57 protein-coding genes and 2 pseudogenes (1 of these 59 cut by a window edge) are annotated in these 55,760 nt (G+C 67.8%); 32 read left to right on the top strand and 27 right to left on the bottom strand.

Features of this window, described 5'->3' with window-relative positions; translation table 11 throughout:
- The 3 genes in view from KEC57_RS06545 to KEC57_RS06555 are tightly spaced (at most 5 nt apart) and all read left to right on the top strand, a layout consistent with a single transcriptional unit that may run on beyond the window.
- On the top strand, nt 1–192 hold the end of the coding sequence (locus KEC57_RS06545) for a hypothetical protein (protein ID WP_229383771.1). 192 nt of this gene lie to the left of the window's left edge; the window shows 192 of its 384 coding nt (coding positions 193–384); its start codon lies off the left edge, out of view; its stop codon occupies nt 190–192.
- 5 nt (nt 193–197) lie between these two features.
- Nucleotides 198–632: a hypothetical protein gene (locus KEC57_RS06550; RefSeq protein ID WP_229383772.1), complete on the top strand. Its 435-nt coding sequence runs from the start codon at nt 198–200 to the stop codon at nt 630–632.
- A 2-nt stretch (nt 633–634) separates the two neighbouring features.
- Nucleotides 635–3,058: an Ig-like domain-containing protein gene (locus KEC57_RS06555; protein ID WP_229383773.1), complete on the top strand. Its 2,424-nt coding sequence runs from the start codon at nt 635–637 to the stop codon at nt 3,056–3,058.
- A 62-nt stretch (nt 3,059–3,120) separates the two neighbouring features.
- Here KEC57_RS06555 and KEC57_RS06560 read toward each other — a convergent pair whose 3' ends face one another.
- From KEC57_RS06560 to KEC57_RS06575, 4 genes are all read right to left on the bottom strand, one after another.
- Nucleotides 3,121–3,351 carry a hypothetical protein gene (locus KEC57_RS06560; protein WP_229383774.1) on the bottom strand — a complete coding sequence of 77 codons (231 nt, stop codon included), beginning with the start codon at nt 3,349–3,351 and terminating at the stop codon, nt 3,121–3,123.
- A 9-nt stretch (nt 3,352–3,360) separates the two neighbouring features.
- Nucleotides 3,361–4,782: an O-antigen polysaccharide polymerase Wzy gene (locus KEC57_RS06565; protein WP_229383775.1), complete on the bottom strand. Its 1,422-nt coding sequence runs from the start codon at nt 4,780–4,782 to the stop codon at nt 3,361–3,363.
- Nucleotides 4,779–5,819, bottom strand: coding sequence for an acyltransferase family protein (locus KEC57_RS06570; protein WP_229383776.1), 1,041 nt, complete (start codon nt 5,817–5,819; stop codon nt 4,779–4,781). Before KEC57_RS06570 ends, KEC57_RS06565 begins: the two co-directional genes overlap by 4 nt.
- Nucleotides 5,820–6,063: 244 nt before the next feature.
- Nucleotides 6,064–6,360 (bottom strand): hypothetical protein, encoded by a 297-nt coding sequence (locus tag KEC57_RS06575; RefSeq protein WP_229383777.1) that lies wholly within the window; start codon nt 6,358–6,360, stop codon nt 6,064–6,066.
- A gap of 509 nt (nt 6,361–6,869) precedes the next feature.
- On the opposite strand from KEC57_RS06575, the gene KEC57_RS06580 reads away from it, so the two are divergent.
- Nucleotides 6,870–7,946, top strand: coding sequence for a TIR domain-containing protein (locus KEC57_RS06580; RefSeq protein WP_229383778.1), 1,077 nt, complete (start codon nt 6,870–6,872; stop codon nt 7,944–7,946).
- Nucleotides 7,947–8,602: 656 nt separating this feature from the next.
- Here KEC57_RS06580 and KEC57_RS06585 read toward each other — a convergent pair.
- From KEC57_RS06585 to KEC57_RS06610, 8 genes and pseudogenes are all read right to left on the bottom strand, one after another.
- On the bottom strand, nt 8,603–9,730 hold the full coding sequence (locus tag KEC57_RS06585; RefSeq protein WP_229383779.1) for a tyrosine-type recombinase/integrase: 1,128 nt from the start codon (nt 9,728–9,730) through the stop codon (nt 8,603–8,605).
- 1 nt (nt 9,731) lies between these two features.
- Complete coding sequence (locus KEC57_RS06590) at nt 9,732–9,965, bottom strand: hypothetical protein (RefSeq protein WP_229383780.1); 234 nt, start codon at nt 9,963–9,965, stop codon at nt 9,732–9,734.
- A complete protein-coding gene (locus tag KEC57_RS19155; RefSeq protein WP_372456970.1) occupies nt 9,962–10,144 on the bottom strand; it encodes a recombinase family protein in 183 nt (60 codons plus the stop codon). The genes KEC57_RS06590 and KEC57_RS19155 overlap by 4 nt, the downstream gene beginning before the upstream one ends.
- Before the next feature lie 100 nt (nt 10,145–10,244).
- A pseudogene (locus tag KEC57_RS19160) lies at nt 10,245–10,610 on the bottom strand (recombinase family protein); the annotation flags it as partial.
- On the bottom strand, nt 10,607–10,858 hold the full coding sequence (locus tag KEC57_RS06600; RefSeq protein WP_229383782.1) for a hypothetical protein: 252 nt from the start codon (nt 10,856–10,858) through the stop codon (nt 10,607–10,609). The pseudogene KEC57_RS19160 and the gene KEC57_RS06600, both read right to left, overlap by 4 nt.
- Nucleotides 10,859–11,426: 568 nt before the next feature.
- Entirely contained in the window at nt 11,427–11,834 is a 408-nt protein-coding gene (locus KEC57_RS06605; protein ID WP_229383783.1) for a hypothetical protein, read from the bottom strand.
- A 66-nt stretch (nt 11,835–11,900) separates the two neighbouring features.
- Nucleotides 11,901–12,149 (bottom strand): annotated as a pseudogene (locus KEC57_RS19165) (hypothetical protein); the annotation flags it as partial.
- Nucleotides 12,106–13,605 carry an alanine/glycine:cation symporter family protein gene (locus tag KEC57_RS06610; RefSeq protein WP_229383784.1) on the bottom strand — a complete coding sequence of 500 codons (1,500 nt, stop codon included), beginning with the start codon at nt 13,603–13,605 and terminating at the stop codon, nt 12,106–12,108. The gene KEC57_RS06610 and the pseudogene KEC57_RS19165, both read right to left, overlap by 44 nt.
- Nucleotides 13,606–13,679: 74 nt before the next feature.
- Here KEC57_RS06610 and KEC57_RS06615 point away from each other — a divergent pair, with 74 nt between their 5' ends.
- Genes KEC57_RS06615 through KEC57_RS06630 form a run of 4 tightly spaced genes read left to right on the top strand, consistent with a single transcriptional unit; the run spans nt 13,680 to nt 15,895 of the window.
- Complete coding sequence (locus KEC57_RS06615; RefSeq protein WP_229384431.1) at nt 13,680–13,823, top strand: hypothetical protein; 144 nt, start codon at nt 13,680–13,682, stop codon at nt 13,821–13,823.
- A gap of 52 nt (nt 13,824–13,875) precedes the next feature.
- A complete protein-coding gene (locus KEC57_RS06620) occupies nt 13,876–14,427 on the top strand; it encodes a TetR family transcriptional regulator (RefSeq protein WP_229383785.1) in 552 nt (183 codons plus the stop codon).
- Entirely contained in the window at nt 14,424–15,146 is a 723-nt protein-coding gene (locus KEC57_RS06625) for an ABC transporter ATP-binding protein (RefSeq protein WP_229383786.1), read from the top strand. Before KEC57_RS06620 ends, KEC57_RS06625 begins: the two co-directional genes overlap by 4 nt.
- The gene (locus tag KEC57_RS06630; RefSeq protein WP_229383787.1) at nt 15,143–15,895 is read left to right on the top strand and encodes an ABC transporter permease; all 753 of its coding nucleotides are present in this window, start codon (nt 15,143–15,145) and stop codon (nt 15,893–15,895) included. Before KEC57_RS06625 ends, KEC57_RS06630 begins: the two co-directional genes overlap by 4 nt.
- A gap of 15 nt (nt 15,896–15,910) precedes the next feature.
- Here the strand turns inward: KEC57_RS06630 and KEC57_RS06635 are convergent, their stop codons facing one another.
- The 3 genes from KEC57_RS06635 to KEC57_RS06645 all read right to left on the bottom strand — a co-directional run bounded on the left by KEC57_RS06635 (nt 15,911) and on the right by KEC57_RS06645 (nt 17,595).
- Nucleotides 15,911–16,651, bottom strand: a complete 741-nt coding sequence (locus KEC57_RS06635) for a cytochrome c biogenesis CcdA family protein (RefSeq protein ID WP_229383788.1) — start codon at nt 16,649–16,651, stop codon at nt 15,911–15,913.
- Nucleotides 16,652–16,658: 7 nt separating this feature from the next.
- A complete protein-coding gene (locus KEC57_RS06640; RefSeq protein WP_229383789.1) occupies nt 16,659–16,898 on the bottom strand; it encodes a hypothetical protein in 240 nt (79 codons plus the stop codon).
- Nucleotides 16,899–17,046: 148 nt separating this feature from the next.
- On the bottom strand, nt 17,047–17,595 hold the full coding sequence (locus KEC57_RS06645; protein WP_229383790.1) for a TetR/AcrR family transcriptional regulator: 549 nt from the start codon (nt 17,593–17,595) through the stop codon (nt 17,047–17,049).
- Between the two features lie 105 nt (nt 17,596–17,700).
- Here KEC57_RS06645 and KEC57_RS06650 point away from each other — a divergent pair, with 105 nt between their 5' ends.
- The 6 genes from KEC57_RS06650 to KEC57_RS06670 all read left to right on the top strand — a co-directional run bounded on the left by KEC57_RS06650 (nt 17,701) and on the right by KEC57_RS06670 (nt 22,051).
- Nucleotides 17,701–18,660, top strand: coding sequence for a zinc-dependent alcohol dehydrogenase family protein (locus tag KEC57_RS06650; RefSeq protein WP_229383791.1), 960 nt, complete (start codon nt 17,701–17,703; stop codon nt 18,658–18,660).
- A gap of 144 nt (nt 18,661–18,804) precedes the next feature.
- Nucleotides 18,805–19,203 (top strand): iron chelate uptake ABC transporter family permease subunit, encoded by a 399-nt coding sequence (locus tag KEC57_RS06655; RefSeq protein ID WP_229383792.1) that lies wholly within the window; start codon nt 18,805–18,807, stop codon nt 19,201–19,203.
- Between the two features lie 38 nt (nt 19,204–19,241).
- Nucleotides 19,242–19,367, top strand: a complete 126-nt coding sequence (locus KEC57_RS18910) for an alpha/beta fold hydrolase (protein ID WP_267492223.1) — start codon at nt 19,242–19,244, stop codon at nt 19,365–19,367.
- 512 nt (nt 19,368–19,879) lie between these two features.
- Complete coding sequence (locus tag KEC57_RS06660) at nt 19,880–20,293, top strand: (R)-mandelonitrile lyase (RefSeq protein ID WP_229383793.1); 414 nt, start codon at nt 19,880–19,882, stop codon at nt 20,291–20,293.
- A 279-nt stretch (nt 20,294–20,572) separates the two neighbouring features.
- On the top strand, nt 20,573–21,025 hold the full coding sequence (locus tag KEC57_RS06665) for a ribosomal maturation YjgA family protein (protein WP_229383794.1): 453 nt from the start codon (nt 20,573–20,575) through the stop codon (nt 21,023–21,025).
- 54 nt (nt 21,026–21,079) lie between these two features.
- Nucleotides 21,080–22,051, top strand: a complete 972-nt coding sequence (locus tag KEC57_RS06670) for a L,D-transpeptidase (RefSeq protein ID WP_229383795.1) — start codon at nt 21,080–21,082, stop codon at nt 22,049–22,051.
- 6 nt (nt 22,052–22,057) lie between these two features.
- Here the strand turns inward: KEC57_RS06670 and KEC57_RS06675 are convergent, their stop codons facing one another.
- Nucleotides 22,058–22,504, bottom strand: coding sequence for a DUF1294 domain-containing protein (locus KEC57_RS06675; RefSeq protein ID WP_229383796.1), 447 nt, complete (start codon nt 22,502–22,504; stop codon nt 22,058–22,060).
- Between the two features lie 122 nt (nt 22,505–22,626).
- Here KEC57_RS06675 and KEC57_RS06680 point away from each other — a divergent pair, with 122 nt between their 5' ends.
- From KEC57_RS06680 to KEC57_RS06695, 4 genes are all read left to right on the top strand, one after another.
- Nucleotides 22,627–23,424, top strand: a complete 798-nt coding sequence (locus tag KEC57_RS06680; RefSeq protein ID WP_229383797.1) for a glycosyltransferase family 2 protein — start codon at nt 22,627–22,629, stop codon at nt 23,422–23,424.
- A gap of 61 nt (nt 23,425–23,485) precedes the next feature.
- A complete protein-coding gene (locus KEC57_RS06685; RefSeq protein ID WP_229383798.1) occupies nt 23,486–23,782 on the top strand; it encodes a DUF1905 domain-containing protein in 297 nt (98 codons plus the stop codon).
- Between the two features lie 39 nt (nt 23,783–23,821).
- Complete coding sequence (locus KEC57_RS06690; protein WP_229383799.1) at nt 23,822–24,523, top strand: prepilin peptidase; 702 nt, start codon at nt 23,822–23,824, stop codon at nt 24,521–24,523.
- Between the two features lie 9 nt (nt 24,524–24,532).
- On the top strand, nt 24,533–25,558 hold the full coding sequence (locus KEC57_RS06695; RefSeq protein WP_229383800.1) for a YihY/virulence factor BrkB family protein: 1,026 nt from the start codon (nt 24,533–24,535) through the stop codon (nt 25,556–25,558).
- Nucleotides 25,559–25,608: 50 nt separating this feature from the next.
- On the opposite strand, the gene KEC57_RS06700 is transcribed toward KEC57_RS06695, so the two are convergent.
- From KEC57_RS06700 to glgP, 3 genes are all read right to left on the bottom strand, one after another.
- Complete coding sequence (locus tag KEC57_RS06700) at nt 25,609–26,340, bottom strand: glutamine amidotransferase (RefSeq protein WP_229383801.1); 732 nt, start codon at nt 26,338–26,340, stop codon at nt 25,609–25,611.
- A gap of 192 nt (nt 26,341–26,532) precedes the next feature.
- The gene (locus KEC57_RS06705; protein WP_229383802.1) at nt 26,533–29,064 is read right to left on the bottom strand and encodes a rhamnogalacturonan lyase; all 2,532 of its coding nucleotides are present in this window, start codon (nt 29,062–29,064) and stop codon (nt 26,533–26,535) included.
- A 225-nt stretch (nt 29,065–29,289) separates the two neighbouring features.
- Complete coding sequence (gene glgP / locus KEC57_RS06710) at nt 29,290–31,848, bottom strand: alpha-glucan family phosphorylase (protein WP_229383803.1); 2,559 nt, start codon at nt 31,846–31,848, stop codon at nt 29,290–29,292.
- A 134-nt stretch (nt 31,849–31,982) separates the two neighbouring features.
- Between glgP and KEC57_RS06715 the strand changes: the two genes are divergently transcribed.
- The 3 genes from KEC57_RS06715 to KEC57_RS06725 are packed head-to-tail and all read left to right on the top strand — an operon-like array spanning nt 31,983 to nt 33,415.
- The gene (locus KEC57_RS06715) at nt 31,983–32,210 is read left to right on the top strand and encodes a response regulator (RefSeq protein WP_229383804.1); all 228 of its coding nucleotides are present in this window, start codon (nt 31,983–31,985) and stop codon (nt 32,208–32,210) included.
- Entirely contained in the window at nt 32,194–32,880 is a 687-nt protein-coding gene (locus tag KEC57_RS06720) for a CYTH domain-containing protein (RefSeq protein WP_372456974.1), read from the top strand. Before KEC57_RS06715 ends, KEC57_RS06720 begins: the two co-directional genes overlap by 17 nt.
- Nucleotides 32,881–32,917: 37 nt before the next feature.
- Nucleotides 32,918–33,415 carry a PaaI family thioesterase gene (locus KEC57_RS06725; RefSeq protein WP_229383806.1) on the top strand — a complete coding sequence of 166 codons (498 nt, stop codon included), beginning with the start codon at nt 32,918–32,920 and terminating at the stop codon, nt 33,413–33,415.
- 77 nt (nt 33,416–33,492) lie between these two features.
- Here KEC57_RS06725 and lpdA read toward each other — a convergent pair whose 3' ends face one another.
- Both lpdA and KEC57_RS06735 read right to left on the bottom strand, forming a co-directional pair.
- The gene (gene lpdA / locus KEC57_RS06730) at nt 33,493–34,890 is read right to left on the bottom strand and encodes a dihydrolipoyl dehydrogenase (protein ID WP_229383807.1); all 1,398 of its coding nucleotides are present in this window, start codon (nt 34,888–34,890) and stop codon (nt 33,493–33,495) included.
- A 10-nt stretch (nt 34,891–34,900) separates the two neighbouring features.
- On the bottom strand, nt 34,901–35,578 hold the full coding sequence (locus tag KEC57_RS06735; RefSeq protein WP_229383808.1) for a copper resistance CopC family protein: 678 nt from the start codon (nt 35,576–35,578) through the stop codon (nt 34,901–34,903).
- 187 nt (nt 35,579–35,765) lie between these two features.
- Between KEC57_RS06735 and KEC57_RS06740 the strand changes: the two genes are divergently transcribed.
- Nucleotides 35,766–36,167 (top strand): four-helix bundle copper-binding protein, encoded by a 402-nt coding sequence (locus tag KEC57_RS06740; RefSeq protein ID WP_229383809.1) that lies wholly within the window; start codon nt 35,766–35,768, stop codon nt 36,165–36,167.
- A 48-nt stretch (nt 36,168–36,215) separates the two neighbouring features.
- On the opposite strand, the gene KEC57_RS06745 is transcribed toward KEC57_RS06740, so the two are convergent.
- On the bottom strand, nt 36,216–36,566 hold the full coding sequence (locus KEC57_RS06745; protein WP_229383810.1) for a hypothetical protein: 351 nt from the start codon (nt 36,564–36,566) through the stop codon (nt 36,216–36,218).
- 170 nt (nt 36,567–36,736) lie between these two features.
- Here KEC57_RS06745 and KEC57_RS06750 point away from each other — a divergent pair, with 170 nt between their 5' ends.
- The 3 genes from KEC57_RS06750 (at nt 36,737) to KEC57_RS06760 (ending at nt 38,620) form a co-directional block, all read left to right on the top strand.
- Nucleotides 36,737–37,252 (top strand): FHA domain-containing protein, encoded by a 516-nt coding sequence (locus tag KEC57_RS06750; RefSeq protein WP_229383811.1) that lies wholly within the window; start codon nt 36,737–36,739, stop codon nt 37,250–37,252.
- Nucleotides 37,252–37,944, top strand: a complete 693-nt coding sequence (gene ftsR / locus KEC57_RS06755; protein ID WP_229383812.1) for a transcriptional regulator FtsR — start codon at nt 37,252–37,254, stop codon at nt 37,942–37,944. Before KEC57_RS06750 ends, ftsR begins: the two co-directional genes overlap by 1 nt.
- A 130-nt stretch (nt 37,945–38,074) precedes the next feature.
- Nucleotides 38,075–38,620, top strand: coding sequence for a MerR family transcriptional regulator (locus KEC57_RS06760; protein ID WP_229383813.1), 546 nt, complete (start codon nt 38,075–38,077; stop codon nt 38,618–38,620).
- 1 nt (nt 38,621) lies between these two features.
- On the opposite strand, the gene KEC57_RS06765 is transcribed toward KEC57_RS06760, so the two are convergent.
- Both KEC57_RS06765 and KEC57_RS06770 read right to left on the bottom strand, forming a co-directional pair.
- Nucleotides 38,622–39,839 (bottom strand): trans-sulfuration enzyme family protein, encoded by a 1,218-nt coding sequence (locus KEC57_RS06765; protein ID WP_229383814.1) that lies wholly within the window; start codon nt 39,837–39,839, stop codon nt 38,622–38,624.
- A 152-nt stretch (nt 39,840–39,991) separates the two neighbouring features.
- Nucleotides 39,992–40,801, bottom strand: coding sequence for a ParA family protein (locus tag KEC57_RS06770; protein ID WP_229383815.1), 810 nt, complete (start codon nt 40,799–40,801; stop codon nt 39,992–39,994).
- 73 nt (nt 40,802–40,874) lie between these two features.
- Between KEC57_RS06770 and KEC57_RS06775 the strand changes: the two genes are divergently transcribed.
- From KEC57_RS06775 to KEC57_RS06785, 3 genes are read left to right on the top strand one after another with little or no spacing between them, the layout of a single operon-like run.
- Complete coding sequence (locus tag KEC57_RS06775) at nt 40,875–44,282, top strand: pyruvate carboxylase (RefSeq protein ID WP_229383816.1); 3,408 nt, start codon at nt 40,875–40,877, stop codon at nt 44,280–44,282.
- 52 nt (nt 44,283–44,334) lie between these two features.
- Nucleotides 44,335–46,233 (top strand): MinD/ParA family ATP-binding protein, encoded by a 1,899-nt coding sequence (locus KEC57_RS06780; protein ID WP_229383817.1) that lies wholly within the window; start codon nt 44,335–44,337, stop codon nt 46,231–46,233.
- A gap of 7 nt (nt 46,234–46,240) precedes the next feature.
- The gene (locus tag KEC57_RS06785) at nt 46,241–46,732 is read left to right on the top strand and encodes a peptide deformylase (protein ID WP_229383818.1); all 492 of its coding nucleotides are present in this window, start codon (nt 46,241–46,243) and stop codon (nt 46,730–46,732) included.
- 70 nt (nt 46,733–46,802) lie between these two features.
- Here KEC57_RS06785 and KEC57_RS06790 read toward each other — a convergent pair whose 3' ends face one another.
- A complete protein-coding gene (locus KEC57_RS06790; protein WP_229383819.1) occupies nt 46,803–48,629 on the bottom strand; it encodes an AMP-dependent synthetase/ligase in 1,827 nt (608 codons plus the stop codon).
- A 153-nt stretch (nt 48,630–48,782) separates the two neighbouring features.
- On the opposite strand from KEC57_RS06790, the gene KEC57_RS06795 reads away from it, so the two are divergent.
- Genes KEC57_RS06795 through KEC57_RS06805 form a run of 3 tightly spaced genes read left to right on the top strand, consistent with a single transcriptional unit; the run spans nt 48,783 to nt 51,797 of the window.
- Nucleotides 48,783–49,718: an ROK family glucokinase gene (locus tag KEC57_RS06795; RefSeq protein WP_229383820.1), complete on the top strand. Its 936-nt coding sequence runs from the start codon at nt 48,783–48,785 to the stop codon at nt 49,716–49,718.
- 3 nt (nt 49,719–49,721) lie between these two features.
- On the top strand, nt 49,722–50,408 hold the full coding sequence (locus KEC57_RS06800) for a lysophospholipid acyltransferase family protein (protein ID WP_229383821.1): 687 nt from the start codon (nt 49,722–49,724) through the stop codon (nt 50,406–50,408).
- 51 nt (nt 50,409–50,459) lie between these two features.
- Nucleotides 50,460–51,797, top strand: a complete 1,338-nt coding sequence (locus KEC57_RS06805; protein WP_229383822.1) for a class II 3-deoxy-7-phosphoheptulonate synthase — start codon at nt 50,460–50,462, stop codon at nt 51,795–51,797.
- Between the two features lie 96 nt (nt 51,798–51,893).
- Here KEC57_RS06805 and pknB read toward each other — a convergent pair whose 3' ends face one another.
- The gene (gene pknB, locus KEC57_RS06810) at nt 51,894–53,849 is read right to left on the bottom strand and encodes a Stk1 family PASTA domain-containing Ser/Thr kinase (protein WP_229383823.1); all 1,956 of its coding nucleotides are present in this window, start codon (nt 53,847–53,849) and stop codon (nt 51,894–51,896) included.
- Nucleotides 53,850–53,921: 72 nt separating this feature from the next.
- On the bottom strand, nt 53,922–55,049 hold the full coding sequence (locus KEC57_RS06815) for a LysM peptidoglycan-binding domain-containing protein (RefSeq protein ID WP_229383824.1): 1,128 nt from the start codon (nt 55,047–55,049) through the stop codon (nt 53,922–53,924).
- Between the two features lie 360 nt (nt 55,050–55,409).
- Here KEC57_RS06815 and KEC57_RS06820 point away from each other — a divergent pair, with 360 nt between their 5' ends.
- A complete protein-coding gene (locus KEC57_RS06820; RefSeq protein ID WP_229383825.1) occupies nt 55,410–55,760 on the top strand; it encodes an Rv2175c family DNA-binding protein in 351 nt (116 codons plus the stop codon).

A 55,760-nucleotide genomic window follows, 5' to 3' on the forward strand; every position in this document is an offset into this window, starting at 1 on the left:
GACGGCATCCACCACGAGACGCACAAGAACGACGGCTCATCCATCAAGGACGCAGTCGGGCGGGTCGAGGAAGGCGTCGCCGGGTTGCACGGCCGTATGGATGACGTCGACCGGCAACTGGTCACCCTCGCGCGCGAAGACGAAGCCCTGTGGGCCGAACTCGACAACACCAACGACTCCGAGGAGGAGTGATCATCATGAAGACCCTCGCTAACTGGTTCACTGACGGCCGCCGTCAGGCGTTGCAGGCTGCGCTTGCGACGCTGCTGCCTGTCGTCGCGTACTTCGGGTGGGTGACGACATCGCAAGCTGACGCGTTGCTGTCGGTCTCCCAGGTCCTGCTGCAGCTCATACAGGGCGTTATCGGGCTCGCACTGCTTCGCCCGTCGGCCGCGGCACGCTGGCTGTCGACGCTCGGCCGCGGCATCCTCTACGCACTCGCCGGTGTCGTCGGCCCGCTCGGCGTCGCGTTCCGGTGGTGGGGCGACGATACAGCCGCGGGGATCCTGACGATCACGGGCCTCGCGTTGACCGCGTTCGCTGCGTTCGTGCAGGTCGTCAACGTTCAGACCGTCGACGTCCAGTTCATCCCCGGTGTGTCCCTGCGCGCCGATCTCGACAAGGAGGACTGAGCATGGCCATTCAGGATCAGTACGACGCGCCGGTCGCGTTCAACCCCACCGGAGGCGTCGACGGGGGCGGGGCGCTCGAGTCCGGCGCCGAGTTCCAGGTCTTCCTCCCGACCGATGTCGCGTTCTCGACACCGCTGCCCGTGACGGACCCGGTATCGGGCGCCGCGATCAGCCCGTTGCGATCGTCCAGCATCGGCGTACTCCCGGACTTCAAGGTCGCGGGAGATCCGACCGAGGTGGTGCTCAAGTCGGGCACGTTCGTGACCAGGCTGCAGTCGCGTTACGGGATCTTCGTCGAAGCGGGCTGGGACGCCGGCCTGGCAGCCCAGGCGATGGACGCTGCCACCGTCGCTGCGGATGCCCGCGACGCGGCGATCGCGGCGAAGGAAGCAGCCGAGGCCGCCGGCGGAAATCGTCGCACCTGGGCGCAGGCATTCGCCGCGCCGGCTCTCGGCGACACCCCGACCATCAGCGTCGGGACGGCTCTGCCCGCCGGGACGCTCACACCACCGAGCGGCGGCGACACGGACGCCGCATACCGGTACAACGGCGGACCGAGCGTGACGGTGATCGACGCGAACTGGGTCGGCCCCGCCGCACCCCAGGCGGGCGCTTCCTATCTGCTGCACCCGGAGTTCGTCACCGACCGTGGCAACACCGAGTTCTGGATCAAGGTGGAGTCGTCCTCGACCACGCTCGGCATCCGTCTGGTGATCGACGGCCGCTGGCACTCGCTCGACCTTGACCGGTTCGCGGTTGCCAGCGCGACCACACAGTACGTGCACGTGACGTTCCCGACAGGGAAGGCCCGGTTCATCCGGGTCGAGCTCCTCGGGATCGGGAAGTTCGGTGGGGTCATCGTCCCCGCCGGTCAGGCGGTCACTCGCCCACAGCAGCCGATCCGGTTTGCGCTCACGTTCGTGTGGGACTCGTTCGGAGACGGCGCCGGCGACCCGGCCGACACCACCTCCAGACTGGAGACAGCACCGAACTTCCTCGCACACCTGCTCGGTGCCGATCGGTTCATCAACGTGTCGATCGCGGGCACCGGCTGGGACCCGGACGAGGCGAACAACTTCACGCAGCGTTTCCCGTTCGCCGCGGCCACGCACCCGCACGTGATGTGCATCCCTGCCTCCCGCAACGACGACAACGCGAACGACGTGTACACCGCGGCGCTCCCCGGGCTTGCGGTGCTGGCGGATGTGCCGCTGGTCTACACGTTCTCCTCGCCGCTGGTCTCGTTCGCCGCCGTGTCCGCGGCAGTACGTGATGCCGCGATCGCGAACGGCCGACCGTACCGGGACATTCAAGGATCGAACACGGGACTGATCTCGGACGGCATTCACCCGAGCTTCGCCAGCCACCAGGCGATCGCCGCCGCGATGTACGCACAGATCGACGTGAACGAGGTCGGGCAAGCCCTCGCCAGCATCCGCCAGGACTCCGTCGGGATCACCCTCGAAGCGGCGCCCACTGGCTACCAGGAGCAGGGCGAGGACGTCGTGCTGACGGCGACACTGAGCCCCGCGGTCGCCGGCACCGTGCAATTCCGCTCCAACGGTGCAGTCATCGGCACCGCGACCGCGGTCGCGGGGGAAGCCACGTTCACCACAGACGCGCTCGCTCTGGGCGCGCACTCCCTCACTGCCCGGTTCGTCCCGGCCGACTCGTACTCGTACAAGCCGAGCACGTCGACCGCGGCGACGGTCACGATCCTGGCTGAGTTCCTGACGGACATCATCCTGACGAACCTGCTCGCGGAGATCACCGTCACGGCGATCTCCGGGCTGGCGGACGGGGCAGCGGTCACGTCGCTCACCCCGCCCCGAGGCTCACGGGTCGAAGCACTGTTGCAGGCCACCGGCAGCCTGCAGCCGGTGAAGGTCGCGGCCGACTCGCACGGGCACGCGTCGATCCGGTTCCAAGCGGACCGGCTCGACGCACCCGACTGGGCCACCGCGACCGCCGCCGGGACGCCGCTGACGTTCTACACGGTGCATCGCATGGTGTCGCTCGGCTCGGGCCGTCAGGACGTGTTCCGTGGCGGCGCGACAGGCACGGCCGTCGCCTACGGGCACCAGTCGTCCACCGGGGCATACCTCACCGCCACGTCGGCGCTCGCCACCCCGGCGGGCCAGCCGAACGGTGGCGACACCGGCTGGCAGGTAACCGCGGTCACGTTCGACAGCAACTTCGGCACAATCCACCAGAACGTCATCGGATCGCCCGTCTCGGTAGCAGTAACGACGGCGACAGCAACGCTCGACGGCATCGGGCTCGGTCAATTCGGTGGCGGCACCACCGGCTACGACGCGCGGATCAGCGCTGTTTACGCCTACTCGGGCAAGCACACTGCCGAGCAGATCACCGCGATGATGCTCTACCTGTCAGACCTATGGGACGTCCCCCTCGACGTCGCATAGAGCCAACCGCGCACGAATGCCCCCTCTCCCGATTACCGGGAGAGGGGGCATTCGTGCGTGCATCAGTCGTCGTTTGGTGGGGGGAGGAGGCTGCGAAATGCCGCGCGTCGCCGAAAATAGCGCGCCGTGAGGATGCCGACTCCGATCAACAGCGCGAGCATCCCCCACAGGAATTCGTCCCCCAATGAACCGGGGAAGAACAGCAGTGCGGCCCCGCCGCCCAGAAAGAGAAGGCCGACGAAGAACAGGGTGTCTATGGGCGGCTCCGGCGTCCGTGACCCGTTGCTACTCATGGCCTCAGCCTAGACACGAGAGAGGTCCTGTTCTTGCGGGCGTCGTCGGGGAACCTGGAATGGGTCCCGCTGCGGTCTGGTCACGAACCAGGAGGCGACCAGGATGATGAGCAGGTTCGACATCGCCTGCAGCAGCGAGCCCCGCAGCACGATCAGCAGATAGAACGGGATGATTGTCGCCGCCACACCTGGCGCCCCGTAGAGAGACAGCATCGCTTCGGACCGCCGATCGAGGTACCGGATGAGATACCCGAACCCGATCATCCCCGCGATGAGGCCCACCCAGCCGAGGTTGATATACAGCTCAGCCCAGAGCGGTGCGGAGAGGTTGCGGAAGCGATAGTCCTGCCACTCCGCCAGAAAGGTGCCCGTGTCAATCGGCTTCTCAGCCCATCCCTCACGGGGCACCCAGAACAGGACGACGCCGAGGAGCTGATTGCCCCATGTGATGCCTTGCTCCTCGACGTATCGGACGGTGTTCATCAGCTGCGCGAACGCGTCGAAGTCTGCGCTGGTGAGCGAGTCGAGCGGCGACTGTAGTTCGACTGTCGCGTCGAGCGTCCGCCGGAAGGTGTCCAGGATCGGGAAGACCACGATCATGCCCGCCATGGCTCCGACCGCCGCTGCCCGGAACCGGCCAATCGTGGCGTAGAGCCCGAGCGCCCCGAGCACTGCGAGTGCGACGGTGCCGAAGATGTACCGTGCGTTCCCGACGGGGTTGACGAGGGCGACGAGCGTGACCAGGACGACGACGGTCATGAACACTGGGCGCGGCTGCTGTGCCCGTTTCCGCTGACGCCAGAGACTCGCCAGCGCGACGAACGCGACGAGCAGACCCATCTTGGCGCCGGCAACGATGAGCGTGCCGAAAGGACCGCCGAGCGAGTCAGAGCGCGCCGAGCTCAGTTCCGACCGCGCGGCGAAGAGGGTAGAGAACCCCACCTGAGACACGTAGAAGACGGCGAGCAGCAGCGTTGCCAACGCGAGCAGATAGACGTTCCTCGCGTTCACGGGGCGGGATACCGGCGCGTAGTTCGGGTCCTCGGCTCGCCGGTTACCGAGTCCGAGTCCGAGCAGTATCGCGAGGCAGCCGACGAGGACTACCGTCGCGGCGCGGACGGCGAAGACCGAGTCCATTCCTGGTGTGGTGCCCGGGTACGTCGTCTGGATCTGGACGAACGGTGCGACACCTAGGAAGAGGTAGACGAAGAGCCAGAGGACCATCTCGTGCAGGCGTCGGTCGCGGTAGCCGAGCACCAGGGCAAACTTGAGCCCCGAGATCACAATGATCGCGGTGACGGCAAGAAGAGCGTTCGGTTGCAGAACCGGCGCTCCCATGTTCCAGAGCAACAGCGGAACCACCCCGCACAATGCGACCGCTGCGAACGTGGCCAGGAATGGCGACGGGTAGTTCTTCACCACCGGGATCATGCTGCTCCTTGCGCCCTAGTCCGTTGCGGCCACGCTCGGTCGAATGTACCGCTCAACCATCGGGGCGTGTCGAACAGCCACCCGAGTCGAATCTTCGGCGCGATCCGGCCGCTGAGGTATCCGAGGCCGAGCCCGACGGCGCCGATCGCGAGGGGCGTGAGCCATCCGGCGATCGTGCTTGGCTGGATGATGAGCGTCGCGACCCAGACCGCCAGGGCGATCCATAGTGAGTGTGACATGTAGATCGGCAGGGTCGACTGTCCGAGGTGACGAAGTACGACCACGTCGGCCAGGCTCTTGGCGATGACGACGCCGGCCGCGAGCCCCATGAGTCGCAGCGCGAACGAGATCCCGGGAGCGTCGGTGAGGCCGATGCTGTCGAGTTCGAAGTACGCGAGAGCCCATGCGGCAACGATTGCGATGCTCATCCAGAGCCTGGTTCCATCGACGGCGCGAAGGAGCAGTGTCCGCCCGTAGCAGCCGAGGACGAAGAAGAAGTAATACAGCGGGATGCCGTCCCACGCGTTGTTGCCCACGACGTTGCCGTTGTCGATGCTGAACCAGACTGCGGAGATCACTCCGGCGACGACGATCTGCCACACGGGAGGGACGTCTTTGGTCAGTCGGCCGAGGACGAAGAAGATGGCCAGAGCGAAGAGGAACCATCCGCCGATCGGCCATAGCATGTGCAGCGGGAGCTGCAGGATGCCGGTCTCGCTGTCCTCGCCGGGGATGAGGTTCAGCACGACCCAGCGGATCGCGACCCACAGAGCGAACACCCACGCTAGGAGAAGCACCTTCGAGCGGAAGAGCGGACGCCATGGTCCGCTGACCCACTTGCCTGCGAACAGTCCAGCGGCCATGAAGAACAGCGGCATCCGCATCGTGCGGAGGAACTCCGTCGCCGCGACCCAGAACGGATCCGCGAGTCCTTCCGCGAACGAGTAGATGATCCCGTGGTGGAGAACGACGAGGACGATCGCCATTCCACGGGCCGCGTCAGGCCACGCGATACGCGCGCGCTCGTTCTCAGTCATCTATGCCCCCCGCATCGACGGACCCCAACAGCCCGCACGATGCGCGAGTTTACAGCGACTATGTTTCGCCCATCGAACGCCAACGGCGAGAGGCCGCCGGACTAGATGCTCCGGACGGTGAGCAGCTGCCACCCGTCCGGAATATTCGCTTCGAGCGCTGGCATGGTGTCTGCCTCGATCTCGCGTGTCCCGTCACGCCGCGCCATCGTCGCGGTCGCGTCGAGGATGGTGGACCCCTTCCGCATTAGTTCTCCGCGTGCGATCGGTGCGTGACGGCACTGCGCCATACGATGGCCCATCCGCCGGGGACGCGCACGTCGACGACACGGTCGTTCCACGACTGCGCGATCGTCGCGATACGTTCGGTGGTCCCGTCGTCCCACGTCACCCACGCCCACACCGGGATCCCGGGTTTCTGCATCAGCATGCGGTCGGGCCCGTGCGCTTCCTTCGGCAGCACGAGCGGGCGGCGTCCGCCGTTCGCTTGCCGCTCGAGCGAGAGCTCGGTGAGTCGGTCGCCGTACCGCTTGTTCGTTCCCACTGCCAGGGTTCCCCTTTCCCCGGCCGAGGATCTCAGGCTACGCCGACACCACCGACATGCAAGCCGACTTGGCACGTCCCCGCGACGTTCCAAATTCGAGTCCGATTCTTTACACGTCCCCTGTCCGGTATCGAGAAGGACGGCACCGCACTCGGGGGCACCGCAGCGTCTGCACGTCATCGATCCGCGATGAGGCGCCTGTCTCACATTCGTCTCACATGTCGGAGTAGGTAAGGGGGTTTGAGTGTCCGCGAGAGTCGATCGGAAGTGCCCTCTTAACACCTGATCAGGAGGGATACTGAGGGTAGTTGTCCGTCACTGTCGTTCCAAAGGAAACTGCTCGGGCCAATCAAGGGGTCGCAGGTTCAAATCCTGTCATCCCGACAGAGAAAGCCCCGGTAGATCTGAGGATCTGCCGGGGCTCTGTCTTGGCCCAAAACGGCTTGGGACTCCAAAGGGACTCCGGCGTGTCCGAATGAGAGTTCTCTAATGCCCGCTAGGATGCGGGCATGACACTGCCCATCAAGACGGGGGTTGATGACGCCCTCGCCGTGGTCGCCTACCTGAAGTCCAAACCGACCGGCGCCACGCTAGCCGAAGCAAAGGCTGTCATCGACAACCGCGTGCTCGACGGGCGAAAGCTGAACGCCTACCAGGTGTGGGGTCTTGTGGAGCAGGAAGGCGAGAAGTACAAGTTGACCGATCGTGGTCGTCGTCTCGCGCGCGACCCCGAGAGCTCCCCGCAGATCTTTCGAGAGGTCATCAACTCCATCCCCACGTATCGCTCAGCGATCGAGTGGGCGTACCACCAGAAGTTCGACACGATCTCGGTGGACGATCTCGCCGCGAATTGGCACGCACATCATCGGGAAGCGCTGGGCACCGACGCGGACGGGTCGATCAAAGGCGCAGTGACCTGCTTCTTCAACGTCGCTGACGGAGCAGGTCTGGGCAAGTACGTCGTCGGTAGGTCGGGCGGAATGACTCGGCTCGAGGTCTACAGCGCCCAACTGAAGCCTCTTGTAGAGGCTGGCCCGAGTGACCCGCCTTGGCAGAAGCAATCAACCGAGGAGCACGACTCAGAAGAAGAGAGCGATTCTGACGATGTAGAGCCTTCGGCCCCGGCCGCGCCAGTCGTCCCCGCCGAACTTCCCGCGCCCGAGGCGGAGTCCGTCCGCGTGTTCATCTCGCATGGCAAGAACATGGACGTCGTAGATCAAGTGAAGACTGTCCTCGATCTCGCAGATATCAAGTGGGAAGTCGCAGTCGAAGAAGAGTCTGCAGCGATCCCCGTCCCGGACAAGGTCTTCGGCGCGATGCGGAGCTGCAACGCTGGCATCATCTGCGTCAGCGGCGAGGAGGTGTCCGGAACCGAAGGCGAGTACACGCTCAATCAGAACGTGCTGATCGAGATAGGTGCGGCCTTCGTCCTCTACGATCGCCGGGTCGTCCTCCTTTGGGATAAGAGGATTCCCGTGCCCTCGAATCTTCAGGGGCTCTATCGCTGCGAGTTCGACGGCGATGAGCTGTCGTGGTCAGCTGGCACCAAGCTCATGAAAGCAATTCAGGGTTTCAAGAAGTCCTAGCCGCTGATTCGTGACGCGTGAGGAAACTAGATGAAGAGCCGTTCGATAGCTCCCTGGTGCCGGCTGATCTGGAGTACTTGGCATCATCCGAGCTTCCGACGGGTGTAGCCCTGCGTGTTCCGCGCGACTTGGATCGATACGACCCGTTCAAGGGGCGGCCTGTCACCCTGAGCGGTGCAGCGTCACGCCGTCTAGCGGAAGTTGCACAAGCCGAGATGACAGCGGGAGATAGCCCGTTCGTCCGGCCGGAGTGGTTGAACCAGCAGGCGGTCCCGCGGTTGCTCGTATCCGCAAGTTACGACGGGCGTGACGCCTTCGGTGCATCGCGGATGCTGGGCAGGCTCGACCTCGCCGCGCGCAGGGCTGGAGCGATGTATCGCCAAGTTATGAACGGGGACGGGAAGAAGAAGGAGTGGCCGGAACCGCTCCGCACCTACCAAGGTGGATTGCACGTACTAGATGTTCGCGTTGGTTCGTTCGAAGTGCTCACTACGGTGTGGGGCGTCCTCGTCTCTGCTGCGACGAGCAGCCCTATCGCCGTCGCGGGTCTCATCTCACTCGCTTGGGACATCGGACAGACAGGGCGGTACGTCGCCGCTCGCTGGCGGGCGGGCGCACTTACAGACCAAATGCACGGCAGGCCCTCGTTCGATGTCTCAGGCGTGACCGAACCGTGGGGCACCAATCAGACGCAAGCGTTGGTCCCTGTGATGAACCGTGCGATCGAGAACAACCAGGGTTTCGAGTACTCCCTCGATGGGCGTGAACTCCAGGTCAAGCTGACCGTGCTGCCCTACGACGACTAGCCGCCGATCGCTCGGAGCGGAGCTGGGGGGAGTCGTCGCGGCTGCGATGTGGGCAGAGAACGCGGCGCGGTGAGCGCTGTAGTCGCGCTTGCGCAGGTGGGCATAGACCTTGTTGGTCACCGCTTCGCCCGGCCAGAGGCTCGCCACAAGATCAGCGCGGTACGGGTGAGCGCGGAGGTGCGCGCTGAGGTCGCTCAACAGGGTCTCGTCCAGGATTGGCACATCGCGCTTGCCCGCTCTGCGCTTCGGTGTGCCGGTCTGATAGCCCTGGCTAGTGTGCGTCTTGTTAAGCCGCACCTGAATCTCGCCCGCGCGGAGGTCGATGTCGCGGATGCGGAGGGCTGCGACCTCGCCGATGCGCAGACCGCTGAACGCTGCGAGGCGGACGAGCAGGTCGTATGGCGGCTGGGCCGCGAACTCGTCGGAAATTCGCATTACCTCCTCGACCGAGAGGAACCGAGCCTCCTGTGTGTCGGCCTTCGGTCGTGCGACGGCCACGCAGGGATTGAACGCGATCAGTCGGTGCTTATAGGCGTAGGTCAGCACCCGCGCCACCGCCTTGTTCGCGCCGAGCACCGACGTCTCCGAGCGCGGCTGACCGTTGGCCTTCGGCTTGGCGCGCATCATCGCGTTGAAGGCGTCGAGGTCTGCCGACGTAATCGTGTTGATCTGGCGGCTGCCGAACTCCGGGTAGACGTGCGAGCGGAACGCCGCCTCGTAGGCGTCGATGGTCTTCTGCTTTAGGCGTGGCCGCTCTGCCTCCAGCATCCGCTCTGCGACCTCGCGGAACTTCTTCCCTCGCACCGCGAACGGCTCGGTGCTGTGCCCGTCGGCCTGCTCGCGTTCGACCTTGTCGCGGAACCGCTCTGCCTCGCGCTTGACGTAGAACGAGCGCTTGCGGAACTTGTCGGGTGCCGACCGCCACCGGACCGTGTAGCGCGTGCCCTTGGTGGTCTGGTTCTCCGTGATGTGTGCCATCTCAACGCTCCTTGCTGACTTCGATGGGCGCGGTCGGGTCGAACGGGCCGAACGACCAGACCGGCTCGTGTGTGGCCTGCCAGACGTACCGGCACCACAGCAAGATCGCGCCGTGCGGGCGTCGGACCCGGACGTCGACGGCGGGGTGCTCGTCGCTCTCCATGACGATGTGCCCCGGTCGGACTGAGTCGGCTCGTATCCGATGGGTACGCGGGTTGAGCTTCGGCGTGGTCATGCTGCTGGGTCCTGTTCGGTCTTGCTAAGGCGCGCAAGTATGCGAGCGACGGTGCTGGTGTGCCAGGCTCCGCCGTGCGCCGTGGGTACGGCCTCCGCATTGAGTTCGCGGGCGATGCGGGCTTGGGAGAGGCCTGCCGCCCGCAGTTCGAGCAGGCGTGCTTCGCTGCTGGCCGGCAAGGTGCTCGGTCGGCCGACGTGGACGCCGCGAGCCCGAGCCGCGGAGCGCAGCAGACGTCCGCTCGCCGATCACGCGCCGTTCCCACTGCGCCACGGCAGCCATGACGTTGGCGACGAGCTCGCCAGCCGACGTGCTGGTGTCGATGCCGAGATCGATCGCGACGACAGACCAGCGGCGGCGCTGCGCTCGCTCCAGTAGGCCTGCGAAGTCCGCAACAGAGCGGGAGAGTCGGTCGAGCTTGCTGACGACGAGCACTCCCGCTCGGCGGGCGTCCAGTTCGGCGAGGGCGTGCTGTAGCGCGGGGCGCTCCAGGCTCTTGCCCGACATGCCCTCGTCGGCGAAGAAGTCGAGGTCCCAGCCGTGGCTCGCCGCGTAGGCCGTGACGGTCGCCTGCTGGGCCTCCAGTCCCAGCCGCGAGTCGGCCTGCTCCTCGGTGCTCACCCGCAGGTAGCCGATGGCCCTCATGCGGCCTGCTCCTTCGCCTTGGCCTCGGCTGCCGCGAGGATCGCCTTCGCCTTGGCGATGCGGGCGGCTTCGCGCTCGGCCTGCTTCGCGGCGCGCTCTTTGGCGGTCGCCTCCTGCTCGGCCTGGCGCTGGGCGCGCTCGGCCTTGGCTTGCTCGCGAGCCGTGGCCGCGTCCGCGATGCGGCGCTGGTTGTCCTCGCTCTTCTGGAACTCGCCTCGGAGCCACGATGCGAGCACGACGGACTGCACGTCTACGGCGTATCCGGTCTCCCGGGTCAGTCACTCGGCGTAGGCCTGCATGGTCGGGCTTGCCTCCTTCTCGGCGTAGTGCGCGAACTGCGGTGCGGTCGGGGTCTGGGTGGTCTTGCGAGCGGTCATTTCCTTCTCCTTGGTTGGGCCTCGGATTCGAACATTTGTTCGGTTGAGGCGAGACGAAGTTAAACGCCAAACCGTCCGGTTTCGCTACTCCCGGCTGGGAATCCCGCTCCATGGCCATGTGCCGCGTCGGGGACGCCGGACCCTAACCGGGGTAGCCGCCCAGGGATATCAGCGCTCCTGCCTCAGTCCCTGGGCTGCTCCGTGAGAACTAGCCCTCGCCCCGTTCCGCCGCTCGTGCCTCCCAGCGCTTCGGGCTCATGCTTCGGCGGGAGCTCCGCCCCGCGACCCGGTCCGCGTGAGGATCGGCCGTCGATGTGCGGCTCTCCGAGCGCACCGTCTTGTCGGCGCGCTTCCGGGCGGCAGCGGTCCGCGCCTCCGCCGCGCTCTGGGCAGACGTGTCGTGGCGGACGCCGAACTTGTCGCGCGGCGGCAGCTCAGGCTAGCCCAGCTCTCCCGCCTCGAACGCTCGGACCCGTTCGGCCTCCTGGCGAGCGCGCTCCTCGTTCGACACTGGAGGTCGCGGGCTGCGTCGGAGCATCTGCTCCCGCTCCCGGGCGCGTTCCTGGCGCTCGTCCTCCCGCTGAAGCCGGTCCTCGCCGTCCTCGTCGACGATCTCGGCATCCTCGATGTCTTCGGTCGTGGCTGTGATCGGGAGCGGTTCGTCGTCTTCGAGGTCAAGGTCCATGACGACATCGGCCACGGTGTCCTCGAACGATCGCTTGGTAACGCCAACCTCGATGTTCTGAGTTCCGGCGAGGTTGGCCCGGTCCAGTCCGTCGCGGATCGCAACGAGCCGATGCTGAACGGGCACCTTCTCATTCGTGGCGATCTTCAACAGAGCGGCCATGAGCACGTCGGCTTGCATCCGCAGTCGAATCTGCGCCGCTCTGCGGACGTGTGCGGTCGCTCCGCCGTGCATGCGGCAGACCGTTGCGCCCAGGATGGCGAAGTTCCCGCACGGTGTGCCGTTTCGCCGAGTTGCTGTGCATAGCGTCCCGCTGTGCTTACGTGCCTCCAGCCCCTGCGCCGTGTGCGGTGGCGCGAGGTGGGTGGTCGCCGAAGTGGTGCGGCGACACCCCCCGCTCGTCCGGACGAGCGGAGTCCCCGAGTGGCCCCACTCAGTCTTGGTGGTGGAGATGGTCGCGGTGCTTCTCGGTCTGATGGCGCTTGGTCTGGAGGTCGATGGGGCCGGTGACGCTGAGTTCGTCCTCCCAGCACTCGATGCCGCTGATGTCGGGGAGGATGTCGCGGGTGAAGACGGGGTCTCTGCCGGCACGACGCTGGTCTGTGTAGTTCTTCAGCAGTCGGAACGCGATTCCCGATAGCAGGCCGATGGCTATGAGGTTGGTGAGCGCCATGAGCCCCATGACGCCGTCGGCGAAGTTCCAGACGAGGTCTGCGCCGGCGACCGAGCCGACGAGCACGGCGACGACGACGAGTATGCGGTAGCCGGTGAGCACGGAGCGTCGAGTGGTGATGAACTCGATGTTCGATTCGCCGTAGTAGTAGTTGCCGAGGATCGACGAGAACGCCAGCAGGAAGATGATCACGCTCAACGCGATGTTCGACCATTCGCCGAGAGTGCCGACGAGTGCGCCCTGGGTGAGCCCGATCCCTCGTTCGGCGCCGGCAAGGTCGGGCACCGAGACGAGGATGATGAATGCGGTGATGGAGCAGACGAGGAACGTGTCGAAGTAGACCCCGAGGGTCTGCACCAGTCCCTGCTTGACGGGGTGGGTGACGGCGGCGCTCGCCCCGGCGTTCGGTGCCGATCCGAGGCCTGCCTCGTTCGAGAACATGCCGCGCTTCACACCCGTGAGGATGATGTACCCGAGGCTCGCGCCGACGACTTCGTTGAATCCCCAGGCCTGCGTGAAGATCTCGACGAATACCGGTCCGATGCGGTCGACGTGAAGGCCGACGACCACGAGCCCCAGCAGCAGATAGGCCAGCGCCATGATCGGGACGAGCAGCTGAGTGACGGAGGCGATGCGCCGCACGCCGCCGAAGACGACGAGTCCAGTGAGAGCGGCGATCCCGACGCCGATTCCCCAGGGAAGCCACGCCGGGCTGTCGCCGACGCTGGAGGTCACCGTGGCCGAGATCGTGTTCGCCTGCAGCGAGCTGAATGCGAAGGGGAAGCAGATGATCAGGATGATCGCGAACCAGATTCCGAGCCAGCGGGCTTTCAGACCGCGCTGCATGTAGTACGCCGGTCCACCCCGGAAACTATCGCTGTCGCGCACCTTGAACAGCTGCGCGAGCGAGGACTCGATGAAGCTCGACGCGCCGCCGATGAACGCCATCACCCACATCCAGAACACAGCGCCCGGTCCGCCGACCGCGATCGCGGTTCCGACGCCCGCGATGTTCCCGACGCCGACGCGCGACGCCGCCGAGATCGTGAACGCCTGGAACGCGGACACAGACTGCGGCTCCCCGGACTCGGTCCGCGGAGTCTTGTCCGTCAGCGTGCGGAACATCTCCGGGATCAGCCGGAACTGCACCACGCCGGATCGAATCGTGAAGTACAGCCCGAGCAGAACGACCACGGGCAGCACGACCCAGGTCCACAGATTGTCGCCCCAGGTCAGCAGCCACTCGTTAACGGCATCCATGGACGTCAGTATGGCGAACCCGCGCCGCGGGGGATAGCTCCCGTGTCTCGGGTGGTGTCGCGGGCGGGGCGCTGATGATCGCCGCACTCGCACTCGCACTCGCACTCGCACTCGCACTGGTCTGGGCGAACGCCCCCTGGCAGGACGCGTACGTGGCGACCTCCGAAACCGTCGTCGGGCCGGCCGTGCTCCATCTCGATCTGAGCCTCGCGAGGTGACGAGGAGCCGTCACCCGTTGACCCAGAAGATGTTAGTGACTAACATTCGAGGATGACCAGGGCATCGCGGACGCACGCCGCACTGCTGCGCGCCGCTCTCGAGCTCTTCGAGGAGAGGGGGTACGACGCCACGACGGCCGCCGCTATCGCCGCCCGCGCAGGAGTGACCGAGATGACGTTCTTCCGGCACTTCGCCTCGAAGGATGCGGTCCTGGTCGACGACCCCTACGACCCGCTCATCGCCGAGGCGGTCGCCCGCCAGCCGGTCGAACTCGCGCCGCTCGCGGCCGTGATCGCCGGGGTGAGGGAGGCATGGGATGCCGTTCCGGCCCCCGCCGTGGTCGAGGTGCGCGATCGGCTTCGTGTCGTGTCGCGGACCCCTTCGCTGCAAGGCGCACTGGCACGCAACAGCACCGGCACGGCGGAGGCGATCTCGAGCGCACTGCGGTCCCGGGCGACCCCGGCCGCCGAAGCGCGAGTCGCAGCGGCCGCGACGATCGGCGCGCTCAACGCCGCCTTGCTGGAATGGGCGGACGGCGACGACCCGGATCTCGGGTCGGCGATCGAGATGGCGCTGTGCGTCCTGACCGGTGGTGGGCCGTGACCGCGTCCGTGTTGTCCGCACACCGCGCGACACGCACTTTTCGGAATGGCTCCGGCGTATTCGACGTCGACCTGCAGCTGCACTCCGGTCAGGTGCTGGCCCTGGTGGGTCTGAACGGTGCGGGCAAGTCGACACTGATGCGGATGCTGTTGGGGATGCTGCGTCCCGATCGTGGCGAGGTGAGGCTCGAACGGTGGAACGTCGCTTTCGCGCCGGCTTCGGCATGGGCGCGAGTCGGGCACCTGGTGGAGTATCCGCTGGCGTATCCAGAGCTCTCGGTCCGTCGCAACCTGCAGCTGAGCGCCCGGATGCGCGGCGCGCGCGACGTTGACGCCGCGGTGGAGAGCATCATGGCCGAGTTCGCGCTGGAGCCCTATCGTGAGCGCCGGACCCGGGCGCTGTCGCTCGGGAACAGACAGCGGGTCGGCCTCGCCGCCGCGCTGCAGCACGATCCGAACGTGATCGTCCTCGATGAGCCCAGCAACGCGCTCGATCCGGCCGGGGTGATCCGACTGCGCGAGAGTCTGCTTCGCAGGGCCGGTGAGGGGGCGGCGGTTCTGGTCAGCAGCCATCACCTCGACGAAGTGGCACGCATCGCGGACCGCATCGTCGTGATGAACGCGGGCAGACTCATCGGCGACCTCGATCCGGGTACCCCGGAGATCGAGCGGGCGTTCTTCGAGACCGTCCGGGTCGACGATGAGCGCGGTGCACGATGAGGCCCTCACTGTGGGCGGAGGCGGTGAAGCTCACCGGCTCCACGGTCGGTCGTGTCGGCTCGGTAGCCGTGGTGGCCGGGATCGCCGTGCTCAGCGGAGCGATGCTGGCTGCCGCCGCGTCGGGAGATCCTCAGCTGCTCGCGAAGCTCGGACCCGCGGCGACCAGAGACTGGAACGGGTTCCTGCTCGCGGCGGCGCAGATCACGTCGGCCGGAGGGCTGCTGGGATTCGGCGTCGTGCTCTCGTGGATCTTCGGCCGCGAGTTCGGCGACGGCACGATCACCGGACTCTTCGCCCTGCCGGTGCGTCGAACCACGATCGCGGTGGCGAAGATGCTCGTCTACGGGGCATGGGCCGTCGCGATCAGCGTGTGCCTTGCCCTGCTGCTGCTTCTCGTCGGACTGGTCGCCGGTCTCGGCGTCCTGACGGCGGACGTCTGGACGGCGCTGGGCCGCCAGGTGGTGCTCGGCATCATGACGGCGGCGATCGCCGCACCGGTCGCGTGGGCGGCGACCTTGGGGCGATCCGTGCTCGCCGGGGTGAGCGTCGCCATCGGACTCGTCGTCATCGCGCAGGTGGCCGTCCTCGCTGGAGCAGGGGGATGGATGCCCCTGGCCGCGCCCGCTCTTTGGGCGATCTCGTCGGGGCAGAACGTCACGCCACTCCAACTCGGGCTGGTGCTGCCCTACGTCGCCTTCTTCACCCTGTTCACCGCCGCGGCCTGGCGGACGATGCAGCTCGATCGGTGACATCCCCCGCGCGGGTCAGCGGGTGCCCAGAATCTTCTCGAGGCGTTCGATGGGATCGTAGAGCCCCGCGTCGAGGATCCACGTCTGCAGCTGCTTGTCGAATCCCGTGATCACAGCGATGCCGACGAGAACGAACAGCACTCCGACCATCCGGCGGAACCAGCCGTCCGGATCGGCTAGCCAGCCCAGTCGGCGGACGATGCGTCGTCCCAGCAGCGCGATGAGCAGCAGCATGGCCGCGAGGCCGACCGCGTAGGCCACGACGTAGAGCACGCCCTGAGCGAGCGAGACAGGCAGCACGGCCGCGACGATCAGCGCGTATGTCGGGCTGCAGCTCGTGAACACCGGCCCGAGGGCTGCTCCGGTGAGGATGTCGCCGCCGATGCCCCGTCGTGAAAGGGATCGGTTCAGCATCGCGTCGCTCCGCGACGAGAGCTTCAGTACCGCGGAGACGCGGTCCCACAGCGTCGGGAAGAGCAGATTGACACCGAGCAGGATGATGACCACTCCCGAGACGATCTGCCAAACCTGCGGGGGGATGCCGAGCAGGGCGGTCGAGGCCTTCAGCAGCAGCGTGAAGGCCACGATGCTCGCCGCCAGCGATGCGACGATCAGGTAGGGTCGCCCGCGTGCCCATCGGCCACGATCGTCTCGCGCGATCGCACCGCCGATGATCACCGGGAGCAGCGGCAGCACGCAGGGAGCGGCGACGGTGAGGATGCCCGCCGCGAGGCTGAGCAGAAGGGTTCCCGTCATGTCGGCGTCACGGCATCGCGGCGACGAGCGACGCCACCGACGGATCGTCGTACAGCACCGTGCTCGAGATGAGCTCGCCGGCGTCGTCGACGAACACCACGGTCGTCTGCAGCGTGACCCCGTACTGCTGCCGGAGATCGGTGCGGCTGTCATAGTCGACCTTGAAGACGGTGAGCCCGTCCGGCGCGCCCTTGGCCTTCAGATCCTCGTCGAGGTGCTGACACTTCGACCACTGCGGCACCCTCATCGCCGAGCACAACAGGTTCAAATCCTGTCACTCCGACCGGAAAGCCCCGGTGGATCTAAGGATCTGCCGGGGCTTCGTCGTTTCCGCGGCCGGCTCGCACAAGTCCCGCTCCGGGCCCTTCCGCAGCAGTCTCCGTCGGCAGGGAACCTCACCCGCGGAACGCGTCGACGGCGAGGGTGGCGAACCGGCTCGCGGCGGCGTCGCGGTCGCTGGGGGGCACGGAGGCCAGACCTCGTCCGGCACGCAGGATGAGTACGAGGTCGCCGATGACGAAATCCTGGCGCAACGAGCCCTCCATCCGCGCGCGTCGACCGAGTTGCTCGAGCATTTCCAGGAGTTCGCGCCGATGGAGCGTGAAACTGCTCTCGGGCGTGTCGGCCGACATGAACGCGTCGACGAATCCTCGATTGCGAGCGTTGAGCGCCGTGAGGCGCCTCACGACGGAGACGAATCCTCGCCACGGATCGGGGTCTGCGCAGCCGTCTAGGACGATCTGCCGACAGGACTGCATTTCGAGGGCGAAGGCTTCGGCGATGAGATCCTGCCTCGTGGGAAATCGGCGGTACAGGGTCGCCGGCCCGACCTCGGCACGGCGTGCGACCTCGCGCATGCCGACATCGAGGCCCTGTTCGGAGAACAGTTCCCGCGCCGCCGTCAGCAGCCGGTCGCGGTTGTCCTGCGCGTCGCTGCGGAGCATCCGAGGCATCTGCGGCCCCATGATCCTCACTTCCTCTTAGCGGACAGGTGCGTCCGTTAACCTCCTGATCGTAGCTCTGAAGACGTGATCAGCCAGGAGAAGAAGATGCGCGCAGTAGTCATCCGACGATTCGGAGATCCCGGCGGAATGGCCGTCGTAGAGATTCCCGTGCCGACTCCGCCGACCGACCACGTACTGATACGAACCGAGGCGATCGGTGTGGGTGGCGTCGATGCGGTCATCCGTCGTGGAACCTTGGGCGCCGGTTTTCGGACCGGGATGATTCCGGGCAGCGAGGTGGCCGGGATCGTGGAAGCCGTCGGTGCGAGCGTCGACTCGTCGTGGATCGGACGCCGCGTGTGGGCGTTCACGGGGACCGACGGTGGTTACGCCGAACACACGCTCGCCCCTGTCGGTGAACTCGTGCCGATCCCAGAGTCCTTGGCGTCGGTCGACGCCGTGACGCTCGGCAGTGCGGCAACCGTCGCACACTTCGCCCTGGCGCACGCGCACCTCTCGGCGGGTGAGTCGGTGCTTGTCCGCGGTGCCGCGGGCAGTATCGGTATCGCGACCGTCGAGTTGGCTCGTCGTGGCGGCGCGAAGGCCATCGCCGTCACCACCTCATCAGTCGAACGCGGTCTTCAGCTGAAGAGACTCGGAGCCACCGAGCTTCTCAGCCGCTCGGGGCAGTCCGACTCACCCGTCCCGAAGCAATTCGACGTGATCATCGACATCGTGGGGGGCCCGGACATGCCGGCGTTCCTCGACCGGCTCGCACCGAACGGTCGGATGATCCTTGTCGGAGCGGTGGCCGGGCTTCCCCCTGAGAACTTCGGCTCGCGCCTCCTTCGCGCGTTCCAGCAATCGCGGTCCTTCGCCACATTCAGCCTCGCATCGATCCCTCTGGAGGCGAGGGACACCGTTCGCGCCGAGGTGTTCGACGCTGCCGTCCGCGGCGAGCTGCATCCGATCGTCCACGCGGTCATGCCGCTCGATCACGCAGCCGAAGCTCACCGCCAAATGGATCTGGGAGCCGTGCTCGGACGGATCGTACTCACTCCATAGCAGGAACGGGCGACGTGCCCCCGTCCGTCGAGGTGGAGCGCATCGGCGGATCGCGCCCAGCGGAAGAGTCTCGGGTTTCGTTCTCGCCCTGAGCGGTCGGGGCCGCCCAGGCTCCGGTCGTCCACAGTTGGCTAGGCTTGGCCGGTGCTCGCCTGGTCAGTATCCCTCCGGCGTGCTCTGGTGCTTCTCGGACTGGTGGCCGGCGTCGTGATCACGGGGTGGCTGAGTCTTCTCCTCGGGAGCAACCCGCTGCCGCCGGGTGTCGTACTGCAGGCACTGTTCGATCCGTCGCAGGATGTAGGAGCCGTGGTGTGGGGATCGCGGGTGCCGCGCACCGTGCTCGGAATCCTCGTCGGAGGCTCTCTCGGAATCGCAGGTGCGGTGATGCAGGGGCAGACGCGCAATCCGCTCGCCGATCCGGGCATCTTCGGCGTCTCCGCCGGTGCCAGCCTCGCCGTGGTCGGGGGTGTCTTCGTCTTGGGATCCACATCGGTGATGACGACCCGGCCGACCTCGCCAGAATCGAAGCTCCGACGCTCGTGATGTCGGGGGACCGCGACACGATTCGAGTCGACCACAGCTTGCTGATCGCCGCGTCGATCCCGGGCGCGGAGCTCTGCATCGTGCCGGGCACTTCGCACGCGGTCATCGCCGAGCGGCCGGAACTGATCAGCACGATCATCCGCGAGTTCCTCCAGGGCTGCTGAACCGGGCGCTGTCGAGCGCTCCCGATCCGTCATCGCGTGGCGCGGATCGGGCGCCTCGGCGGGCAATGAATTCCGATTGTCCGGTTCCCGCTGGCCCGTCAGCATCGCCCCGCCCTCGCATTTCCCGACTCATCTTGCGGTTCGGGTGAGCTCGGGGGAGTTGTCCTCGCTCGTCGTCCGGTTGCGGTATCGTCGGAGAGCACACTCGACGATGTGTCTGCAGAGCCCGTCGAGTGTTTACCTCCCCCACCTCTCCGGGTACTGCCGTCCCGCGGCTTCGCCACGGCGTCGTCTGTGCAGGCGCGCTGCCTCTGAAGCCCCAAGCATGTGGGGGCAGCGCGCCCCCTTTTGCGGCAGGCCGTTGCGATCCTGTCCGTCCCTCAGGGGTTCTGTGGCGCGCGTCTGCTCCAGAGGGGAACCACCAGGGTCTCCCTCGCGACTGATTCTCTTCGTACCGTTGGGTGATGTCGCGCCGTCCGGCGCGTGCTCCCCGCCACGAAGGAGACCGATCGATGATCATCGAACCTACCCAGCCCACGGGGAAGAACCCGCGGGAGATGTTCGCCGGCGATGTCTGGCTCGACGTCATCGCCGCGCCGCATGAGGTGGGTCAGCGCATGACCGTCGCCACTGTCCGGTTCGCGCCTGGCGCCCGCACGGCCTGGCATTCGCACGCGCGTGGCCAGTACCTGAGGGTCACGCAGGGCGTCGCCCGTTTCGGGCATCGCGATGGCACGATCATCGATGTCCACCCCGGTCAGACCTTGTACACGCCGCCGGGCGAGGACCATTGGCACGCGGCGGCGCCCGGATGCTTCATGGAGCACATCGCCATGCTGGAGGCGGGCGACGACCCTGCGACGACGACGACGTGGAAGGAACACATCACCGACGACGAGTACGCCGGGCGCTCCGTAGACGGCTGACCTCGATCGAGGCGGGTTGTCACGCCTCCACGGGCCGCAGCGTACGGGCGTAATCCTCTTTCAACACAGCAACGTGGAACCAGGACTCGGCGCGCGACGCCTGGCAGAGCGCGGATGCGCTCGGGCTCGCGTACAGAGCACCGACTGAAGGCTCGACCAGCGTGGTGGACGGCGTCGAAGCGACCGAGCGTGCGCGCGGCGAAGTCGACGTCGCGACTGAAGGGCCGTCGGCGCGATTCGCGGCCGGGCCGTTCCGCGTTCTTCGGTGAGAATCGACGGATGGATGCCTCCGCACCACGTCCGCCGGTCCCGCCGTCGTCATCCGTCCGCGCTGCCGTGCCTGCCTCGGGCTCGCGCCGGATCATCGCGGCGATCCTGCTCGTCGCGGTGGTCGCGACAGGCCTCGCCGTCCACACGCTCCTGCCCGATACTGCGGCGACCGACATCGCGGGCGACATGCTGTACGCCTCGGCCGTGTACGCCGGTCTCGTCGTCGTGTTTCCGCGATGGGTGCCGCTGCTCACCGGTGCGGTCGCGGCGGCGTGGTGCATCGCGATCGAACTCTTCCAGCTGACCGGCATCCCTGTGGCGCTGGGCGCGGAGTTCCTGCCTGCGATGCTCGTGCTCGGGACGGTGTTCGACCCGCGCGACCTCCTCGTCTACGTCGTGACCATCGCGCTCGTGGCGGCCGTCGACGCCGTCGTGCGGGTGGTCGCGCGCCGCGCGAGCTGAAGCGGCATGTCACGAAGGTTGCGGCATCGGATCGGTGCGCCCACCATGGAGCACATGGGGGAAGGCTCGGACGACGCCGACATCTCGCCGCGGGCGCACGCGGTGAGCGTTGCGGTGCCCGCGCGTCGGCGTCGCGTGATCGGCTGGGTGCTGATCGGCGGGATCGCGATGCTGGTGGCCGGGGTCATCGTCGTAGCGGCGCTCCAGCTCGCAGGATCGGGGACGGCCGCGCCGACCACGTCCGCCTCGGCAGAGGTCACGCCCACGCCCACACCGACCGCCACGCCGACTCCGACGCCGACCCCGGTCGGCTATCCCGCGAACACGGCCGTGTACGACGTCACCGTGCTGCCGCAGGTGAACGTCTTCGCGGTCATCCCCGGGCTACCGGTCGACGATCAGCCGTTCGCTATATCGACGGCCGAGCGCGCGCTGCCGCTCGGCATCGGCGCGCCGGTATGGGCGGACCCGGCGGGTGAGCCCGTCGCATATCTCCCGCGCGAGCTGCCGTTCGACGGCACGACGGTTCCGGTCGTGGAGAGGCAGCAGAACTGGGTGAAGGTGCTGCTCGTCGGCCGCCAGGCGGTGCCGTCAGCGGGCGATCCGTCGCAGGTCGCGGGGTGGCTGCGCACCGCCGACGTCGAGTTCGCGCCCACGGCCGACAGCGTGGTCGTGAGCATCTCGGCGCGCACGGTCGACATCGTCCGCAGCGGGGTCTCCGAGCGGGTCGCTACCGACTTCGCGTGGGGCGCCGATCTCACCCCGACACCGCTCGGGCGTGCCTACATCATGACGACCCGAGTCGTACCGGAGTACGGGTACACGCGCGGGCATCCGATCGTCTATCTGTCGGTGCAGTCTCCGACGCTCGACGGATTCGGGGGAGCGGATGTCGCGGTCACGGCATTCCATTACCACGACGACCGCTCCGGCCCGATCTCGAACGGGTGCATCCGCCTGGACCCCTCGGCGATCACGGCGCTCGCCGCCCTGCCACTGGGCACCCCCGTGACCATCAGCCCCTGAGCGCGCTCAGCCGGCCGCGGGCAGCCAGGGCAACGCGAGGCTCCACCCACGCATGGTCGCCACGGTGACGAGGGCCACGAGCACCAGTACGTTGACCACGACAGTGCCCCAGAACGATCGTCGGAACGATCGCTTGCGCGTCTTATGGCGAAAGAGCTGCTGTGCGAGAAGCGCACCCGGCCAGCCGCACACGAGGCCGAGCGTCAGCAGGGTCCGCTCCGGCACACGCCGCCACCCCCGCTGCGCGGCGGTCTTGTCGATGCCGTAGACGGTGAACGCGATGAGGCTCATCACCGTGTAGAGGGCGGGCATCCACCACGGGAGCGCGAGAACGACGAAGGCCACGGCGAAGACGGCCACGAAGACGATGAGCACCGTCCAGCTGAGCGTCGCCGGCAGCGGACGCGAGAGATCTCGCGTCGGACGAGCCGGCTGGTGCGGTGCAAGCGACATGTCGTTGATCCTAGGGCGGGGCAGGACACCCGATCTCGCGCTCGACGGGAGCACGCACGCGGCGCGCCCGACGAGGCGCCCGCCTCCGGGAGCGAACCCGCGCCGGGAGTATCGTGTGGCCTGTGCCCCTCGCTCCCCGCGTGACCGTCGTGATCCCGTGTCGCGACGACGCCGGGTTCCTCGACGCGTGCCTGACAGCGCTCGCCGCCCAGACGCACCGTGCCGATCGCGTGATCGTGGTCGACAACGGCAGCACGGACGACTCTGCCGCCGTGGCACGCCGGCACGGAGCAATCCTCGTCGAGGAGCCGGTCGTGGGCATCTGGCCGGCCGCGGCGCGAGGGTACGACGAGGCGATGGACGGCGCCGACATCGTCGCGCGTCTCGACGCCGATTCGCGTCCCCACTCGGACTGGATCGCGCGGCTGGTGCGGGCATTCGTCGCGGACCCGTCGCTCGGGGTGCTCACGGGGGGAGCGGAGTTCTATGGCGGCACCTCGCTGCAGAACTATCTCGGCGAGCACTGGTACATCGGCGGTGGGCACTACTGGATCAGGAAGTGGCTCGGCATACCGCTCGTATTCGGCTCGAACTTCGCGATGCGCGCCGGGGTGTGGCTGCGAGTACGCGACCAGGTCGATCGCGGGAATGCCCGCATCCACGACGATCTCGATCTCACGATCCGGCTGCGGGCATCCGACGGCGTGCGCTACGACCCCCAGCTGCGCATGCCCGTTTCAGCGCGCCCGGTGCAGACGGTCTCGGGACTCTCGCGCCGTGTGTTCAAGGTCGCGACGACGTTCGCGGTGAGCTGGCCCGAGGGGGCGGCGTGGCGCAGGCGCGGCGAGTCCACGACGGCCGCGGCTGACGCCGAGTGGCTGCCCGACGGCGACGACTGGGCGCCCGAGTACGGGGGCTGATCGAGTCGGCATTCGGCCGAGCAGCTCGCCGTGTGTCGGGCGCTCTCGGTAGCCTCGTGTCGTGATGATCGAGTTCGACGGCGATGTGTTCCGGTGGGCTGCGCGTGCGGACTCGTCGTGGTTCTTCACCTCGGTCCCGCCCGAGCTGAGCGACGACATCCGTGAGATTCCGCGCCCGTATCGCGGGTTCGGCTCGGTGCGCGTGCGTGCGCGCATCGGTGGCTCGGAGTGGACGACGTCGATCTTCCCCTCATCCGACGGCACGTACGTGCTGCCGTTGAAGAAGTCGGTGAGGGAGGCTGAGAGCCTGGTCGACGGCGGACCGGTCACTGTGCGACTCGACGTGCTCGATGCGTGATGAGCACGTCCGCTGGGTCTGATCCCACGCGTCCCCGCCGTGTCCGTCCGCGCGCACCCGGATTCGGCCTTCGTGCGATCATGGGGCGTGCTGCCGGGACTCGTGACATTGTTCGTCGGGACGACCGACCCGATCGCCGGGGCATTCCTCGGCGCCGGCCCTGCGCTCTGGGTCGTGACGAGTCGGCCCATCGACGTGATCGCGGTCTCGACGGGCGCGACCGCTGCGGAACTCGGGGCGCTCGCTGCCGTGATCGTCGCGTTCCTGTACTTCGCGGTGATCAGTGTCGTGCTCACTCTCATCGATATCGATACGCACCGACTGCCGAACAGGATCGTGCTGCCGAGCTACCTCGTCGCCGGCATCCTGTTCACGATCGCTGCGTTGCTCGGCGGCGACGCAGCAGCCCTGCTGCGCGCGGGAATCGGCATGGCCGTGCTGTACGCGTTCTACTTCGTGCTGAGGCTGCTCCGCCCCGGTGGCATGGGAGGGGGCGACCTCAAACTCGCCGGCGTGATCGGCATGTATCTCGGCTGGATCGGTTGGGGCGCGCTCGCGGTGGGCGCGTTCGCCGCGTTCTTGCTGGGAGGGCTGTTCGGTATCACGCTCATGCTGGTGCGGCGCGCGGAACGCCAGACCGCCATTCCGTTCGGCCCGTGGATGATCCTGGGTGCGTGGATCGGTGTGTTCGCCGGCGAGGCGGCGGCACGCGAGTATATGAGTGTGTTCGTCGGAGGCTAGGAGGTCGAGATGTCTGGACTGATCGCCCGAGTGACCGCGTGGGCGCTGTCGCTCAAACCCGTACGGGTGTGGTTCCACTATGCGGAGCGCCGCGGATTCATGCTGGCCGACAGCATCACTTATCGCGCGCTGTTCTCGGTGTTCGCGGCCGTGCTGCTGGGGTTCACCTTCGCGGCGCTCTGGCTCGACGGCAACCCGGCCGCGTGGCAGGCGCTGATCGACGCTGTCGACGCCGCCATTCCCGGTCTCGTCGGCGAGGACGGTCTCATCAAGGTCAGCGCTATCGAGGCTCCCGTCGGACTCACACTCACCGGCATCCTCTCGCTCGTCGGCCTCGTGGGCGCGGCGATCGGTGCGATCGGATCGCTGCGCGCGGCGCTGCGCACCCTCGCGGATGAGCTCCACGACGATGTCTTCTGGATCTGGGTGATCCTTCGCAACCTGCTGCTCGCCCTCGCCATCGGCGGGGGACTGGTGCTCTCGGCCGCCGCGACGTTCTACGGCTCGACATTGATCGACGTCGTCGGCACCTGGGTCGGCGGCGACGAGGTCGTCGCGGGAATCGCCTCGCAGGTCCTTGCGATCGCGGCGGTGTTCGCCCTCGATGCCGGCGTCATCGCGCTCGGGTTCGTGGTGCTCAGCGGAGTGCGCGCCCGCGCGCGTGTGCTCTGGCCCGGCGCGCTCCTCGGCGCGGTGGCCCTCACGGTGCTGCAGCAGCTGTCGGGGCTGTTCGTGCGCGGGGCAGGCGCGAACCCCCTCTTCGCGTCGTTCGCGGCCCTTATCGCGCTGCTCATCTGGTTCAACCTCTCGGCCCAGGTGGTCCTGCTCGCGTCGACCTGGATCATCGTCGGCGTCGCCGAGGAGCGCGACCCGATCCGCGAACGCCACGGGGCTCCGACATTCGCGCTGCGCCGGGTGCAGCGGGCGGAAGATGCCGCGCGCGTCGCCGTCGCAGAACTCGAGCTCGCTCGTGCCGAGGCCGATCGCGAACGTGAGGCGATGCTCGCCAAGAACGCCCCGTCGGGGAGGAACTGAGCGCCTGGGGCCCGCCTGCGGCACGCCGGTGATGCCTCTTACTCTTGCGTCTACCTTGCGTATCGCTCGACGAACGTGCGGAGCATGACGCTCGGGTGCGAGACGGCGGCTCGGCGCACGGCGCTGAGCGTGAGATCGAGTTCGTCGGCTGCGAAATAGCCGTGGTCGGCGTAGGCGTGAATGCGCGTCGTGATGCCGTCGACATCGAGCTCGGGGTGGAACTGCGTCGCGTACACGTTGTCTCGCACTTTGAACATCTGCACCGGGCATGCCGGCGACGACGCCAGCAGCGTCGCAGACTCGGGCAGGTGCGAGATCGCCTCTTTGTGACCGACGAAGGCATCGAACGTCGTCGGGATGCCCGCAAGCAGCGGATCGGATACCCCGGCGTCTGTCATCGTCACTGGCACGACGCTGATCGGCTCGGGGTAAGTGCGGTCGATCACCGCGCCCTGATGTGCGCCCAGGGTGCCGATGCCGTAGCAGGCGCCGAGGAAGGGGAAGTCCCGGGCGACGACCTGGTCCAGGAGAGTGGCGAACTCCGATTCGACGCGATGCTGCACCGCGGACTTCTTGTCGTCGGGATCGGACGCGTTGAAGGGGCCACCGCCGACGAAGATGCCCGAGAGCTCATCGAGGTCGAGCGGCGGCATCGACCGGGCCTCGAGGCGAACGCGGATCAGCTCGCCCTCGGCGAGTCCGCTGTAGCGGAGGAAGAGCTCGTACTCGTCATCGGCGGGGACGTCCTCGGCACGGGTCGCGAGGAGCACGAACGGCTTCACCTCTCCAGCCTACGGGGGCGGCGACGGCGGTCCTTCCGCCAATCCGGAAGCCGGAGTCCGCGCCTCCTTCCGGACCGATCCTCAGCGTGGGATCCTTCAGGAGCCCGCAAGCCGAATCCTGGACCGACGTATCGGGGGCGCGTGCCGTCGAGCGGCGCGAGCCCCCGACACAGGGGCGCATCCCTCCTGCGATCAGCGTCCGGCGCTGAACCGATGCGTCCAGCTCGATGTCGCGCCCGCGGCGACGGCGACGCCGGGCTTGGGCACAGCGGTGACCGTCACCTCGGCACCACGAGCGACCTTCACGATCGGGATCCGCACCTTCTCGCCGTCGACGTAGTAGTCGAACGAGCGGTCGGGCACGACGATCACGACGTCCAGCAGCGAACCCCGAGGATCGACGAACCGGGGCTCGCGCGGCGCCGCCGCCACGGTGTGCACGGGTACGTTCGCGAAGTCCATGTCGCTTGCGAGGTAGTAGCTCGTGTACGACGGCTGGTTGTACGTGGTGTTCTGGCGCGCGACCTCGGCACGGTACTGCACGTCGTGCATGAGCGTCGGCAGTTTGTGCGTGGTGACCTCGATGCTCGTATAGATGCGCAGCGCGTGCGAGTCCGTCGTCCGCACGAGCAGCTCCTCGCGCCAGTCGCCGAGCACGTCGGCCACCAGCGAGGCGTTGCCCTTCGTGCCGTTGTTGCTGCGCGTGCCTTCGGCCGTGAGCACGGTGCCACGTGTCCAGTCGTCGATCGTCACGTTCGCGTCGCCGCTGCCGTTCACGATCTGCGTCGTCAGATCGGCGGCCCAGCGGATCGACTGATTCGTGCCGGGGATCGCGGTGTCGAGGATCGCTCCCGTGGCGCTGAGCAGGCCGGATGCCTCGGTGCCGCCGGGCATGCTCGCCCAGGTCTCGATTCCCGGGACGTCGGCGCGCACATCGCCGATCATGCTCCGGCCGGTGTCTCGGCCCGAATACGCGCCGAACAGCACACCGCCGGTCGCGGCATCCCTGAGGGCCGAGCCGTACGGCGCGAACGTGCCGCCCTCGTGCGCGGTCCAGATCTCGAGACCGGGACGGGTCGGGTCGATGTCGGTGACGTGCATCGCATCGCCGTGACCGAGACGCACGTTTTCGCCGGGCGCTGCGCTGCCGGCCGGGAGAGTGTCGAACGAGCTGTAGAGCAGCCCGCCGTCGTCGTCGATGGTCGCTGAGCCGTAGACGATCTCGTGCTTGCCATCGCCATCCACATCGGCGGCGCTCAACGAATGGAAGCCCTGCGTCGTGAGGGTGCCGTACACCGGATCGGTGCCATCACGGCCGTGGGGGCTGTCGTTGAACGGGTTGGTCATGGGGACGTGGCCGCTGTCGACGAACCAGCGGGGGCTGAGGTGCTCGCCGTCCCAGTCGTACGCCGCGACCGTCGAGCGCGTGTAGTAGCCCCGCGCGAAGATCGCGGAGGGATGCGTGCCGTCGAGGTACGCGACGCCCGCGAGGAATCGGTCCACTCGGTTGCCCGGCTCGATCCGGGCCATCGCATAATCGCCCCACATCAGACCGTCATCGCCGCGACCGGGCTCGTAGCGGACGGTCTCCAGTTCCTCGCCCGTCGCCGAATCGAACACCGTGAGGTACTCGGGCCCGTCTACGATGAATCCCTCGAATGTCGTGAGGTCGTTCCGAGCGCTGCGAGCGGGCGCGTACGTGGTGATGAAGTAGTCGACGAGCTCGGCCGCGGATTCGGTGGACAGAGGATACTCGTGCGCAACGGGGATGCCGAATGCCTCCTCGAGCGTGGCCGGCCAGTTGCCGGCGACCACCTCGGGATGCTCCGCCCAGCCCTCGAAGACCGCGATCAGGTGGTCGCGGTATTCCGCGGCGCTCATCCGGTAGTCGTCGTCCGGCGAGTAGCCGGCGGCGAGGTCTTCCGCGAGCATCGTGATCCCGGCGTCGGAGACCACGCTGCCGTCGGTGTCGTAGCGGAACGACTTCGTGCCCGGCGCGGTCTTGAGCATCGTCTCCGACCGGCCATCGCCATCGAAGTCATAGACCATGAACTGCGTGTAATGCGCCCCGGCTCGGATGTTGACTCCGAGGTCGATGCGATTGAGGAGTGTGCCGTCGAGCTCGTACGTGTCGATGTAGACGGGGCCGGTATAGCCCTTCTGCGAGACATCCTTGGAGTTGGACGGGTCCCATTTCACGACGAACTCGTACGCGCCGTCCCCGTCGACATCCGCGACTGAGGCGTCGTTGGCGGAGTACGTGTAGGCCTCGCCCGCCGGTGTCATCCCGTCGGCGGGCTTGTGAAGGGGCAGATCGTGGAAGCCGCCGCTCCACGCGGTGACCCCGGCAGATTGCTCGCCGGTGACGTCATGCCATGCCGGAGCCACCGTGTACACGGCTGCGGCCGATCCGTCCGGGTCGGCGTAGTTCGTGCTGTCGTCGACGGTCGCGATGCGCTTTCCGTCGCGGAACACGACGAACGACGGCCCGCTCACACCGGTGTCGGTCGCCGCGCCCGCCTCTGTCGCGAGCAATCGCCAGCTGAGGAACACGCCCTCGGCGGTCGAGACGGCGACGAGGCCGCGGTCGAGCGCTTCGAGCTGCACTCCGGCCTCGCCGTGCGGTCGGTCCTGGGCGGTGGCAGGCTGCACCGCTCCGAGGATCAGGGCGCCGGCGATGCCGCCGGCTGTCAGAATGCGTGCGGATGTGCTCCGAAGATTCATCGTCGAATCGTTCTCCCGGTTCCTGGTGCGCGGAATGCGCTTTCCGGTCTCGACGCTAGTTCGAAGCGGAATTCGGGTCAACGGGCGGAGGTGATTGTTGGAACGTTTTAATGTTCGGAGGCCTCATACGCCGATTCGGAGGTCCGGCGTTCCGCGCCTCGCTCCGCGTCGACCGACGGCGCCGCAGTCGATCTCCGCTCCGGTGTCCGAGCGCGGCGGCCGGCGTCAGGATGCGTAGGTGACGAGCCCCAGCTCCACCGGCGACACGAGCTGTGGGTGGCTGGGCACGACACGTACGGCGTAGCCGAATGTTCCCGTGACCGTCAGGGGCAGCGTGCCGGTGAATGTCGTCACGCCATCGACCGCCGGCCCGGCGGGTGACAGCCGGTACACGGAGTGATCCCGCGCCAGCGCATCGTTCTCATCGGTGCGCCCGTAGGCAAGTTCCACGGCGACGTCGTCGGGCGCGAGGCCATCCAGCCGCACTGCAGCGCGCACCTCGAGCGTGTCGCCCGCCTGCGCCTGCTGGGGAATGCCGCTGCTGTCGACGCCGGCGATCGAGACCCGATCCCAGGCATTCCTCACGCGCCCGACGAACGCCGCCAGCGCCTTCGCCTCGGCGAAGCCGTCGGCGCGGAGCGCCGCGTCGTGCGCGGCAGCAGGCACATACAGGCGGGTGACGTAGTCGTGCACCATGCGGTCGCTCGTCGCCTTCTTGCCGAGCTCGGTCATCGTATGGCGCACCATCGCGAGCCAGCGCAGGGGGATTCCGCTCTCGCGGTCGTAGAACTTCGGAACGAGCTGGTGCTCGATGAGGTCGTACAGCGCCGATGCTTCGGCATCGTCGCGCTCCTCGTCGTTCGCGGCGGTGTCGGCCGTCGGGATCGCCCAGCCGTTCTCGCCGTCGTACCACTCGTCCCACCAGCCGTCGAGGATCGACAGATTGAGTGCGCCGTTGAGGGCCGCCTTCATGCCGCTCGTGCCGCAGGCCTCGAGCGGGCGCAGCGGATTGTTGAGCCACACGTCGCAACCGGGATAGAGATCCTTCGCCAGCGTGATGTCGTAGTCGGGCAGGAACACGATCCGCCCGCGCACCTTCGGATCGCGGCTGAAGCGCACCAGCTCCTGGATGAGGATCTTGCCCGAGTCGTCGGCCGGGTGCGACTTGCCGCCGATCAGGATCTGCACGGGACGCTCGGGGTCGGTGAGCAGCTTCGTGAGCCGTTCGGGCTCGCGGAGCATCAGCGTCAGGCGCTTGTAGGTCGGCACGCGACGGGCGAAGCCGATCGTGAGCACCTCGGGGTCGAGCAGATCATCGACCCACGCAGGAGTGACCCCGGAGCCGTGCGACAGGGATGCCGCGACCCGCCGGCGCGCCTCCGCCACCAGCTCGCCCTTCATCTGCTGACGCACGCCCCACAGCTCCGCATCCGACACGACTTCGCGATCGGTCCAGTCGTGAGTGTCGGTGTGAGCGTCGCCCCAGGCTCGCTCGCTCACAGCCTTGAGCGCCGGATGCACCCAGGTGGGGGCGTGCACGCCATTCGTGATCGAGGTGATCGGCACCTCGTCGTTGTCGACTCCCGGCCACAGCATCCCGAACATGCTGCGGCTGACCTCGCCGTGCAGCACCGAGACGCCATTGGCGTGCTGGCCGAGGTGCAGGCCGAGGACGGCCATGTTGAAAACGCCCTGGTCGCCGCCCTCCCACGTCTCGAGCCCGAGCGCGATCGCGCGCCCGGCGTCGAGGCTCTGGAAGAGGCCGCTGGAGAGGAAATCGGCGATGAGCTCGCGCGAGAATCGGTCGATGCCCGCGGGCACGGGTGTGTGCGTGGTGAACACCGTCGACGCGCGCACCTGTGTCAGCGCCTCATCGAACGAGAGTGCATCGCTCGTGATGAGCTCCGACATCCGCTCGAGGCCCTGGAAACCGGCGTGGCCCTCATTGGTGTGGTAAACGTCCGGGGCGGGGCGCTCGGTGATGCGCGAGAAGGCGCGGACCGCGCGCACACCTCCGACGCCGAGCAGGAGCTCCTGCAGGAGGCGGTGCTCGCCGCCGCCGCCGTACAACCGGTCGGTGACCTTGCGCATGTCGTCCGAGTTCGACGGCGTCTCGGAATCGAGCAGGAGCAGCGGGATGCGCCCGATGTCGGCCACCCACACGCGAGCGTGCAGACGACGGTCGCCGGGCAGGTCGAGCGTGATCTCGACCGGGGTGCCGTCGTTCTCGCGCAGCAGCGTCAGCCCCAGACCGTACGGATCGAGCAGCGGGTAGCTCTCGCGCTGCCAACCATCGTCGCCGATCGACTGCCGGAAGTACCCCGCGCGGTAGAACAGGCCGACACCGGTCAGCGGGACGCCCAGATCGGACGCGCTCTTGAGGTGATCGCCGGCCAGGATGCCGAGGCCGCCCGAGTACTGCGGAAGCGAGCCGTCCACGCCGAACTCGGGGGAGAAGTAGGCGATGTGCGAAGGCTTGCCGCCTTCGAGCCGCTGGAACCAGCGGTCGCCTTTCAGGTAGGCCGTGAGCCGCTCGTCCTCCTCGCGGACCCGCGCGACGAACTCATCGTCGCGGGCGAGTTCGTCCAGACGCTGCTGCCCGAGCGCGCCGAGCATGCGAGCGGGGTTGGCGCCGATCTCGGCCCAGACGGCTGGATCCATCGACGCGAACAGCGAATGCGTGGCCCGGCTCCACGACCAGCGCCAGTTGGAGGCGAGACGGTCGAGCGGGGCGAGGGAATCCGCGAGGACGGGTCGGACGGTGAACGTTCGGATGGCCTTCACGCGTGCGAGTCTAAGGGCACAACCTGGAAGCGTTTTCACGTCAGAGGGGGGGGAACTCCGCCACCCGCGAATCACGCGCAGGTCACCCGCGCGTGATCGGACCCAGCGTCAGGTGCCGGGTCTACGCTGGGCGCATGACCATCGCACGACTGCATGGGGGTCCGCTCGACGGACAGGTTGTTCCGCTCGACCCCAACGTCTCCGACTCGTACATCGTTCCCTACGGTGAGGGGCAGCTCGTCTACCGCCGCGAGGGCGCCGAGAGCAGGACGGGCGATCACGACGGGCCGACCGAGACGCGGTTCGTGTACGTCGAAGCCACGGAAGACATCGATCCGAATCCGGATGGGCGTGACGACTGAGCCCGACTCGACCGACGGAGCCGCTCGTTCGGTCGAGATCGAGGTGAAGTTCGACGTCGCTGCCGACACGCCCCTGCCCGACTGGTCGGCCCTGCCCGGCGTCGCGTCGATGGGCGAACCCGAGCGTCGCGACCTCGACGCCCTCTACTTCGACACGGCCGGCCTGACGCTTTCGCACGCCGGCTACGCCGTCCGTCGCCGCACCGGGGGACCCGACGAGGGGTGGCACATCAAAGGGCCCCGCGTCGGCGACGGCCGCATCGAGCTGCACTGGCCGCTCGGGCAGTCCGACGACATCCCTGAGGGCGTGCGCGCGGCGCTCGCCTCGGTGATGGATGCTCTCGGAGCATCTGCCGAGGGTGCGCTCGATCCGGAATCCTCGGCCCTCACCCCGATCGCGCGTATCCAGAACACTCGCACCGCCTATGCGCTGCGCGACCAGGACGGCGGGCTCGTCGCCGAGTTCGTCGACGACCGGGTCGTCGCGAACGACGAGCGAGCGGGAGTCGAGCGCCGCTGGCGGGAGTGGGAGCTCGAGCTCGGGCCCGCCGCTCCGCTCGCGCCCGAAGATCGCACGGCGTTCTTCGCAACGGCCGATGACGCCGTGCGCGCCGCGGGCGGTCGAATCGCGGCCTCCGATTCGAAGCTCGCTCGCGCACTGGGAGTCTGACGGCCGCAGCGGGTGGCGCAGTCATAGTCTGTGACTCATGACGACCGACATTCCTCGCACCCGGACGTTCGGCTGGGAAGACCCCGGCCCGCCGCTCGCAGCCTCGCGCGGCCTCGACGGGCTGAGCTACCTGCGGGCGCTCATCGCCGAGGAGCTGCCGCCTCCGCCGATCTCTCGGCTCATGAACTTCTGGATGGTGTCGGCCGAGCCCGGCGAAGTCGCCTTCGAGTGCGAGCCGGGGGAGTATCACTACAACCCGCTCGGTATGGTGCACGGCGGGCTCGCCTGCACGCTCCTCGACACGGTCGTCGGCTGCGCCGCGCACACGACCCTCCCCGCCGGGGTCGGGTACACGTCGATCGACCTCAATGTGTCGTACCTGCGGCCGATCCTCGCGACGACGGGCGTGCTGCGTGCGCGCGGGCGCGTGGTGAAGGGCGGCTCGCGGGTGATCTTCGCCGAGGGCGTGCTGGAGGATGCCGCGGGCACCGTCCTCGCCACAGCGACGAGCTCGCTCTTGGTGCTGCGGCCCTGAGAGTGTGAGTACGCCCCGGACCAGATGGTCCGGGGCGTCTTCGCGTGATCAGGAGATCTCGATGCGACTCGTTCGCGTCACAGGTTGATCATGTGGCCTGCGAGGCCGTGGAAGGCCTCCTGCACCGCTTCCGACAGAGTCGGGTGGGTGTGGACGTTGCGGGCCGCCTCGAGGGCGGTGAGGTCCCACTTCTGTGCGAGCGTCAGCTCGGGCAGCAGCTCCGACACGTCGGGGCCGATGAGATGGCCGCCGAGCAGTTCGAGGTGCTCGCCGTCGGCGATGAGCTTGACGAAGCCGATCGGCTCGCCGAGGCCGTTCGCCTTGCCGTTGGCCGAGAACGGGAACTTCGCGACCTTGACGTCGTAGCCCGCGTCGCGCGCCTGCTGCTCGGTGAGCCCGAACGAGGCCACCTGCGGTGAGCAGAACGTCGCGCGCGGCATCATGCGGTAGTCGCCCAGCGTCATCGTCTCGGCCTTGCCGATGGTCTCGGCGGCGACCACGGCCTGCGCCTCGGCCACGTGAGCCAGCTGCAGCTTCGCCGTGACGTCGCCGATCGCGTAGATGTGCGGCACATTGGTGCGCATGTAATCGTCGATGTCGATCGCTCCGCGGTCGGTGACCGCGACGCCGGTCGTCTCGAGCCCGAAGCCCTCGATGTTCGCGGCGAAGCCGATCGACATCATGACCTTGTCGGCGTCGATCGATCCGGCGGTGCCGTCCTTGGCCGTGTAGGTGACGGTGACCTTGTCGCCGTGGTCGGTGACGGTCTCGACCTTGGTCGAGGTCAGGATGTCGACGCCGTAACCCTTGTACTGACGCGCGATCTCTTTCGACACGTCGGCGTCCTCGTTCGGTAGCGCACGATCGAGGAACTCGATGATCGTCACCTTGACGCCGTAGTTCGTCATGACGAAGGCGAACTCCATGCCGATGGCGCCGGCGCCGACGATGACGATCGACTGCGGCAGCTCACGGGCGAGGATCTGCTCCTCGTAGGTGACGATGTTGCCGCCGAGTACGACGCCCGGAAGCAGACGCACCTTGGAGCCGGTTGCGATGATCGCGTTGTCGAAGGTCAGGGCCTCGCTCGAGCCGTCTGCCTTGGCCACCGTGATGGCGTTCGGGCCCGTGAACGAGCCGCGCCCCTCGTATTCGGTGACCTTGTTCTTCTTCATCAGGTAGTGGATGCCCTTGACGTGGGTATCGGCGACCTTGCGGCTGCGATCCCACGCGGTACCGAAGTCGAACGACACGTCGCCCGAGATGCCGAAGAGCTCCGCCTTGTGGTGGAAGGTGTGGGCCAGATCGGCGTTCTTCAGGAGAGCCTTGGAGGGGATGCAGCCGACGTTGAGGCACACACCGCCCCAGTACTTCTCTTCGATGATCGCGACGGAGAGGCCGAGCTGTGCGCTGCGGACGGCCGCGACGTACCCGCCGGGGCCCGCGCCGAGGATGACGACGTCGTAGTGAGGCATGGTCTCAAGCCTATCGGTCAGTGGGAGTGTCGGAGTCGGACTCGGGCGCCGTCGAGGACGCCGCCGCGAGCGCCTTCTCGCGGCGTGCACGCGAGACGAGCAGATAGACGACCGCTCCACCCGCGGCGACGGCGATGAGGCCGAAGACGACCCACGGCCACACATCGCCGAACGATGAATCCTCGTCGGCCGGCAGGGTGGTGGGCTGCGCGGTCGGCGTGGGCGCCTGCGTCGGCTCGGCTGTCTCGGACGGCGCGACGGTCGGCTCGGCCGTCTCGGTCGGGGTCGGCGCTGCCGTCACGGTGAACGTGAACTCGCCCGAGATCGGATGCCCGTCGCTCGAGACGACCTTCCACAGCACGGTGACCACTCCAGACGCCTCGCCCGACAGCGGCTGCGTCAGCGTGTTGTCCTGCGCGACCGGCGCCACCTCCGCGAGTACCCTGCCCTCGGCATCCGTCACCTGCACCTCCGACGCGCCGGCGTCGGTGGCGATCGCGGCGCTGAAGGTGAGGGTGAGTTTTCCCGGAAGGGCGTCGATCGAGCTGTCGGCGGCCGGATCGCTGCCGATCAGCTCGTCGTGAGCACTCGCGGGCGGGGCGAAGACGAGCGCGGCCACGACGAAGAGGACCGCCACGATGGCGGCGACGAGCGGGCGGATGTCTCGGGCAGAGGTGTGAGCAGGCATCTGCTCCAGGCTACGCGGTGACTCGCGCGCGTCGATCACCGGTGTGCGGGGGAGTGCCCGGCGGGGATTGTGACGCGCATGTGAATTCCTGCTCATCCTGCGAGGCACCACGTGACGCCGCGCGCGCCGCGGAGTAGCGTTCCGATCAGCGGCGGAATCCGCCGTTACGACGACGGAGGAGCGTGAGATGGACTCGATGATGATGGGCGCCATGTCGAAGGACATGATGTCGATGCCCGGCATGGAGATGATGGACATGTCGATCATGCAGGCGTGTATGGATGCCTGCTCGGCCTGCGAGCAGGCGTGCACCGTGTGCTCCACCCAGATGATGTCGTGCGCACCGGCGTGCATGAACTGCGCCGACATGTGCAACACGATGATGCGCGCCATGATGCGCATGCAGGGCATGACGCCCGCTGCGATGATGGCGATGCTCGACGCATGCATCGCGATGTGCCAGGTCGCGATGGACGAGTGCATGGAGCACGCCGACCACAGCGAGGTCTGCAAGATGTGCGCTCAGGCCTGCCAGGCCTGCATGGACGCCTGCATGAGCATGAAGAACACGATGATGTCGATGAGCTGAGGCCCTTCGCCTCGCTCTCTCGGCGTCCGCGTGCGGATCGGCCGAGGACTAGCCCCGCAGCACGTTGAATCGCTCTCGCCCGACGGCGAGCACGTGGTAGCGCTCGTGGAGCGAGACCGGCGTGCCGGGAGTGAGGGTCGACGCAGCGCCCGTGCCGTTCCACAGCGCGATCGGCTCGGCATCGTCGAGCGTGCGCACGATCACGAATCCGGAGCGTGCGTCGGCCGCCTCGACGATGGCGTCCGCCCAGTCGGAGGGCGTGGCCGACGCCATGCGCGCCTGGATCAGGTGGAGTGCATGGCCGGGTGCGAACGAGCTGCAGGTGTCGCCGTGGTCGCACATGCACGCCACACTCTCCCGTACCTCGACGGGGGCGTTGTGGTGCTGTGCATGGGACACGGGGGCTCCTTGTGGTTCGCTTTCGGTCTTCCGCCAGGCTAGGCTGACCGGTCGCTCAGGGCATCTCCGACGACACGCGGCGAAACAATGCCGCACCGGATGACACCACCCGAAACGGCACTTTCGCGCGACGGGCGATCGGCTAGGCTGGGCACGCAGAGGAGGCCAACGTGGAGGACGACCGCCGCTCAGACCAGGGCGACAATCGGAGCGACATCAGGCGAGCAGCCGGTGTCGACGCACACGAGTCCGACCGCGCCGCCGACACGACGCAGACGTTCGGACACGATTCCGACCTCTCGTTCGTGCCGTTCGGCAGCGAACTGGGCGAGGCCGAGCTCGATGCGATCGAGTCGCTGCCGTCAGGAGCCGCGCTGCTGCTGGTGCGCTCCGGGCCGACGGCCGGAGCCCGCTATCTGCTCGACACCGACGTGACCACGGTGGGGCGGCATCCCGAAGCCGACATCTTCTTCGACGACGTCACGGTGTCGCGCCGCCACGCCGAGATCACTCGCACGGGTGTCGCTTTCGAGCTCGTCGATCAGCGTTCGCTCAACGGCACCTACGTCAACGGCGAGCGTGTCGACCGCGCGGCGCTGTCCAACGGCGCCGAGGTGCGCGTCGGAAAGTTCCGTCTCAACTTCTTCGTCTCGCCGGCCGACCTGCCGCAGGCCGCGGAGGCCTGATGCCTGCGGTCTCCACCCGCGAACGGTCATCGTCCGCGGGTCTCCTGAGCATCGGCCAGGTGCTCGCCCGGCTCTCTCCCGAATTTCCTTCCCTCACTTCGAGCAAGCTCCGCTTCCTCGAAGTGCAGGGCATCGTGACACCGCTGCGCACAGAGTCGGGCTACCGCAAGTTCTCGCCCGCCGACCTCGAGCGGCTGCGACTGGCGCTGACCCTCCAGCGCGACCACTACCTGCCGCTCTCGGTGATCCGCGATTACCTCGAAGACGTCGACGCCGGGCGCGACCCGGCCACACCGACAGCGGTTCCGCCTCCATCGATCCTGCCGGCACCGCGTCGCTATCGTCGCGACGAGCTTCTGGCCGCCTCGGGCGCCGCTCCGCAGCTGCTGAACGATGCCATCAGCACGGGCATCCTCACGGGCGCCGAGGCCTACACCGATCAGTCGGTGGCGCTGCTGCGCGCCCTCGTCGCACTCGACCGCCACGGGATCGAGCCGCGCCATGTGCGTGCGCTCCGTCAGAACGCCGAGCGTGACGTGGCGCTGGTCGAGTCGGCGCTGGCGCCGCTCCTGCGCCGAACGGATGCCGCGTCACGCGGTCGTGCGGGCGAGGTCGCGCCCGAGCTCGCAAAGCGCCTCGACGAGGTCCGTTCGATCTTCGTCCGCACGGCGCTGGATCGCCTGCTGTCCTGACGATTCATCCGTCGAAGGCCGTCGATCCGGTCTTGCGGCGCGACACGCCGACCCGCCGACCGCGGATGTCATTGCTGCACGGGGAAGGCTCATCTAGCGTGGAAGTATCCGATTCCGGAGGGGGGCGAGCATGACTGCTCGAGATGCGGCTGCAGGCGAGCCGTTCGTCGCTGAACTCCTCTTCACGGACGGACTGCCTGCCATGGACGATGCGGTCGGGTACAAGGGTGCCGTGGCCGCGCGCGCGGCGGGAATCACCTACCGCCAGCTCGACTACTGGGCACGTACCGAGCTCGTACAGCCGACCGTGCGCGGTGCCAACGGCTCGGGGTCGCAGCGTCTCTACGGCTTCCGCGACATCCTCGTGCTCAAGCTCGTGAAGCGCCTGCTCGACACCGGGATCTCGCTCCAGCAGATCCGCATCGCCGTCGATCAGCTGCGCGCCGCGGGCATCCGCGATCTCGCCGGAACGACCCTCATGAGCGATGGCGCATCGGTGTACCTCTGCACCTCGAACGACGAGGTGATCGATCTCGTCAGCCGCGGCCAGGGCGTGTTCGGCATCGCCGTTGGCAAGGTGCTGCGCGAAGTCGAGTCCGAGCTCGTCGAATTCGACGCTCAGGCTCCCGACGCGATGGATGAGCTGTCAGCTCGTCGCGCCGCACGCACCGCCTGATTCAGTTCGCGGTCGCCGCCACGCGCACGCGCGAGTCGGCGTCGATAGACGTGAGCGCGTGAGTCAGATCCGCGACGAGGTCCGCAGGATCCTCGAGCCCGACGGACAGGCGCACCAGCGCATCGGTCGGCCGGGCCTCGGACTGCACCGGACGATGAGTGAGCGCCGCCGGGTGCTGGATCAGCGAGTCGACGCTGCCCAGCGACACCGCGTGCGTGAAGAGCTGCACGGCCGCGGTCATCGAGCTCGCGGCCTCGAACCCGCCGCCGAGCTCGATCGCGATCATCGCGCCAGGCCCGGCCTGCTGAGTTCCGACGAGCCCGAGCGGATCGCATTCCGCGAATCCCGGGTAGTGCACCCGCGTCACCTCCGGTCGCGTGCGGAGCCACTGCGCGACGACTCGGGCGCTCTCCTGCTGAGCACGCACGCGCACGGGCAGCGTCGACAGGCCGCGGTGCAGGAGGTAGGCGGCGAGCGGATGCAGGACGGCGCCGGTGATCGCCCGCGTACGGCGGAGTGCGGCCGCGGTCCGGGCGTCGCACGCGACGACGCCGCCCACCACGTCGCCGTGGCCGCCGAGATACTTCGTGGCGCTGTGCAGCGACATCGCCGCGCCCAGATCGAGCGGATGCTGCAGCACGGGTGTGGCGAACGTGTTGTCGACGAGCACGGGCACGCCTGCGGCAACGGCGACGATCGCGCGGATGTCGACGAGCTCGAGGGTCGGATTAGCAGGCGACTCCAGGATGACCAGGGCGGTGTCATCGCGGATCGCGTCGGCAACGGCATCCGCGGCGCAGTAGGTCGTCTCGATGCCCAGCAGACCGGAGGCGAGAAGGTGATCGGTGCCGCCGTACAGCGGCCGTACCGCGACGACGTGATGCTTGCCGCTCTCGTGCGCGACGGCGAGGAGCACCGCCGTCATCGCGGCCATGCCCGAGGAGAACGCGACACCTTCTTCGCCATGCTCGAGCCGTGCCAGCGCCTCCTCGAAGCGTGCGACGGTGGGATTCCAGAGGCGGGCGTACACATGCGAGCCGCCGTCGAAGGGGTGGCCGCCGGAGGCGAGCACCTCGTAGGACATTCCGCCGACATCGATGCCCGGCAGCGGGTTCGTCGATGAGAGGTCGAGGGGGAGAGCGTGCACGCCGAGGCTCGCGAGATCGTCGCGGCCGGCGTGGACGGCAAGGCTGTCGGGATGCAGCGTCATCGGTGCCATGGTCGATATGTTCAGCGATATCGCTGTGAATGGCAAGTCATGGTCAGCTTGCCGCGCACATATCAATCAAAATGATCGTCGGCTGAGCAGACTGGTGAGTGAAGTCCGGTGACCGGATCACAACGGATGCCGAAGGATCCGCTCGAGAGGGATCAGGAGCGCGTTTCGCCCGCGACCGGGATGCGACCCGTCCGCATGACACGGTCCAGCAGCGAGTCGAAGTCGGCCGCGAGCTCCTGTGCCGAGTCGCCCGGCCAGATATGCAGCGGCTTGGCGGCGCCCTGCGCCTGCTGCAGCGACGTGCGCTCGGGCAGCTGAGGGGTGAGCACGAGAGGGCCGAACATGTCGCGCAGCTCTTTGATGCGGAACTGGTGCTCGATCGACTGCGGACGCACGCGGTTCACGACGATGCCGAGGGGCTGCAGGCGGGGGGACAGGCCGCGACGGATCTCTTCGATCGCGCGCAGGGCGCGGTCTGCCGCGGCGACGGAGAAGAGACCGGGTTCGGTGATCACGATGACGCGGTCGCTCGCCGCCCACGCGGTGCGCGTGAGGGCGTTGAGCGACGGCGCGCAATCGATCAGCACGAGGTCGTAGTCGGCCTCGATGGTCGCGAGCGCCTCTTCCATCTTCCAGACGTCGCGCACGCTCGGGTGCGGCCCGTCGAAATTGATGGCGGATGGGCTGCCGATCATGACGTCGATGGTGCCGGGATGCACCTTCGCCCAGCCGCTGGAGGTGATGGCCTGGCGGACCGTCTTCTCCTTCGGATTGGCGAGGACATCGGCCACGTTCAGGCGGCCGGCCACCTGGATGTCCATGCCTGTCGACACGTCGGACTGCGGGTCGAGGTCGACGACGAGTGTTCGGACACCACGCGCGAAAGCCGCGGAGGCGAGTCCGAGAGTCACGGTCGTCTTGCCGACCCCACCCTTGAGCGAGCTGACGGATAGGACATGCACAATCCACCACGTTACCGTCCCCTAGGCTGAGAGGACACTCAGCCCCGCCCGCACAGGCGCACCCGGAGGTCGAATGTTCCGCAAGATCCTTGTCGCCAACCGCGGCGAAATCGCGATCCGTGCCTTCCGTGCGGCCTACGAGCTGGGGGCGCGCACGGTCGCGGTCTTCCCTTACGAGGACCGCAACTCGCTGCATCGCCTGAAAGCCGATGAGGCCTATCAGATCGGCGAGCGCGGGCATCCCGTGCGTGCGTACCTCGACGTCGACGAGATCGTCCGGGTCGCCAAAGAGGCCGGCGCTGACGCGATCTACCCCGGCTACGGCTTCCTCTCGGAGAATCCCGAGCTCGCCGAGAAGGCCGCGGCTGAGGGGATCGCCTTCATCGGACCGCCCGCCCGTGTGCTCGAGATGGCCGGCAACAAGGTCACCGCCAAGCATCATGCGGTCGCGGCGGGCGTACCCGTGCTGCGCTCCACCGAGGCCTCCGACGACGTCGACGCGCTGCTCGCGCAGGCCGAGGGCATCGGGTTCCCCATCTTCGTGAAGGCCGTCGCCGGCGGCGGCGGACGGGGGATGCGGCGGGTCGCGGTGGCCGAAGAGCTCGCTCCCGCTCTGGCGGAGGCCATGCGAGAGGCAGGCAGCGCCTTCGGCGACGCGCGGGTGTTCCTCGAACAGGCGGTGCAGCGACCGCGCCACGTCGAAGTGCAGATCCTCGCCGACAAGGTGGGCGAGACCGTTCACCTGTTCGAGCGCGACTGCTCGGTGCAGCGCCGGCACCAGAAGGTCGTCGAGATCGCACCCGCTCCGAACCTCGACCCGGAGGTCCGCGACTCTCTGCATGCCTACGCGATCGCGTTCGCGCGCTCGATCGGCTACGAGAACGCCGGCACCGTCGAGTTCCTCCTCGAGACCACAGGCCCTCGCACCGGTGAGGTCGTCTTCATCGAGATGAATCCCCGCATCCAGGTCGAGCACACGGTCACCGAAGAGGTCACCGACGTCGACCTCGTGCAGTCGCAGATGCGCATCGCCGCCGGGCAGTCGCTCACCGACCTCGGGCTCACCCAGGACAGGATCCAGCTCCGCGGCGCGGCGCTGCAATGCCGCATCACGACGGAGGACCCGACGCAGGGCTTCCGCCCCGACACCGGCAAGATCACGACCTACCGCTCGCCGGGCGGCGCGGGCATCCGTCTGGACGGCGGCACCACCGCAGCCGGCGCGCAGATCAGCCCCCACTTCGACTCGATGCTCGCCAAGCTCACGTGCCGCGGCCGCGACTTCAACGCCGCGGTCGTCCGTGCCCGCCGCGCGCTCGCGGAGTTCCGCATCCGCGGCGTCTCCACGAACATCCCGTTCCTGCAGGCCGTGCTCGACGACCCGTCGTTCGTCGCAGGCGACGTCAGCACATCGTTCATCGATGAGCGCCCCGAGCTGCTGAAGGGCCGCGAATCGAAGGACCGCGGTACGAAGATCCTCAACTGGCTCACCGACACGACGGTCAACAAGCCCCACGGCGAGAATCCCGTCACGATCGACCCGCGCCGGAAGCTGCCGAAGATCGACCTCACGGCTGAGCCGCAGGCCGGCTCCCGTCAGCGCCTTCTCGAACTCGGTCCCGCCGGTTTCGCCCGGGCGCTGCGCGAGCAGACCGCCCTCGGTGTCACCGAGACCACCTTCCGCGATGCGCATCAGTCGCTGCTGGCGACCCGCGTTCGCACGAAGGATCTCGTCACCGTCGCGCCGTACGTGGCGCGGATGACTCCGCAGCTGCTGTCGGTCGAGGCCTGGGGCGGGGCGACGTACGACGTCGCGCTGCGATTCCTCGGCGAAGACCCGTGGGAGCGTCTCGACCGCCTGCGCCAGGCCCTGCCGAACGTCGCGATCCAGATGCTGCTGCGCGGCCGCAACACGGTGGGCTACACGCCGTACCCGACCGAGGTCACCGACGCGTTCGTGCGCGAGGCGGCGGCATCCGGAATCGACATCTTCCGCATCTTCGACGCTCTCAACGATGTGTCGCAGATGCGACCCGCGATCGACGCGGTTCTCGCCACGGGCACCTCGATCGCCGAAGTCGCCGTCTGCTACACCGGCGACCTGCTGAATCCCGCCGAGGACCTGTACACGCTCGATTACTACCTGCGCCTCGCCGAGCAGATCGTGGATGCCGGCGCGCACGTGCTCGCCATCAAGGACATGGCGGGCCTGCTCCGGCCGGCCGCGGCATCCCGACTCGTCTCGGCACTGCGCGATCGGTTCGATCTTCCCGTCCACGTGCACACGCACGACACGGCCGGAGGACAGCTCGCGACGCTGCTGGCCGCGAGCGCGGCGGGGGCGGATGCCGTCGACGCAGCGGCCGCGCCGATGTCGGGAACCACCAGCCAGCCCTCGCTGTCGGCACTGGTCGCCTCGCTCTCGCATACAGAGCGCGACACGGGTATCGACCTCGATGCTGTCAGCGATCTCGAGCCGTACTGGGAAGCGGTGCGTCATCTGTACCGTCCGTTCGAGTCGGGTCTTCCGGGCCCCACCGGGCGCGTCTACCACCACGAGATCCCGGGTGGACAGCTGTCGAACCTGCGGCAGCAGGCCATCGCGCTGGGGCTTTCCGAGGACTTCGAGCTCATCGAGGACATGTACGCCGCGGCGAACAAGATCCTCGGGCGCGTGCCGAAGGTGACGCCGTCGTCGAAGGTCGTCGGCGATCTCGCGCTGCATCTCGCCGCCGTCAAGGCCGACCCGAAGGACTTCGCCGAGAACCCGCAGAACTACGACATCCCCGACTCCGTCGTCGGATTCATGGCGGGTGAGCTGGGCGATCTTCCCGGCGGATGGCCCGAGCCTTTCCGCACCAAGGTGCTGCAAGGCCGCCACATCAGCATTGAGGTGACGCCTCTCACCACCGTCGAGTCCGCTGCCCTCGAGGCGGATTCGCTGTCGCGACGCGAGATGCTCAACACGCTGCTGTTTCCCGCCCCCACCCGTGCCTTCCGGCAGGCGCGCGATGTGTTCGGGGATCTCAGCGTGCTCGATACCGCCGACTACCTGTACGGCCTCGCGCCGGGCACGGAGCACATCGTCGAGATCGAGCGCGGCGTACAGCTGTTCGTAGGGCTCGAGGCGATCGGCGAAGCCGACGACAAGGGCATCCGCACCGTCATGACCACGCTCAACGGGCAGCTGCGTCCCGTGTTCGTACGAGACCGCAGCATCCAGGTCGAAGCGCGCCAGGCGGAGCGAGCCGACACATCCAAGCCCGGTCAGGTCGCCGCGCCGTTCTCAGGAGTCGTGACCCTCAAGACGGCCGTCGGAGACACCGTCACGGCCGGCCAGCCGGTCGCATCGATCGAGGCGATGAAGATGGAGGCGGCCATCACCGCACCCGTCGACGGCGTCGTCGAGCGACTCGCGATCGTCGGCACCGCGCAGGTCGATGCCGGGGACCTTTTGGTCGTGGTCCGTCCCGCCCAGTAACCTGGAAGGCGGCATCCGCCCGATTCCGCCTTCTGCTTTGGAGAACGCCGCAGTGACGCCCGACCGCACTGACCACACGCCCGACGAGCCCGAACACGGCGTGCTCTCCGACACCGGAAGTCTCGAGACCACCGGTATCGGCATCATCGGTGGCGCGACGGCTCAGGTGAACGTCGAGCTTCCGACCGAGGAAGACGACGATCTGGCTGACGACGGCGTCATCGATGACGAGGTACCCTTCGTCATCGAACTGCCCGCCGAAGACATGCCGTTCGTGGTCGAGATCCCGGCCGCGGCCGACACCGAGCCCGTCGTCGAGACGGCCGTCGCGGAGATCGTCGAGAGCGAGCCCGAGCTCGAGGAATGGACCGTCGAGGAGGGCGGCTTCACCGCCGTCGACCGCGCTGACGACATCCACGATGCCGATGAGGTGCTGACCGAGGTCGAGGCAGATGTGGCGGTCGCCGTGATCGCCGAAGAGCTCGGCGACGACTTCGACGTCGAAGAGTTCGACGTGTCGGAGTACGACGTGTCCGAGTACTCTGCCGCAGAGTTCGCGGTTGAGGCTGTCGGGAGCGAAGAGACGGCGAACGAAGTGCTCGCGGCCGAGGCTCCCGCAGCTGAAGGGGCGGACGCCGAGGCGTCCGGCGAGGTCGGCGCTGACGCAACCGACGACGACACGACCGATGCCGTGGAGGAACCCGTGAACGCGCACAACCCGTCCGACGACGAGACGCACGCCGCGGTATCCGTCCCTGACGCGTCCGTCTCGGATGCGCCCGAAGCGCCGATCGCTCCCGCCTCGCCCCCTCCGGCTCCGGTGACCGCAGCCGCCACCGCGGCTGCCGCAACGGCCCCCGCGGCCACGACGCCGGCAACGCGACGCGAGGCGCACCACACCGGTGCGCTGCCCGTGGTCGACCGGGTAGATCGCGTCGAGCGCGTGCAGCCGCGACCCGAGGTCGCGCTCACCTCGAAGCGCCTCGGTGAGTTCGAAGCCGATCGAGAGACCGCCGATCTGCTCACCGCCGACCGTCTGCTCGACCCGCACCAGGTCGTGCGTTCCGAGCCCGAAGGCGCCTGGCAGCACTTCGTCTACTCGGTGTCCGGCCATCGCATCAACCTCGGTGACAGCAAGCGGGCGCGCGCCCGCAAGGCGCTCGACCGTCGGATCGCCGCGCCCCTCGACGGCGGTGCGCGCTTCGTGCCGGTGCTCTCGCGCAAGGGAGGCGTCGGCAAGACCACGGTGACGACTCTGCTCGGCATGGCACTCGCAGACGCACGCGACGACCGGGTCATCGCCGTCGACGCCAATCCCGACCGCGGAACGCTCGCCGAGCGCATCTCGCGGGAGAGTGGCAAGACCGTCCGCGACTTGGTGCGCATCCGCGGCGATGTGGTCGGCTTCAACGATCTCTCCAACATCGTCGCGCGCGACGAGACCCGGCTCGACGTCGTCGCCTCCGATACCGACCCCCGCGTCTCAGAGGCGTTCAACGACAGCGACTATCGTGACGTCGCCTCGCTGGCCGCGCACTACTACTCGGTCGTGCTCACCGATACCGGCACGGGCATCGTCCACTCCGTCATGGGAGCGACGCTGAACCTCTCGGACCAACTCGTCATCGTCGCCGGTCTCAGCGTCGATGAAGCGCGACTCGCGTCCGAGACGCTGACGTGGCTCGAGACCAACGGCTACTCCGACAAGGTGCGCAGTGCCGTCGTCGTCCTGAACAACGCGCGTCCCGGCCAGCCGCTCGTGCAGCTCGACGAGCTCGACGCTCACTTCCGCTCCCGCGTGCGCGCGGTCGTTCGCATGCCGTACGACCCGCACATCGCCGCCGGCAGTGCGATCGTCTTCCGCGACCTGCAACCCGCGACGCGCCTCGCCGCCCGCGAGCTCGCAGCGACCGTCATCGAGGGCCTGCGCTCGTACGCGCCGGCCGCCTGAGGCAACCGTGGCAGTCCGCCCCATCCGGGTCTTCGGCGACCCGGTCCTCAAGTCCGCGAGTGCACCCATCGGCGACATCGATGACGGTGTGCGTGCGCTCGTGCGCGACCTCGTCGACACCGTCGAGCTGCCCGGACGCGCGGGCGTCGCCGCTCCGCAGATCGGCGTGGGCCTGCGCGCCTTCAGCTACAACATCGACGGTGACATCGGCTACGTGCTCAACCCCGTCCTCGTCGAGGTCTCAGGAGATCCCGAGGCGATCGGCGAAGGCTGCCTCTCGGTGCCCGGGCTCTGGCACGACACGGTGCGCTATCCGTGGGCGAAGGTCGTCGGCATCGATCTCGACGGCAACGAGGTCGTGCTCGAAGGGGAGGGCCTTCTCGCGCAGGCGCTCCAACACGAGACCGACCACCTCGACGGCACGCTGTACCTCGACCGCCTCACACCGGAAACCCGGCGCGTCGCAATGCGCGAGGTGCGCGAGTCCGACTGGTTCTGACGTCCCTGGGGGGCGACGACGAAGCCCCGTGCCCTCGAAAGGGCCCGGGGCTTCGTCATGTGCTCGCGGACTACGAGAGGGACACGTTCGTCGTGTTGACCGGAATCTCATAGATCTCGGCGATGTCGCCGGCGAAATCGTCGAGGATCACGTTGCGCTTGATGCTCATTTTGGGCGTCAGGTGCCCGCTCGCTTCGGTCCACTCGGTCGGGAGGATCGTGAACTTGCGGATCGACTCGGCGCGCGAGACGTGCTTGTTGGCCTCATCGATCGCTCGCTGCACCTCAGCACGTACGGCCGGGTTGCCGACGGCCTCGGTGAGAGGCAGATCCGCGGCCAGGCCGTTGTTCGAGAGCCACGTCGGCAGCATGTCGGGGTCGAGCGTCACCAGGGCAGCGATGAACGGCTTCTGGTCACCCACGACGACCACCTGGCTGATGATGGGGTTAGCGCGGATGGGGTCTTCGAGTGCGGCCGGTGCGACGTTCTTGCCACCCGCCGTGACGATGATCTCCTTCTTACGACCGGTGATGGTGAGGAAGCCCTCATCGTCGAATGCGCCGATGTCGCCCGTCTTGAACCAGTCACCGTCGAACGCCGCCGCTGTCGCCTCGGGGTTGCGCCAGTACTCCTTGAAGACGTTCACGCCGCGAACCTCGACCTCGCCGTCATCGCCGAGGCGGATGCCGACACCGGGCAGCACGGGGCCGACTGTGCCGATCTTGGACTTCGTGGCGAGGTTCACCGTGGCCGGCGCCGTGGTCTCGGTGAGGCCGTAGCCCTCGAGGATCGTGATGCCGAGGCTGTGGAAGAAGTGCCCCAGACGCGGGCCGAGCGGCGCCGACCCCGACACGGCGTAGACCACGCGGCCGCCCATCGCCGCACGCAGCTTGCTGTAGACGAGCCTGTCGAACAGAGAGAACTTGATCTTCGTGAGTAGCGGCACCTTCTTGCCGTCCTGCAGGAGCTTCGAATGCTCGACGGCGGTGTGTGCCGCGGCCCGGAAGATCTTGCCCTTGCCGCCGGCCTCGGCCTTCTGCTCGGAGGAGTTGTACACCTTCTCGAAAACGCGCGGCACAGCGAGCAGGAACGTCGGCTTGAACGAGCCGAGGGCGGGCAGGAGCTGCTTCGTGTCGGGCTGGTGGCCCGTTTTGACGCCGGCGTGGATGTCGAGGATCGAGATGAAGCGCGCGAAGATGTGCGCCGTCGTGATGAACAGGAGCGTCGACGAGCCCGGCACCGAGAGCACCTCGTGCAGCGCCACCGAGGAGTTGCGCACGAGCTCGACGAAGTTGCTGTGCGTCAGCACGCAGCCCTTCGGGCGTCCCGTCGAACCGGACGTGTAGATGAGAGTCGCGATGTCGGCGCCGTTCGCGATGTTGCGGCGACGCTCGATCTCGTCATCGCCGATCGCCGTGCCATCGGCGACGAGCTTGTCGAGGTCACCCGCATGCATGTCCCAGACGGAGCGGACGAGCGGAAGGTCGGCACGCACCTCGGCGATGCGGGCGGAGTGATCGGCGGACTCCGCGATCACGGCGATGGCGCCCGAGTCCGACAGGTTCCAGGCGATCTGGGCGGCCGAGCTCGTCTCGTAGATCGGAACCATGACGGCGCCGGCGAAGAACAGGGCGAAGTCGACGAGCGTCCAGTCATACGTGGTGCGGGCGACGAACCCGACCTTGTCGCCGGGCTGAATGCCCGCGGCCGCGAACCCCTTCGCCAGAGCGACGACCTGGGTCTGGAACTCGGCTGCGGTGATGTCTCGCCAGCCATCGCCGTCGGGCACGGCGAACAGTGCGAGATCGGGGGTCGCCTTCACCCGATCGACGAGTAGGTCGGTGACGTTTGCCTGCGGATCGGCAGGGACGATCGCGGGAACTTCGAATTGGACCACGGCAACTCCTTCGGTACCGGACGAATGATTCTCGGTCGGATCTCACACGAGTCTAATCCGCTGTCACGCGCGGACCATCCGGGGCTGTGGAGGGCGCCGTCTGGATAGACTGCAAGGCGCCGTCGCGCGGGCGACGGCAGGAGAGGGAGTGCAGTGCTCAAGGTCGGCATCGACATCGGCGGAACGAAGATCGCGGGCGGCGTCGTCGACCTGCAGGGACGCATCGTCGAGAAGCTGCGCGTCGACACCCCGATCGACACGGGGGCCCTCGCTGCCGCCGTCGTCGACATGGCGAACCACCTCCGGGCGCGTCACGAGGTCAGCGCCGTCGGTGTTGCGGCGGCGGGCTTCATCGATCGTGATCGCGCGACGGTGATCCACGCTCCCAACATCGCGTGGCGCAATGAGCCGCTGAAGGCGGTGCTCGAAGCCGGGATCGGCGTTCCCGTCACGATCGAGAACGACGCCAACGCGGCCGGATGGGCGGAGTTCCGCTTCGGCGCGGGCCGCGACGTCGACAACATGGTCATGCTCACCATGGGCACCGGGGTGGGCGGCGCGATCGTCATCGACGGCGCACTGTTCCGCGGTGGCCACGGCATCGGCGGTGAACTCGGGCACATGCGCTTCACGCGCGACGGCCTGCCCTGCGGATGCGGGCAGAACGGATGCCTCGAGCAGTACGCGTCGGGCCGCGCCCTCCAGCGCGAGGCCAACGCGATCGCCGACGCCGGCGGGATCGGCACGGCCCTCGCGGCGCTGCGCGCGGAGAAGGGCACCATCAGCGGGCCGGCCGTGTCGCGACTCGTTCTTGCCGGTGACGAAGGTGCCGTCGAGGCGCTGCGCCGCGTCGCGACCGCGCTCGGCGAGGCGTGTGGCGGCTTCCAGGCGGTGCTCGATCCCGAGCTGTTCGTCATCGGCGGCGGCGTGGCGCAGCTCGGCGACGACCTTCTCGAGCCGGTGAGGATCGCCTACGAGACGTCGCTGCCCGGTTACGGCGACCGCCCGATCGCTGCGTTCGCGATCGCCGAGCTCGGCAACGACGCGGGACTGATCGGTGTGGCCGACCTGGCGTCCGCGGAGGGGTAGGCGATGTTCTACTGGCTGATGAAATACGTGGTGATCGGACCGATCGTCAAGGCGATCTTCCGCCCGTGGATCGTCGGCCGGCGCAACATCCCGATAGAGGGCGGCGCGATCCTCGCCAGCAACCACCTGTCGTTCGTGGACTCGGTGATCCTCCCGCTGATGATCGATCGTCCCGTCGCGTTCCTGGCCAAGAGCGACTACTTCACCGGCAAGGGGCTCAAAGGCTGGGCGACCCGCGTGTTCTTCAAGGCCACCGGCCAGTTGCCGATCGACCGTTCCGGTGGAAAGGCGTCAGAGGCGTCTCTCAACACCGGACTGCAGGTGCTGGGCGGCGGCGAGCTGCTGGGCATCTATCCCGAGGGGACCCGCAGTCCCGACGGCAAGCTGTACCGCGGCCGCACCGGAATCGCGCGCATGGCGCTCGAGGCGCGCGTCCCCGTCGTGCCGCTGGTGATGGTCGACACCGACACGATGATGCCGATCGGCCAGCGGCTGCCGAACGTCGTGCGGGTCGGTGTCGTGATCGGCGAGCCGTTGGACTTCTCTCGGTTCGAGGGGATGGAAGGCGACCGCTACATCCTGCGCTCCATCACGGACGAGATCATGGTGGCCCTGCAGCGACTGGGTGAGCAGGAGTACGAAGACGTATACGCGTCGACGGTGAAGGACCGGCTCAAGACCACCTCCTGAACCCTCGTCACCCGGCGCCGGAGGTCGTCCGGCCACGGATAGACTTGGCGGATGCCTCAGCAGCTCGACCCTCTCGACCACTGGCGGACCTTGCCGATCAAGCAGCAGCCCCAGTGGTATGACAGCGACGCGGTGGCCGAGGCATCGGCGGAACTCGCCACGCTTCCCCCGCTCGTCTTCGCGGGCGAGGTCGACAACCTCCGCGACCGGCTCGCCCGTGCGGCCTCGGGGCGTGCGTTCCTGCTGCAGGGCGGCGATTGCGCCGAGACCTTCGCCGGCGCCACGGCCGAGCAGATCCGCAATCGCATCAAGACGGTGCTGCAGATGGCTGTCGTGCTGACCTACGGCGCCTCGATGCCCATCGTGAAGATGGGTCGCATGGCGGGCCAGTTCGCCAAGCCCCGATCGAGCGATACAGAGACGCGCGGCGATGTCACGCTGCCCGCGTACCGCGGCGACATCGTCAACGGCTATGACTTCACCGAAGGCTCGCGCCGTGCCGACCCCCAGCGACTGCTGAAGGGCTACCACACCGCCGCGTCGACCATCAATCTGATCCGCGCGTTCACGACCGGCGGTTTCGCCGACCTCCGCGAAGTGCACTCGTGGAACAAGGGCTTCGCGCAGAACCCCGCCAACCAGCAGTACGAGCGCCTCGCGACCGAGATCGACCGCGCCATCAAGTTCATGGAGGCGGCCGGTGCCGACTTCGACGAACTCAAGCGCGTCGAGTTCTACACCGGTCATGAGGGCCTGCTGATGGACTACGAGCGGCCGATGACGCGTATCGACTCGCGCACGAGCACGCCCTACAACACGTCGGCGCATTTCCTGTGGATCGGAGAGCGCACGCGCGAGCTCGACGGCGCCCACGTCGACTACTTCTCGAAGATCCGCAACCCGATCGGCGTGAAGCTCGGCCCGACGACGACGCCCGAGACCGCGCTCGCGCTCATCGACAAGCTCGATCCGAATCGCGAGCCGGGCCGCCTCACGTTCATCACGCGCATGGGCGCAGGCAAGATCCGCGACGCGCTGCCGCCGCTGCTCGAGGCCGTCAAGGATTCGGGTGCCACCCCGCTGTGGGTCACCGATCCGATGCACGGCAACGGCATCACGACGCCGACGGGCTACAAGACGCGTCGTTTCGACGATGTGGTCGACGAGGTGCGCGGCTTCTTCGACGCTCATCGTGCGGTCGGGACGTTCCCCGGCGGCATCCACGTCGAGCTCACCGGCGACGACGTCACCGAGTGCCTCGGAGGATCGGAAGAGATCGACGAGGCCGCGCTCGCGACGCGATACGAGTCGCTGTGCGATCCGCGCCTGAACCACATGCAGTCGCTCGAACTGGCGTTCCTCGTGGCCGAGGAGCTCGAGAAGCTCTGACCTCCGACGATGAGAATCCCGGATGCCTCGAGCGAGGCATCCGGGATTCTTCTTCGCAGGTGACGGCGAACGCTGGGCCTTCGCGACGAGCCGACGTCAGAGCGCGGCGGCGATACGCAGTGAGATCACGGTGCCCTTGCGCTTCCTCTCACCCTCATCGGGGTTCTGCGACTCGACTTCGGTGAACGGATCGGGGAAGGCATCCCACCGGTCGTCGTAGTCGATGGTGAAGCCCTGGTCGGCGGCGGTCTGCCGTGCCTCTGCCAGGGTCATGCCCACGAGGTCGGGCACCTCGAAGAGCTGCGGCCCGGTGGAGACGACGAGGGTCACCGTGTCGCCCGGGGCGAGCGGGCTGCCGTCGTCCTTGCCGATCACGCGGATGACGCGACCTTCGTCGATCGAGTCGCTCGACTCGGTCTGGCTGGGATCGGCGACGATGAGTCCGAGGCCTTCGAGGTCGCTGCGCGCCTTGCCTTCGCTCTGACCCACCACGTCGGGAACCGGGCCGAGCGAGATCGAGAGCCGGGCGGCATCGCCCTGGTGAACGGTGCATCCCTCGTTGCATTGGACATCCTGCGAGCCGTCCTCGGCGGCGCCCGCCGGACGGATCGCCACAGCGACCACCGTCTCGGCGGGGGAGTCGGTGAAGTACGTGGTGTTCTCGGGCGCGACGTCGATGACGAGGGACTCCAGGATGCCGCGTGCTTCGGCCTCAGGCTTGCCCGACAGGTTCTCGACGATCGCCTCGGCGGGTCCGAGCGACACGAACACGGTCACCGCGGCGTCGCGGTCCACGCGGGCTCCGCTCGGCGGGTCCGTGCGGATGACCTGCCCGGCCGCCACTTCGAGGCTGTTCTCTCCCTGCTCGGTCGCCACCAGCGAATCCTGCGCGAGTCGATCCGACGCCTCGGCGAAGCTCATACCGGTCACGTCGGCGACGGGGACGAGCGAGCCCGGGCCGGATCCGAAGAACCAGCCGAGGGCCGCCGCCAAGGCGGCGAGGAGCAGAACGACGGCAACGACCCAGCCGCCCTTGGAGCGTCGGCGCGCGGTCGCACGGCGCAGCCGTGTGGCGTTGTCGACCTCGTCCATCGTCGTGGTCGGCCCCGTCGCGCTCGCGGGGAGCACGGCCGTCAGCTCGCCGGTCGCGGCCGCGTCATCGCGCACGATGCCGATCGGCCCGGTGCGGGTGACGACCGGCGTGATGCCGAGGTCCCGCTCGATCTCGCGCAGCCGCGTCACCATCTCGCGTGCGTCCACCGGGCGGTCGTCGGGGGAGCGCTCGGTCGCCCACAGGACGAGTTCGTCGAGGGGCTCGGGAACGCCGGGGTTCTTGACGCTGGGGCGCGGCACCGAGTCGGTGGCGTGCTGGAATGCGATCTGCATCGGCTGCTCACCCTTGTAGGGCTGCTCGCCGGTGAGCATCTCGTACAGCATGATGCCCAAGGCGTAGATGTCGCTGCGGGCGTCGGCGGTGCCGCGGGTGACGAGCTCGGGGGCCAGATACGCGATCGTGCCGAGCAGTTGCGCGCCGGTCGCGGTGTTCGCGGTCGTCGCTCGCGCAAGGCCGAAGTCGCCGATCTTGATACGACCGTCCTCGGCGAGCAGCACGTTCTCGGGCTTCACATCGCGGTGGACGATTCCGGCCTTGTGCGCGGCCGCGAGTCCGGTGAGCACGGCATCGAGGATCGTGACCGCCTGCGGGACGGTGAGTCGGCGCTGCTCGCGCAGGAGATCGCGCAGGGTGATGCCGGGCAGGTACTCCATGACGAGGTACGCCATATCGCCGTCCTGGCCCTGATCGAACACGTTCACGACGTGCGGATCGGCCAACCGGGCGGCTGCTCGCGCCTCCTGGATGAAGCGGCTCTGGAAGACCGAGTCGTCGCTCAGGTGCCCATGCATGACCTTGAGCGCCACGCGGCGTTCGAGACGAAGGTCGGTGGCGACGTAGACGGTCGCCATGCCGCCACGGGCGATGCGAGCACGCACGCGGTACCGGCCGTCGACCAGACGGCCGATCAGCGGGTCCGTCTGCTGGCTCGTGCTCACGCTGAGAGTCTACGGATCCGCGCCTGAATGCCCGGGGAACGGCTCACCCTCGGACCGTTCCGTTACAGAACGTCAGCCGAGCGCGGCGAGCCACGCGTATGCCGGAGACTCCCACTGCGCATAGCGCTCGGGATAGGCCGAGATCTGCACGGCCTGGGCGGCGTCGGCGTATGCCATGCTCTCCCATCCGGGGACATCGAGCAGCCCGCGCGTGCGCGAGCCGTTCGGATCCGAGGGGCCGCCGTAGAACGCCTTGATCGAGCGCACCGTGTCGCGCACCTCATCGGCGGTTCCCCAGCCGGTGCTGGGGCGCTGCTGGAACAACCCGAGCGAATCGCGGTCGCCCCAGTCGAGGTTTCGGATCCACGATTCCTGCATGGCGGTGCCGAGCGCGATCGCGATCCCGCGGTCGGGGACGCCGAGCTCGCGACCGATGCGGACGATCAGCTGCGCATTCGCGGCTTGCTCCCCGGTGAGTCCGGAAACGCTGGGAGCGGATGCCGCCACGGCCGCGATCGGGAGGGCGATCGTCTGTCCGGGGTAGATGATCGAGGACGTGCTGAGGCCATTCGCCGAGAGCACGGCCTCGGTGCTGGTGCCGTGGAGCCGGGCGATGGCGCTGATCGTGTCGCCGGCCTGGACGGTGTATCCCCCCGTCGTCGGGGTCGGCGCAGGTGCCACCGGGGCGGGGGCGGGGGCGGGGGCTTCGACGGGCAGCGCGGCGGAGCCGGGGATCGAGATCGTCTGACCGGGATAGATGACCGACGACCAGCCGAGTCCGTTGGCGGAGAGCACCGCGTTGACGGTGACACCATGGCTCTTCGCGATGGCACTGATCGTGTCACCGCCCTGCACGGTGTACCCGCCCGCCGACGGGGTGGGTGCGGACGGGGCTGCGGGAGCCGGTGCGGCGGCTGTGGGGGAGCCGCCCGAAAGCGTGAGCACCTGACCGGGATAGATGATCGACTTCCATCCGAGACCGTTCAGAGCCAGGACGTCGGTCGTCCGCAGCCCGAACCTCGCCGCGATCGCGCTGATCGTATCGCCGCGCTGCACCGTGTAGGTCGCCGGCGCCGCGGCGGTGGCGACGCGGATCGCTTTGGGCGCGGCGTGGGTGAGAGTCGGTGCGGCGAGCGCGGCCCGCGCGGCGAGCGGCTGCTCGACGACAGCACGGATACCGCGCAGAACGCGTTCATCCACGCTCCGCGCTGCAGCCTCTCTCGTGTCGGCCTGCGCGGGCGCGGCGGTAAGCGTGAGTGCGATGGAGCCGACGACTGCGACGGGGAGCCCGGCTCGCAGGGCGCGCGAGGCACCGGATCGGAGTGTGGCTGGTCGGAGCGTGTCGCCACGCAGCGTACGGCTCGCAGGTCGCATGAGTTTCCCCCCTCGTCGACTCCCGAAACCGTGTCACGGATGTGAATTCCTGTCAACGAAAGATACAAGAGTGATCACTGTGTCGAAAGTGAAAATTGTTACTCGTGTGGCCAGCGTTGACCCTGCTGCGCGATGTGATCCAGGGCAGGGAACACGGGTTCGAAGCGGATCTGAGATAGTTGCAGGGTGACACCCGCAGACGATTCCCGCATCGAGTCCGAATGGCTCACCCTTCCCGATCTGGTCGAGGTGCTCGACGAGCCGCTCGGCCGCGTCCGGCGCTTTCTCGATGAGTATCAGCTCGTCGGATCGCGCCGCGAGGGTGCGCTCAAGGTGCCTGCGCTCTTCGTGAAGGACGGCGAGCTCATCCCGTCGCTGCGCGGCACTGTGATCGTGCTGCACGACGCCGGATTCTCCGACGACGAGGCGATCGACTGGCTCCTCGCACTCGAGGACTCGATCGGGGTCGCTCCCATCGAGGCATTGCGCGCGGGGCGCAAGAGCGAAGTGCGTCGCGTCGCGGCGGCTCTCGCCTGA

It is taken from the genome of Microbacterium allomyrinae, assembly GCF_020682705.1.
Classification (GTDB): Bacteria; Actinomycetota; Actinomycetes; order Actinomycetales; family Microbacteriaceae; genus Microbacterium; species Microbacterium allomyrinae.

What these genes read in the sequence shown, in the direction of transcription:
- KEC57_RS06550 (WP_229383772.1), top strand. Translation starts at nt 198, where the DNA reads ATGAAGACCCTCGCTAACTGGTTCACTGACGGCCGCCGTCAGGCGTTG.
- KEC57_RS06555 (WP_229383773.1), top strand. Translation starts at nt 635, where the DNA reads ATGGCCATTCAGGATCAGTACGACGCGCCGGTCGCGTTCAACCCCACC.
- KEC57_RS06560 (WP_229383774.1), bottom strand. Translation starts at nt 3,351, where the DNA reads ATGAGTAGCAACGGGTCACGGACGCCGGAGCCGCCCATAGACACCCTG.
- KEC57_RS06565 (WP_229383775.1), bottom strand. Translation starts at nt 4,782, where the DNA reads ATGATCCCGGTGGTGAAGAACTACCCGTCGCCATTCCTGGCCACGTTC.
- KEC57_RS06570 (WP_229383776.1), bottom strand. Translation starts at nt 5,819, where the DNA reads ATGACTGAGAACGAGCGCGCGCGTATCGCGTGGCCTGACGCGGCCCGT.
- KEC57_RS06580 (WP_229383778.1), top strand. Translation starts at nt 6,870, where the DNA reads ATGACACTGCCCATCAAGACGGGGGTTGATGACGCCCTCGCCGTGGTC.
- KEC57_RS06585 (WP_229383779.1), bottom strand. Translation starts at nt 9,730, where the DNA reads ATGGCACACATCACGGAGAACCAGACCACCAAGGGCACGCGCTACACG.
- KEC57_RS06590 (WP_229383780.1), bottom strand. Translation starts at nt 9,965, where the DNA reads ATGACCACGCCGAAGCTCAACCCGCGTACCCATCGGATACGAGCCGAC.
- KEC57_RS06605 (WP_229383783.1), bottom strand. Translation starts at nt 11,834, where the DNA reads ATGGCCGCTCTGTTGAAGATCGCCACGAATGAGAAGGTGCCCGTTCAG.
- KEC57_RS06610 (WP_229383784.1), bottom strand. Translation starts at nt 13,605, where the DNA reads ATGGATGCCGTTAACGAGTGGCTGCTGACCTGGGGCGACAATCTGTGG.
- KEC57_RS06615 (WP_229384431.1), top strand. Translation starts at nt 13,680, where the DNA reads ATGATCGCCGCACTCGCACTCGCACTCGCACTCGCACTCGCACTGGTC.
- KEC57_RS06620 (WP_229383785.1), top strand. Translation starts at nt 13,876, where the DNA reads ATGACCAGGGCATCGCGGACGCACGCCGCACTGCTGCGCGCCGCTCTC.
- KEC57_RS06630 (WP_229383787.1), top strand. Translation starts at nt 15,143, where the DNA reads ATGAGGCCCTCACTGTGGGCGGAGGCGGTGAAGCTCACCGGCTCCACG.
- KEC57_RS06635 (WP_229383788.1), bottom strand. Translation starts at nt 16,651, where the DNA reads ATGACGGGAACCCTTCTGCTCAGCCTCGCGGCGGGCATCCTCACCGTC.
- KEC57_RS06640 (WP_229383789.1), bottom strand. Translation starts at nt 16,898, where the DNA reads ATGAGGGTGCCGCAGTGGTCGAAGTGTCAGCACCTCGACGAGGATCTG.
- KEC57_RS06645 (WP_229383790.1), bottom strand. Translation starts at nt 17,595, where the DNA reads ATGCTCCGCAGCGACGCGCAGGACAACCGCGACCGGCTGCTGACGGCG.
- KEC57_RS06650 (WP_229383791.1), top strand. Translation starts at nt 17,701, where the DNA reads ATGCGCGCAGTAGTCATCCGACGATTCGGAGATCCCGGCGGAATGGCC.
- KEC57_RS06660 (WP_229383793.1), top strand. Translation starts at nt 19,880, where the DNA reads ATGATCATCGAACCTACCCAGCCCACGGGGAAGAACCCGCGGGAGATG.
- KEC57_RS06665 (WP_229383794.1), top strand. Translation starts at nt 20,573, where the DNA reads ATGGATGCCTCCGCACCACGTCCGCCGGTCCCGCCGTCGTCATCCGTC.
- KEC57_RS06670 (WP_229383795.1), top strand. Translation starts at nt 21,080, where the DNA reads ATGGGGGAAGGCTCGGACGACGCCGACATCTCGCCGCGGGCGCACGCG.
- KEC57_RS06675 (WP_229383796.1), bottom strand. Translation starts at nt 22,504, where the DNA reads ATGTCGCTTGCACCGCACCAGCCGGCTCGTCCGACGCGAGATCTCTCG.
- KEC57_RS06695 (WP_229383800.1), top strand. Translation starts at nt 24,533, where the DNA reads ATGTCTGGACTGATCGCCCGAGTGACCGCGTGGGCGCTGTCGCTCAAA.
- KEC57_RS06705 (WP_229383802.1), bottom strand. Translation starts at nt 29,064, where the DNA reads ATGAATCTTCGGAGCACATCCGCACGCATTCTGACAGCCGGCGGCATC.
- KEC57_RS06715 (WP_229383804.1), top strand. Translation starts at nt 31,983, where the DNA reads ATGACCATCGCACGACTGCATGGGGGTCCGCTCGACGGACAGGTTGTT.
- KEC57_RS06720 (WP_372456974.1), top strand. Translation starts at nt 32,194, where the DNA reads ATGGGCGTGACGACTGAGCCCGACTCGACCGACGGAGCCGCTCGTTCG.
- KEC57_RS06725 (WP_229383806.1), top strand. Translation starts at nt 32,918, where the DNA reads ATGACGACCGACATTCCTCGCACCCGGACGTTCGGCTGGGAAGACCCC.
- lpdA (WP_229383807.1), bottom strand. Translation starts at nt 34,890, where the DNA reads ATGCCTCACTACGACGTCGTCATCCTCGGCGCGGGCCCCGGCGGGTAC.
- KEC57_RS06735 (WP_229383808.1), bottom strand. Translation starts at nt 35,578, where the DNA reads ATGCCTGCTCACACCTCTGCCCGAGACATCCGCCCGCTCGTCGCCGCC.
- KEC57_RS06740 (WP_229383809.1), top strand. Translation starts at nt 35,766, where the DNA reads ATGGACTCGATGATGATGGGCGCCATGTCGAAGGACATGATGTCGATG.
- ftsR (WP_229383812.1), top strand. Translation starts at nt 37,252, where the DNA reads ATGCCTGCGGTCTCCACCCGCGAACGGTCATCGTCCGCGGGTCTCCTG.
- KEC57_RS06760 (WP_229383813.1), top strand. Translation starts at nt 38,075, where the DNA reads ATGACTGCTCGAGATGCGGCTGCAGGCGAGCCGTTCGTCGCTGAACTC.
- KEC57_RS06765 (WP_229383814.1), bottom strand. Translation starts at nt 39,839, where the DNA reads ATGGCACCGATGACGCTGCATCCCGACAGCCTTGCCGTCCACGCCGGC.
- KEC57_RS06775 (WP_229383816.1), top strand. Translation starts at nt 40,875, where the DNA reads ATGTTCCGCAAGATCCTTGTCGCCAACCGCGGCGAAATCGCGATCCGT.
- KEC57_RS06800 (WP_229383821.1), top strand. Translation starts at nt 49,722, where the DNA reads ATGTTCTACTGGCTGATGAAATACGTGGTGATCGGACCGATCGTCAAG.
- KEC57_RS06805 (WP_229383822.1), top strand. Translation starts at nt 50,460, where the DNA reads ATGCCTCAGCAGCTCGACCCTCTCGACCACTGGCGGACCTTGCCGATC.